Source organism: Curtobacterium sp. MCSS17_007, from assembly GCF_003234175.2.
GTDB lineage: Bacteria > Actinomycetota > Actinomycetes > Actinomycetales > Microbacteriaceae > Curtobacterium.
Genome location: NZ_CP126257.1, coordinates 2,045,412 through 2,103,082, shown reverse-complemented (window position 1 = coordinate 2,103,082; position 57,671 = coordinate 2,045,412). Strand labels below are relative to the sequence as shown.

The following is a 57,671-nucleotide window of genomic DNA, read 5'->3' as shown; positions in this document are numbered from 1 at the left end:
GTGACGCGCGCTCCGTGGCGATCGCAGTCCGTGACCAGGGGGTCGGCATGCCGCCCGAGGACGCCGCCCGCGTGTTCGACCGCTTCTGGCGGGCGGATCCGAGCCGCAAGCGCACCATCGGTGGGACCGGTCTGGGCCTCGCGATCTCGCTCGGTGACGCGAACCTGCACGGCGGCCGCATCGACGTGTGGTCCCGGCAGGGCGAGGGCTCCACGTTCGTGCTGACCCTGCCCCGCGGCGAATCGCTCGGCACCGCCACCTCCGCCATCCCGCTGCCCGAGCTCGACGAGTCGTACGACGGTCCCCGTGCCGTCAGGGAGGACCGCTGATGCGCACGAGACTCCGCACCGCCGTCGCGACGGCACTCGCCGCCCTCACCGTCGTCGCGCTCACCGCGTGCGCCGCGATCCCCACCGGCGGTGGCGTGCGCACCGGGCAGTCGATCAAGGACGAGTCGATCTCCGGGTTCGACTACCGTCCGGACAGCCCGGTGGCCGGAGCCGACCAGACCGCCGTCCTGCGCGGCTTCGTCGCGGCCGGCACCGGTGCACAGGACGACTACGGCATCGCGCGCGAGTTCCTCGCGAAGGACTTCGCCGACGAGTGGAACCCGCGTCGCGGTGTCACCGTGCTGCAGTCGAGCGGAGCGGTCGAACGGGTCGCCGACCGTGAGCTCACCTACACGCTCACCGCCAGCGCCACGGTCGACGCCGACGGTGAGTACACGCAGGCGGTGCGTCCGACCACCTCCACCCTGACCTTCCAGTTCGTCCGCGAGGACGGCGAGTGGCGCATCGCCTACGCGCCGGACGGCATCATCCTCACCCCGGTGAGCTTCGAACGGATGTTCCAGCAGCACGCGCTGTACTTCTTCGACCCCACGCACCGCTACCTCGTCCCCGACGAACGGTGGTTCCTCGCCCGCTCCTCGACGAGCACGCGCATCGCCAGCGCGCTGCTCGCCGGCCCGTCCGGGTGGCTCGAGGGAGCGGTCGTCTCCGCGTTCCCCGAGGGCACGCAGCTCTCGCTCAACACCGTGACGATCGAGGACGGCACCGCACAGGTCGACCTGACCAGCGACGCCCTCCGCGCGAGCGACGACGACAAGGCGCGCATGCGCGAGCAACTGCTGCGGTCGCTGGCCTCCGTCGCGTCCGTCTCGTCGGTCGACATCACCATCGAGGGCGCGACCTTCGCCCGACCCGAGCAGGGCGGCGCCCAGGCGAAGACGAACCCGGACGTGGACCCGCGCCCGCTCGTCGAACGCGACGACCAGGTCGGCTACGCGTCGACCAACGGCAAGGTGGCCGCGCTGGGGGACGGCGCGAGCGCGACGATCGCCTCGCTCGACCCGTCCGCGTTCTCGGTCTCCGCGTCCGGCACCGTCGCCGCCGTGGGGAACGACAGCGGTGTCGTCGTGGTGCGCGGTCGGGACGCCCTGCGCATCGACGCGACCGAGGGACTGATCGCACCGTCCATCGACGACCGCGGCTTCGTCTGGGTCGCACGCGGCAGCGACACCGGGCTCGTCACGGCGTACGGGCTCGGTGGCGATCCGCACCAGGTGCGCACCACCCTGCCCAGCGGTGAGCTGGTCTCGTTCCAGGTCTCGCGGGACTCCACCCGGGCGCTCGCGCTCCTGCGCACCGCGGACGGGCCGGCCCTGTACGTCATGGCGATCACGCGGGAGGCCGACGGCACGCCGACCCGTCTCGGACCGCCCGTCCGGGTCCAGGCCGCTTCGGGGACGGCGGTCGGCGCGGCGTGGGTGAACGACAGCGACGTCGTGTCCGTCGGCCGGGTCGACGCCGACACCGAGGTGGTCCGCTCGACGGTCGGTGGACAGTCGACGCCCCTGCCGACCCCGGACGGCACCGCGACGGCCGTCACCGGTGGCAGCGGGGCGTCGATCCTGCTCCGTGCGTCCGACGGGAGGGTGCTGCAGTCGACGGGCGGTCGCTGGGACACGACGGGCGTCTCGGCGGACGTGCTGGGCACGCAGCGCTGAGGGGACGGGCTCCGGCCCGGGACCACTCGTGCCTGCCCAGCGGGCCCGAGCGCTCGCCCGGTACTCCCCGTCCCTGCACAGGTGGTCCGACCGGGAGGCCCGTCCACCGTCCGTCGCGACGCCCGCCCGGACGCGCGGTCGGCCCCGATCATCGGAGCGTGACGAATCCACCGACCCCCGACGCCGACCAGCCCGGCCGTCCCCGATCCGCCGGCACGCCGCGTCCTGCCGGCACGCCGCGTCCTGACGGCACGCCCTGGCGGGACGCACTGTCCGCGGTGCTCGGGCTCGTGCTGCCGGTCGCCTGCGTCGGGTGCGGCCGTCCGGACCGCCCGGTCTGCGCGTCCTGCCGGTCGGAGCTGGACGCGCGGCCGGTCCGACGCCGCCTCGTCGCCGGCGTCCGACTCGATGCGGCCTTCGCGTACGAGGGCCTGGTCCGTGCTCTCGTCCTCGAGCTCAAGCTCCGGAACCGCACCGATCTCGCGCCGGCGCTCGCCGCCCGGTTCGGTGCGCTCGTCCGCGGGGCGCTCGACGAAGCCCCGGGAGCGCTGCTCGTCCGGGTGCCGGCGTCGCGTGCCGGTGCGCGGCGACGGGGGTTCGACCCGGTCGTGCTGCTGCTGCGACGGTCCCGCGTGGGCTGGCCGTGGCATGCGTCGTCGCGGTCTGCCGCGGCGCGTGCGTCCCTCCGGCGCGGACGACCACCGGGACCACGACCGGACGCGACCCGGAGCTCCCGGACCGGCACGCGCCCCTCGGCGCGACACGGTCAGAAGGAGCGCGGCGCCCTCGAACGCGTCGAGGCGACGGTCGGCACGCTCCGCGCCTCCGGGGTCGCCGGCCGCGACGTGGTGCTCGTCGACGACGTCGTGACGACGGGCGTCACGATGGCCGAGGCCGTCCGCGCCGTGCGTGCCGCCGGCGGCCGGGTGGTGCGGTGCGTGGCGCTCGCCGAGGTCGAGGAGTGAACCGGCAGGGGCGCCTGCACGGACGGCCGGTGACGCCTGGGTGTCCGGTGGGTGTCCGCGACGACCAGCCGACGCGTGGTGACGCCGCTCGGGCAGGGGGTCTAGCCTCGCGGCAAGGCGTCCGGGATCGCCGGATGGAGGCGACGCGCCGAAGTACGGATGGGAGCCGCCACATGGACGTGACGATCACGGGCCGGAACGTCGGGGTCACCGATCGATTCCGCACCTACGTCGAACAGAAGTCCGAGAAGATCGACGTGCTCGCCGACCGCGCCCTCGCATTCGAGGTGCGCCTCAGCCGCCACAACGAGAAGTCCGGCGGCGCCCAGGGCGAGGACCGCGTCGAGCTCACCCTGATCGGCCCCGGGCCCCTCGTACGGGCCGAGTCCGCGGCGTCGGACAAGTACGCCGCCTTCGACCTCGCGTTCGCGCGGATCACCGAGCGCCTGCGACGAGCGCGCGACCGGCGCAAGGTGCACCGCGGTCGCCACCGTCCGACCTCCGTCGCCGAGGCGGCCGGCACGGGCTTCGAGCACATGGACGTCACACCGGCCGACGGCCGGCTGATCGAGACCGTGGCGACCGGAGCGGTCCCGGTCGTCGAGGAGCAGCACGACGAGGACACCGAGGTCTACTCGCCGGTGGTGATCCGTCACAAGGTCTTCAACGAGGCGCCGATGACCGTCGACGACGCGCTCTACCGGATGGAGCTCGTCGGGCACGACTTCTACCTCTTCGTCGACGCCGAGACCCGACGTCCGAGCGTCGTGTACCGCCGCAAGGGGTGGGACTACGGCGTGATCGGCATCGAGGACGCCGTCGGTGGGTCGAGCGCCGCGACGACGGAGGACGCCGAGGCCTCCCGGTCCGGGGCCATCGCCTAGTCGCGAGAGCACCCGGGAGCGGGTGTGCGCGGTCCCGACCGGTCCGCGCACACCCGCTCCGCTCCCAGCGGGGGGTTCCGACAGGTTGCTAGCATGACTGGCTGTTCGGATCGCGCAGGTCGCGCGCGACGACCCCGTAAGGAGCTCACGTGGCAAACGTGCTGGAGAAGGTCCTCCGCATCGGCGAAGGACGCACCCTCCGTCGGCTGAAGGCGTACGCCTCGGCCATCAACGACCTCGAGGACGACTTCGCGAGCCTCACGGACGAGGAGCTCCAGGACGAGACGAAGGAGCTCCGCGAGCGCTACGCCAACGGGGAGTCCCTCGACGACCTCCTGCCGGAGGCGTTCGCGGCGGTCCGCGAGGCCGCCAAGCGCACCCTCGGCATGCGGCACTTCGACGTCCAGCTCATGGGCGGCGCGGCCCTCCACCTCGGCAACATCGCCGAGATGAAGACCGGTGAGGGCAAGACCCTCGTCGCGACGACCGCCGCGTACCTCAACGCGATCCCGTCCCGCGGTGTGCACGTCATCACCGTCAACGACTTCCTCGCGTCGTACCAGTCCGAGATCATGGGCCGCGTCTTCCGCGCCCTCGGCATGACGACCGGCTGCATCATCGCGAACCAGTCCCCGGCCGAGCGTCGGGAGCAGTACGCCGCCGACATCACCTACGGCACGAACAACGAGTTCGGCTTCGACTACCTGCGCGACAACATGGCGTGGCAGGCCTCCGACATGGTGCAGCGCGGGCACTACTTCGCGATCGTGGACGAGGTCGACTCGATCCTGATCGACGAGGCCCGCACGCCGCTCATCATCTCGGGCCCGTCGTCGGGCGAGGCGAACCGCTGGTTCACCGAGTTCGCGTCGATCGCCACGCGCCTCATCCCCGGCGAGGACTACGAGGTCGACGAGAAGAAGCGCACCGTCGGCGTCCTCGAGCCCGGCATCGAGAAGGTCGAGGACTACCTCGGCATCGACAACCTGTACGAATCGGCGAACACCCCGCTCATCTCCTTCCTGAACAACTCGATCAAGGCCGTGGCCCTGTTCAAGAAGGACAAGGACTACGTCGTGATGAACGGCGAGGTGCTCATCGTCGACGAGCACACCGGCCGCATCCTCATGGGCCGTCGGTACAACGAGGGCATCCACCAGGCGATCGAGGCCAAGGAGGGCGTCGAGGTCAAGGCCGAGAACCAGACCCTCGCGACCGTCACGCTGCAGAACTACTTCCGCCTGTACCAGAAGCTCTCCGGCATGACCGGTACCGCCGAGACCGAAGCGGCCGAGTTCATGTCGACGTACAAGCTCGGCGTCGTCCCGATCCCGACCAACAAGCCGATGCAGCGCATCGACCAGACCGACCTCGTCTACAAGAACGAGAAGGCCAAGTTCGAGCAGGTCGCCGTCGACATCGCCGAGCGCCACGAGAAGGGCCAGCCGGTCCTCGTCGGCACCACCAGCGTCGAGAAGTCCGAGTACCTGTCGAAGCTCCTCGCCAAGAAGGGCGTGAAGCACGAGGTCCTCAACGCGAAGAACCACGCGCGTGAGGCCGCGATCGTCGCGCAGGCCGGTCGACTCGGTGCCGTCACGGTCGCCACGAACATGGCCGGCCGCGGTACCGACATCATGCTCGGCGGCAACTCCGAGTTCCTCGCCGTGCAGGAGATGCACGCCAAGGGCCTGTCCCCGACGGAGACGCCGGAGGAGTACGAGGCCGCGTGGGACGACGTCTTCGCCGAGATGAAGCGCACCGTCGAGGAAGAGGGCGACAAGGTCCGCGAGGCCGGCGGGCTCTACGTCCTCGGCACCGAGCGCCACGAGTCCCGACGCATCGACAACCAGCTGCGCGGTCGTTCCGGTCGTCAGGGCGACCCGGGCGAGAGCCGGTTCTACCTGTCGCTCACCGACGACCTCATGCGTCTGTTCAACTCCGGCGCCGCGGAGAGCCTGATGGGCCGCTCGAACGTGCCCGACGACATGGCGATCGAGAACAAGCTCGTCAGCCGTGCGATCCGCTCCGCCCAGGCGCAGGTCGAGGGTCGCAACGCCGAGATCCGCAAGAACGTCCTGAAGTACGACGACGTCCTGAACCGTCAGCGCGAGGCGATCTACAGCGACCGCCGACACATCCTCGAGGGCGACGACATCAACGACCGTGCGCAGTCGTTCCTCAAGGCCGTCATCGACGACGTCATCGACACCCACACGGGCGAGGGGTCTCCGGACGACTGGGACCTCGACGCCATGTGGACCGAGCTCGGCACGCTCTACCCGATCTCGATCTCGATCGACGAGGTGATCACCGAGGCCGGCTCGAAGGGCAAGGCGACCCGCGAGTTCCTGGGCCGCGAGATCCTGTCCGACGCCAAGCTCGCGTACCAGAAGCGCGAGGAGATGCTCGGCGAGGAGGCGATGCGCGAGCTCGAGCGTCGTGTCGTCCTCTCGGTGATCGACCGTCGCTGGCGCGACCACCTGTACGAGATGGACTACCTCAAGGACGGCATCGGCCTCCGCGCGATGGCGCAGCGCGACCCGCTGGTCGAGTACCAGCGCGAGGGCTACGCGCTCTTCCAGAGCATGATGGGCCAGATCCGCGAGGAGTCGGTCGGCTACCTGTTCAACCTCGAGGTCCAGGTGCAGTCGGACGGGGACAACGCCGTGATCGAGGCGAAGGGTCTCGGCGAGAACGAGGCCACCGGTCTCGAGTACTCGGCGCCGTCGATCGACGGCGAGGTCGAGGTCCGCGACGAGCGCGGCCGTCTCGAGCAGGCAGCCACGGCTCGCGCGCAGCGTGCGCAGGCCGAGGCGGAGGCCGAAGCGGCAGGTCCGGAGCAGGGTTCCGCGTTCGGCAGCGCGGCCACGGCCTCCGGTCAGGCAGCTGCCGGCAACCGCGCCGAGCGTCGCCAGGCCGCCAAGAAGGGCTGACACAGGCCGTCGGCCGCCCGGCGGGCGTGACCGGCAGCGGATGCTGCGATCCACGGACAGGAGGCGCGGTGCCATCGGGCACCGCGCCTCCTGTTGGTCCACCGCTCGGTCAGAGCACCCCGACGGTGGTGGCGCGCCACCGACCCTGTCGGAGTTCGAGCCGCAGGGCCACCGCCCGCGCGTGACTGCGGGTGTGCACGACCACCGCAGCCTCGGCGATGCCGGGCGCGGGGCGGCAGACCTGCACACTGCCGACCTGCAGCAGTGGTCGAGCGCGCGACCGTTCACCCAGTGCTCGCGCCCGCGCGGCGACGGCGGCGCGTTGCAGCAGGTGCCGCTGGACGTCCTCCGTGATCCAGCGTGCGATGCTGTCGACCTCGCGGCCGCCGGTGAGGACCTCGACCACACAGAGCCCGAGGGCGCGCGCGATCGTGGCGACGTCCGGCTGCACGTCGTCGTCTGCGCGCCGGTCTGCCGGTGCTGTCGGCTGTGCGGCGACGACGGCCGCTCCCGCCGCCGTGGTCACCTCGTCCGGCGCTCCGTCCGCCACACTGCCCGGCAGCACGGCGAACACGCGCGGTGTCGGGTCCGTCTCGCCGTCGTCCGCGATCCGTCGTGCTTCTCCTGCCGCCATGTCCCCTCCGCACCCGAGCGTACGGACGGATTGAACATCTGAAATGTTGATGACGCGGTGCTGTGGAGGAGCGGCGTTGTCCACAGAGCAGCGCACCTAGACTTGCCGGGTGTCGACCCTCAGTGACCTCGTCCTCGCGCAAGGCCGTTCCTCCGAAGCAGACGTGGAGTGGCTCCACCTGCTCGTGGGGGACTGGCAGCTCCTCGCCGACCTGTCCTTCGCCGACATGGTGCTCTGGGTGCCGACGGCCGAGGAAGGCTCGTTCGTCGCCGTCGCCCACGCCCGGCCGAGCTCGGCCGCGACGCTGTTCTACCGCGACATCGTCGGTCAGGAGATCCGCGAGGAGTGGCGCGACCAGGTCACGCAGTGCTTCGCGACCGCCTCGGTCGTCGACTCCGCGGAACCGGACTGGTACGAGGACACCCCGACCCGTGTGCGTGCGATCCCGGTCCTCCGTCGGCTCACCACGAACAGCACGGAGACCACCGAGCGCCCGATCGCGGTCGTGACCCGGCACTCGAACCAGGACGAGATGCGGACGCCGAGCCGCCAAGAGCTCAACTTCACGGCGAGCGCGAACGACCTGTTCGGCATGATCGCCACGGGGGACTTCCCCGACCTCGGCGCCCCGGCCGGACCGCGTCGCGGTGCTCCCCGCGCGAGCGACGGCCTGCTCCGGCTCGACACGAACGGCACGGTGACCTTCGCCAGTCCGAACGGGCTCAGTGCCTTCAACCGCATGGGCTTCGAGGGGGAGCTCGAACGGAAGTCCCTCGCCGAGGTGACGACCGAGCTCATCGGCGCGAAGCTCGACGTCGACGAGTCCCTGCCGCTCGTCGTCACCGGGCGCGCACCGTGGCGCGCCGACGTGGAGGCGAAGGGTGTCACCGTGTCGCTCCGGTCGATCCCGCTGCGCGACCACGGGGAGCGCATCGGCGCGATCGTGCTGTGCCGCGACGTCACCGAGCTCCGGCACCAGGAGCGCGAGCTCATCACCAAGGACGCGACGATCCGTGAGATCCACCACCGGGTGAAGAACAACCTGCAGACGGTGGCCTCCCTGCTGCGCATCCAGGCGCGGCGGACCCACTCGGACGAGGCTCGGACGTCGCTGCAGAACGCCATGCGCCGCGTCGCCGCGATCGCCGTCGTGCACGACACGCTGTCGACGGGTCTCAGCCAGAACGTCGACTTCGACGAGGTGTTCGACTCGGTGCTGAAGCTCGTCACCGAGGTCGCTGCGTCGCACAACACGACCGTCCGTCCGAAGAAGACCGGCGAGTTCGGCGTCCTGCCGTCCGAAGCCGCCACCCCGCTGGCGCTCGGGCTCACCGAGCTCGTGACGAACGCCGTCGAGCACGGCCTCGACGGGCGTGACGGCGAGGTCGAGATCGTGGCGAACCGCTCCGACGACCACCTCGACATCCAGGTGCGCGACAACGGCGTGGGCCTGCCGGAGGGCAAGGTCGGCTCGGGGCTGGGCACGCAGATCGTCCGCACGCTGATCCAGGGCGAGCTCGGCGGCACGATCGACTGGCACACGCTCACCGGCAGTGGCACCGAGGTCACGATCACGATCCCGTTCCGCTGGCTCACGGCGGCCGGCGCCGCGTAGTTCGAGGCCCGTGCGGTCGGGCTCGCGAGCGGTCGCCGTCCGCGGCCCCCACCGGCACCACGCACCTGAGCCCAGCGCACACACGACGACGCCCGTCGCTCCCGGGGGAGCGACGGGCGTCGTCGTGTCAGCTGCGCGGTGTCAGGAACGCACGGTGTCAGGAGGCGCGGCGGGCACGGGCGGCGCGGCGCTTCAGCGCACGACGCTCGTCCTCGCTCAGGCCGCCCCAGACGCCGGAGTCCTGGTTGTTCTCGAGCGCGTACTGCAGGCACATCTCGGTGACCGTGCAACGCGCGCACACCGACTTGGCCTTCTCGATCTGGTCGACGGCGGGTCCGGTGTTCCCAACGGGGAAGAAGAGCTCGGGGTCCGCGGTGAGGCAGGCTGCCTGGTCACGCCAGTCCATGTGTGGTGCTCCTTGATGTCGATGCTCGAACGGCAGGCCGGGGCCGCGGCTCGGGGATCGGAACGCTGGCATGCACAGGGCACGAGGGGAACCTGTGGGGGAGGCTTCCGCTGGGAGCGAGTCTGACGCCCGCTGAACGCTCGGGGGAGAAGCGTCGAACCGCGGGAGACGCACACCACATCGTGCCGTCCAAACGACCTCCAATATCGTTCCATACTGGTAGGGCCAAATCAAGGGTCCCGATGCTGGAGGCTTGCTGTGCCCGACACCACCCCGACCGGTCCGGAACCCACCTCAGGGCGCGCACCGGCCGTCCTCGCCCTGCTCCTCGTCGTCGGACTCGAGGCCCTCGCGCTCGTCGCCGTCACCGTCGTCCTGCTCGTGGAGTCGGTCGTCGCTCCGTCGTCGAGCATCGCGTCCGCGATCGCCCTCACCCTGCTCAGCGCCATCGCGGCCCTGTGGCTCGTCTCGCTCTTCGTCGGGCTCCGCCGACGTCGCCCGTGGGTGCGCTCGGGGATCATCGTCTGGCAGGTCCTCCAGGGCGCCCTGGCGATCGGTGCCTTCCAGGGCGTCTTCCGCGTCGCGTGGGTCGGGTGGGTGCTCCTCGTCCCGGCCCTGCTGGGGCTCACGCTGGTGCTGTCGCGCGCGGTGACCGGCTGGCTCGTCCCGCGCGACGCACGCGACGAGTAGGAGCGACCACACGCGGACGGGAGGCGCGCTGCCGGCTGGCAGCGCGCCTCCCGTCCGTCGTGGGTCGCGGTCGTCGCCCGGTCGCCGATCAGACCAGGCCGAGCTTCTTCCGCAGGCTGGCGACGTGGCCGGTCGCCCTGACGTTGTAGAGCGGCAGCTGCACGCGGCCCTCCTCGTCGACGACGATCGTCGAGCGGATCGTGCCCGTCACGATCTTCCCGTAGTTGTTCTTCTCGCCCCAGGCGCCGTACGCCCGGTGCACCGCGAGGTCCGGGTCGCTCAGCAGCGGGAAGGTGAGTGCCTGCTCGTGCTGGAAGGTCTTGAGCTTCGCCTGCTCGTCCTTCGAGACGCCGAGCACCTCGTAGCCCGCCGCCTGCAGCGACGACATGTTGTCGCGGAAGTCGCACGCCTCGGTGGTGCAGCCCGGGGTGGACGCCGCCGGGTAGAAGTACACGATGACCTTCCGCCCGCGCAGGTCGGCGAGGCTGTGCTGCACGCCGTCCTGGTCCGGGAGGGTGAAGTCGGGGGCGGTGTCGCCGGCGGCGAGACGGTCCGTCATGGGGCTCCTTGAGGTTCTTGTGCCCGAGTGGTCATGAGCACGCGAAACCCATGCTATTGTTGTTTCCCGTTGCAGCACGGAAGTGCGAGAGCGACAGACAACTGCACACCATGCGCCTCTAGCTCAATTGGCAGAGCAACTGACTCTTAATCAGTGGGTTCTCGGTTCAAGTCCGAGGGGGCGCACCGCGAAGGCCCGGTCGGATCACTCCGACCGGGCCTTCTCCGTTCCCCGGCGCCGCTCGGATCGGGCGACACGCGCGGAGTGCGTCCGAGCGTCGGATCCGTTCGCCCGGATCTTCCGGTGCCGGCTCGTCAGACCGTCGGGACGTCGACGACCCGTGCCGGGCCGACGACCGGCTGCAGTGCGCCGGCCGACGCTGCGGCGAGGTCCGCGCGCAGCGCCGCGAGTCCGGCCTCCGGCACCCAGAGCGTGAACCCGACCGCGCTGCCGTAGCTGGGTTCGTCGAACGTCGCCCCGTGCTGCGGGACCCACTGGCGCAGCAGGTTGTCGATGCGCCCGGCGTCGGCGTGCGGGGCCCTGACGTCGACGCGCCTGAGCTCGACCCGACGGACCGTCGCGGCCAGGTCGAGGGCCGCTGACACCGAGGTCGAGTACGCCCGGACGAGTCCGCCGGCGCCGAGCTTCACACCGCCGAAGTACCGGGTGACGACGGCGACGACGTCGGTCAGCTCGCGGCGGCGCAGGACCTCGAGCATCGGCACTCCGGCCGTGCCCGAGGGCTCGCCGTCGTCGGACGACCGGGCCTGGTCGCCGAGGACGCCCGTGACCATGGCGCTGCAGTTGTGCCGGGCGTCCCAGTAGCGCCGCCGGACGTCGGCGATGACGCGGTCGGCGTCGTCGACACCGCTCACCGGGGCCACCGTCGTGACGAACCGCGACCTCGTGACGACGATCTCGTGCTCGACCGTGCGAGCGATGGTCGACGGGAAGGTGCGGCTCACGCGGTCGAGGGTAGCTGCCGCTCGTCGGTGGGCAGCGCTACCATGACGAGCACCGCCGGCGACTGGGGAGGAGTCCGATCGACATGACGACCGCGGATCCCAAGGGCGGCGCGCTCGACGCGTCCGAGCTCGCCCGCCGGCTCAACCTGCTCCTCGACTTCGAGGAGTCGCAGCGTGGCGCTCCCGTGCCGTTCGCGGCGATCGAGGAGTACGTCGCTGCGCAGGGCGGATCGCTGTCGCGGGCGAAGTGGACCTACATGCTCTCCGGTGACGGCCGTCGCAACCGGGACACCGGGCTGCTGCGTCTGCTCGCCGGGTTCTTCGAGGTCGACGAGCGCTTCCTGCTCGAGGACAGCGCCGTCCCCGAGCGCATCGGCGCGCAGATCGAGCTCGTGCGCGCGCTCCGGTCGGCGCGGGTGAGCGGGTTCGCAGCGCGGACCTTCCCCGGCGAGTTGTCACCGGAGGCCCTGCGGCGCATCGCCCAGGTGCTCGAGGAGGAGTCGGCACGAGGGGGAGCGGCGTGACGGACGCGTCGGTGGAGGCCTTCTGGGCCCGTGGGGTGGCCGAGGGGTGGTCGGACGTCGACCAGGCCGTCGCGGCCGCCTCCGACCACGTCGGCAAGCCCGTCGTGGTGCGCGAGGAGTCGTTCCTCAGCACCGAGCCGGTGTGCGGCTTCGTGGCCACGCTCGAGCACCAGCACCTGGTGATGATCTCGCCGACGACCTCGGACACGTTCCGGTCGTTCGTCATCGGGCACGAGCTCGGACACGTGCTGCACCGGCACCACGAGCAGTCAGCGCAGTCGGCGTACGTCCGCGACGTGATCCCCGACGTGCCCGAGTACAAGGTCGAGCGGGCCCTCGCGCGTGGGCTGTTCTCGAACGTCTACGAGCACGAGGCCGAGCTGTTCGCCGACCGTCTGGCCGCCCTGATCCGGTCGAACCGTGGCCGCCCGAGCGCGTTCCGTGGGGTCTTCGGGTGATCGTCTCCGTCGCGATGGCGGTGGTCCTCGTCGTCGGGACGGTCGTGCTGTTCCGCCTCCAGCGCGGGCAGGACCGCACGTTGGCGGTGACCTTCCTGCTGTTCACGGCGACCATCGTCGCGAACGTCGACCCGCTGTACCACTGGCTCGATCCACTCGTCGGTGGGCGGAACGTCGTGACCCTCGTCAGTGACTGCCTCATGGTCGCGGGGACGAGCACGCTCCTGTGGGGCGTCGCGAAGGCCGTGGGGGCCGCGCGGGCGTGGCTCCGCACCGCGATCGTCGTGGTCTTCGCGGTGGTCGTGGTGGTGGTCGTCACGGCGTTCGTGGTGCTCGACAAGCCCGCGACGACCACGACCTTCATGCTCGTCGCGGGGCACCAGCCGGCCGCAGCGGTGTACGCGATCGCCCAGACCGTGTACCTCGGCGCCGCCGTCGCCGCGACCGGCGTCATCTGCCTCATGCGTCTGCGCGACGCACGCACGGCGGCCGATCTCGTCGGACTGTGGGTGATCGTGCTCGGCGGTGTCCTCGGCGTGGTGCGCATGGTCGTCGTCGTCGTGATGGACCTCGCCCACGTCGCCGGACGCCTCGACGTCACGCGGACGCTGTCGCCGCCCTACGACGTCATGACACCCGGCGCGGTGCTGTGCATGGCCTCGGGCATGCTGCTGCTCGTCATCGGGCACCAGGTGGCGCGTCGACGACGTGCGCGCGGGTTGGACGACGCACTGGCGGCCCTGGCGCCGCTCCACGCCCGCATCGGCACGGACAACGCCTACCCGGCCTCGGGCGACACCGCGACCCGTCTCAGCCGGACCATCGTCGAGATCAACGACGGTGCCAGGCGGTCGCGCCGACAGCTCGACGCCGACGAGCGCGCCGTCCTCGCCGCAGCCGAGGACGCGCTCGAGTCGGCGCTCCGCGAAGCTGCGGACACCGCCTGACCCGTGCCCCTCCGACAACGGATCGATCACGTTCCCGAGCAGTGCTCGACGACCGGCGTCCGCTCCGTGTAGAGTCTGTAGCACGTGCTACACGACGCGATCGTCGTCGTCGCGCACGCCGGGGAGGTCTCGGCCGCGTTGGGGGCGGCCGAGCACCCCCGGGCTCCAGGCCGCGCTCCCGCCGCTGTCTAGACTCGGTCCGTGAACGTCTTCGCCGCCATCGTCCTGTTCGTCGCCGCCGTGTTCAACGTCGTGACCTGGCCGCGGTTCTTCCAGCGGGTCGCGAACGACGCCCGCGCGCGCGACGCCGCGGGGAAGCCCACGACCTTCTACACGGTGCACCTCGTGCTGCTGCTCATCGCCTTCGCGATCGCCCTGGCCGCGGTCGTCGCGGGGGTCCTGCTGCTCCTCTGACGCATCCCGCGCGTCGCGTGGTGACCACCCCGGCGCGGGCGCGAGACGCCCGCGTACCACCGAGACGCCGCCGGACCTGGCGGCGTCCCGTCGCGGGAGCGGCGTCGCACACCGACACCGGCGTGGCGCGCCGACGCCGGCGTCTCGGACGCACCTCAGGAGGCCGGCGGCAGCGGCGCCCCGAGCGCCCGCTCGAGCGCGAGCCGTGCCACCCGCTCGTCACTCGTGTCGAGGAGGACCCGGAAGGTCTCGTCCTCGCACACGAACTCGACGCAGACCGCGTCGAAGTCGCACGGCTCGATGCGCCACCCACGCGCCCGGTCGACGGGCACCTGCACGACGCCGTCACGCTCGAAGCTGGTCTCCGCCCGCACCGTGTGGTCGTAGACGCGGATGCGTCCGGAGGTCCCGCGCCACGTGAGCTGCAGGTCGAGCGTGGGGGAGACAGAAGGGTCCGGCACGCGCCGATCGTACCGGCGCGCACCGGACCCTGCCCGTTGCGTGGTGTGCGGGATCAGCCGCGGCGGTCGTCCGTCCCGTCACGGCGGACCTGGGCGGCCGGGTCGCGGACCCCGATCGGGTACGGCCCGGTGACGCCCTCACGGAGCGCCGCGATGCGGAGGATGCGGTCGCGCTGCAGGAACCACCCGACGATCAGCAGCGGGATGATGACCACGAGCGAGGCGATCGTGTACGTGCCCACCGGGTAGTCGATCGCCATGAGCACGATCACCGAGGCGAGGAACGCGAGCGTCAACCACGACGTCACCGGAGCGCCGGGCAGCTTGAACGACGGCTCCTTCGCGAGCCCCTGCTTCGCCCACTGCCGCAGCTTCATCTGGCAGAGGATGATCGTCCCCCACGCGGTGATGATGCCGAGGCTGGCGACGTTGAGCGCGATCTCGAACGCCTGCTTCGGCACGAAGTAGTTGAGCGCGACCCCCGCGACGGTGAACGCCGCCGTCAGCAGGATGCCCGCGTAGGGCACGCCGCCCTTCGACATCTTCGTCGTCCACTTCGGCGCGGAACCGTTCATGCCCATCGAGTGCAGGGCGCGACCGGTCGAGTACAGCCCCGCGTTGAGCGACGACAACGCGGCGGTGAGCACGACGAAGTTCATGATCGACCCGGCGACGACCCCGACCTGCGGGTTGCCGAGCGACGAGAAGAACGTCACGAACGGGCTCTGGCCGTCCTTGTACGAGGTGTACGGCAGGAGCAGGGAGAGCAGGACGACCGACCCGACGTAGAAGACCGCGATGCGGAACACGACCGAGTTGATGGCGCGGGGGATGACCTTCTCGGTGTCCTGGGTCTCGCCGGACGCGGTGCCGACGAGTTCGATTGCCGCGTAGGCGAACACGACGCCCTGGACGACGAGGACCGCGGGCAGCACACCGTTCGGGATCAGTCCGCCGTTGTCGGCCCAGATCGAGAAGCCCGTCCGGACCGCCTCACCACCGGTCTCCACCGGGAAGGCGAAGACCAGCCAGACGAGCGCGATCACGAGGAACGCCACGAGTGCGGCGACCTTGATGAGCGCGAACCAGAACTCGAGCTCGCCGAACACCTTCACGGCGACCATGTTGGCGGCGAGCACGACGACGAGCGCGATGAGCGCGAGGAGCCACTGCGGTGCCGCGGTGAAGGCGCTCCAGTAGTGCAGGTAGAGCGCGACCGCGGTGGTGTCGACGATCGAGGTCATCGCCCAGTTGAGGAAGTACATCCACCCCGCCGCGTAGGCGAACTTCTCACCGTAGAACTCGCGGGCGTACGAGATGAACGACCCCGACGACGGACGGTGCAGCACGAGCTCACCGAGCGCCCGCAGGATGAAGAACGCGAAGACGCCGGCGACCAGGTAGGTGACCGCCAGGGCCGGTCCGGCCGTGTTGAGGCGTCCGCCCGCGCCGAGGAAGAGTCCGGTGCCGATGGCCCCACCGATCGCGATCATCTGCAGTTGCCGGGGCTTCAGACCGTGCTGGTAGCCCTCCTGCTCGTGCGAGAAGTCGTTCGCGGGCGTGCGGGACACACCCGTGTCGTTCTGCGCTGTCATGCGCGCCAACCTACATGCGCGCACGCCCCGGGGTGGAACGGAAGTCCACCCTGAGCGACACCACAGGTGTGCCGACGCTGAACGCGCAGCACGACGGCTCCGACAGCATGGGGGGATGGACACCCTCCTCCGACTCCTCGTCGCGATCGGGATCGCCCTGCTCGTGACGGCCGCCGCCGCCCTCGTCCTGCACCTGGTCCTGCGCGCGATCGCCCGCCGGGAACGGTGGGCCGCGGTGCTGTCCCGGCGCACCAAGCACCCCGCACGGACGATCCTGCTCATCGCGCTGCTCTGGACGGCCTTCACGTCGACCATCCCGCACGACGACGAGGCGTACCCCTGGCGCGACGAGGTCTCGCACGCCTTCCTCATCGCCACGATCGCCGTCGGCTGCTGGCTGGCGTGCCAGATCGCGATCTTCCTCGAGGACCTCGGGCTGCACCGCTACCGCGTCGACGTGCCCGACAACCGGGTCGCCCGCCGCATCCGCACCCAGGTCCTCATCATCCGGCGGCTCACGGTCGCCGTGCTCGTGATCATCGCGGTGGGCGCGATCCTCCTGACCTTCCCGGGCGTCGAGGCAGCCGGTGCGAGCGTGCTCGCGTCCGCCGGGCTCATCTCGGTCGTCGCCGGCCTCGCCGCGCAGTCCACCCTCGGCAACGTCTTCGCCGGCATGCAGCTCGCGTTCTCGGGGTCGATCCGCGTCGACGACGTCGTCGTGGTCGAGCAGCAGTGGGGACGGATCGAGGAGATCACGCTCACGTACGTCGTCGTCCACCTGTGGGACGACCGGCGCTTCGTGCTGCCGTCGACGTACTTCACGTCGACGCCGTTCGAGAACTGGACCCGCACGGGCAGCGAACTCCTCGGTGCGGTCGAGTTCGACCTCGACTGGCGGATCAGCCCGACCGAGATGCGCGAGGAGCTCGACCGGATCCTGTCGACCTCGACCATCTGGGACGGCCGCACCAAGGTGCTCCAGGTCACCGACGCGGTGAGCGGGCTCGTGCGCGTCCGCATCCTGGTGTCCGCGCCGGACGCGGGCGGGTTGTTCGACCTGCGCTGCTACGTGCGCGAGGAGATGGTCGAGTGGGTGCAGCGCGAGCACCCGGACGCCCTGCCCCGGCAGCGCGTGCAGGTCACGCAGGGTACCGATCGCGTCGGCAAGCGCCGTCCGCGCACCGAGGAGCAGGACGCCGCGCTGTTCCGCGAGGGTGACGAGCGCACCGCACTCTTCACGGGTCCGATCCAGACCTCGGGCATCCGGCCGGAGGACGTCCCGCCCGAGCGCTGACGAGTCGCGGAGCCACCACACGACGGACGGGAGGCGCGGTACCAGCCGGTACCGCGCCTCCCGTCCGTGGGGTGGTCGCCCTGGCGACCTAGCGCTGGCGCGCCTTCACCGCGCGGTCGTCCTCGACGACCGTGCCGAGCGCGACGATCGTGGTCGCGAGCCACGCGATCCACGTGAGCGCGAGGCGCCAGTCACGCGGGCCCTGCCGCGTGGTCTGCACCACGCTGTAGCCGCTGATGATCGAACTCCACACCGCACCGCTGAACATGAACTTCCGCACGGGTTCCTCCTCCTGGTCGTCCCCGCCACGCTACCGGCCGCTACATTGGAGCGCCGCCGGTCGCCCTGCCGGTCCGCAGAGCGAGGAGACACCGTGCGTCAGGCCGTCATCGGGGGAGTGCTGCTGCTGGTCGGCGCCGTGTGCGTCGTGCTCGGCCTGCTGCCCCTGTCCGACCTCGCGACCCTCGCCGACCGGGTCGTCCCCGTCCTGGCGTTCGTGCTCGGCCTCACGATCGTGTCGGAGCTCGCAGCGGACGCAGGCGTCTTCGACCGCCTGGCCGACATGGCGGCCCGCATCGGCGGCGGGCGGACGATCGGGCTCTGGGCCGCGGTCGTCGTCCTCGCGGTGGTCTGCACGGTCTTCCTGAGCATCGACACCACTGCGGTGCTCCTCACCCCGATCGTCATCACGCTCGCGCGTCGGGTCGGCCTGCCGCCGATGCCGTTCGCGCTCACGACCGTGTGGCTCGCCAACACGGCGTCGCTCCTGCTGCCGGTGTCGAACCTGACCAACCTGCTCGCGGTCGACGGGATCGGCCTCGACGGCCCGATCCCGTTCGCCGGCCTGATGGTGTGGGCGGCGCTCGCCGGGGTCGTGGTGCCGTGCGCGGTGCTCCTCGTGGTGTTCCGCGGCAAGCTCTTCGGTCGGTACACGCCGGTCGAGGTCCGACGGCCGCGTGACCCGCTGTTCTTCTGGGCGGCGTCGGCCGTGCTCGTCCTGCTCGTCGTCGCGCTGACCTCCGGGGTCACGGTCTGGGTCGCGGCACTCGTCGCGGCAGGGCTGCTCGTCGTGGTGGCCGCGTTCCGGGCCCCGTCCGAGCTCCGGCCGTCCCGGGTGCCCTGGTCGACGCTCGTCTTCGCGGCGGGCCTGTTCGTCGTCGTCGAGACCCTGCACGCCACGGGGCTCACCGACCCGATCGTGCAGGCGGTCTCGGGCGGCACCGACACCGGTTCGCTGCTGCTGCTCGGCGGGGCCGGGGGTGTCGCGGCGAACGCGATCGACAACCTGCCCGCCTACCTCGTGCTCGAGCCGGCCGCCGGGCACGAGGCCCTGCGGTACGCGGCGCTCCTGGTCGGGGTCAACGCCGGCTGCCTCATCACGCCGTGGGCCTCGCTCGCGACGCTCCTCTGGCACGCGCGCCTGGCCTCCGAGGGCGTGCACCTGTCGTGGGGTCGGTACATGGCGCTCGGCTGTGTCGTCGCGCCGCTCACGGTCGTCGCCGGGGTGCTCGCGCTGCAGCTCTGAGGCGGCTCCTCGCTAGAGCCAGTCCTTCGTCTTGAAGACGCGGTAGAGCACGAGCGAGGTCGCGACGATGAGCGACACCGAGGCGAACAGGCCGCTCCAGTGCCCCTCGCCGGGGAACGTCACGTTCTGGCCGAAGAACCCCGTGATCGCCGTCGGGATGGCGATGATCGCCGCCCAGCTCGTCACCTTCTTCATCACGGTGTTCTGCCGGTTCGACGCCAGGTTGAGGTTGGTGTCGAGGACACTCGACACCGCGTCCCGCAGCTGGTCGACGGTGTCGGCGATGGAGACCAGGTGGTCCTCGACGTCGCGGAAGTACGGCCGGATGCCGTCGACGATCGCCTCGGCGTCGCCGTGCAGCAGCGAGGCGACGCTGTCCCGGGTCGGCACGACCTGCCGACGCAGCACACCGAGGGCCTTCCGCAGCCGGAACGAGCGTCGCTGGATCTGCTGCTCGCGAGGGTTCCCGTGCTCGAAGAGGTCGTCCTCGAGGTCGTCGATGCGTGCCTCGATGTCCTCGACGGCCTTCGTCGCGTGGTCGACCACCGCGTCGAGGAGCGCCCACACCAGCCACGGCACGCCGTGGTCGGCGAGGTCGGCATCCGCGTCGAGCCGACGCTGGACCGACCGCAGGTCGACCTCCGGGCCGTGGATCGTGACGAGCGCCCGGTGCGTGACGAACGCCTTGACCTCGTGCGTGACGAGGTCGCCGTCGGCGCCCAGGCCCTGGACGTCGTAGACGACGAGGAACAGGCTGTCCCGGTAGCGGTCGAGCTTCGGGCGCTGCCCGCTCTCGAGCGCGTCCTCGACCGCGAGGACGTGCACGCCGAGCTCGTCCTCCAGCTGGTCGAGGTCGCTCGGACCCGGGTCGACGTGATCGACCCAGACGAAGCAGTCGTCGTCCCGTCCGAGGAGGTCGGACACCTGCTCGACCGGGAAGTCCTGGGCCACCGCGGTGCCGTCCCGCCACGCCCGTGTCATGACCATGCGGACGAGCCTAGTGAGCGGGCACCGAGAGCCGCCTGCGTCCGCGCTGGTACCGTCGGCGACGATCCCGGCGCTCGAGCCGGGGGAACGGAGACACCACCACCCCATGGCAGCAGACACCGACCCCGACCGGTACGCCTTCGTCGTCGCCTCGAACCGACTCCCCGTCGACCGCGTCGTCGACGAGGACGGCAACGAGGGGTGGCGACACTCGCCCGGCGGGTTGGTGACGGCGCTCGAGCCGGTCATGCGCGCCAACGACGGGGCGTGGGTCGGCTGGGTCGGTCAGCCCGACGTCGAGGTCGCGCCGTTCGACAACGAGGGCATCCACATCGTGCCGGTGCCGCTCAGCGCGGACGACGTCGAGGAGTACTACGAGGGGTTCAGCAACGACACGCTGTGGCCGCTCTACCACGACGTCATCGAGCACCCGAGCTACCACCGTGACTGGTGGAACGCGTACAAGCGCGTCAACGCGCGCTTCGCCGACCAGATCGCCGAGATCGTCGAGCAGGACGGCATCGTCTGGGTGCAGGACTACCAGCTGCAGCTGCTGCCCGCGATGCTCCGCGAGCGGCGCCCGGACCTGACCATCGGGTTCTTCAACCACATCCCGTTCCCGCCCGTCGGCATCTACGCGCAGCTGCCGTGGCGCGCGCAGATCCTCGACGGCCTGCTCGGGGCCGACGTCATCGGGTTCCAGCGGCAGGACGACGCGAGCGACTTCCTCCGTGCCGTCCGCCACATCAAGGGCTACACGACCAAGGGCTCGACGATCGACGTCCCGGTCGACGACCCGGCCGCCCCGCGCAGCCGCAAGGGCATCACGGTCCGACACGTCGAGGCACGCCACTTCCCGATCTCCATCGACGCCGAGAGCTTCGAGGCGATCGCCCACCGGCCCGAGGTGCAGGAGCGCGCCCGCGAGATCCGCGAGAGCCTCGGCAACCCGAAGACGGTGCTGCTCGGCGTCGACCGGCTCGACTACACGAAGGGCATCCGACACCGCATCAAGGCGTTCGGCGAGCTCGTCGAGGACGGCCGTGTCGCGGTCGAGGACGCCACCCTCGTGCAGGTCGCGAGCCCGAGCCGCGAGCGCGTGGACACCTACGCGGCGCTCCGCGACGAGATCGAGCTCACGGTCGGACGGATCAACGGCGACCTCGGCGTGATCGGCCACCAGCCCATCGCGTACCTGCACCACGGGTACCCGCGCGAGGAGATGGTGGCGCTCTACCTCGCCGCCGACATCATGCTCGTCACGGCCCTGCGCGACGGCATGAACCTCGTCGCGAAGGAGTACGTGGCGGCGCGGTTCGACAACGACGGCGTGCTCATCCTGTCCGAGTTCGCCGGTGCCGCGGACGAGCTGAAGCAGGCCGTGATCGTCAACCCGCACGACATCGGCGCACTGAAGGACTCGATCCAGCGCGCCATCGAGATGCCGCGACGGGAGCGTTCAACGCGCATGCGTGCGCTCCGGAAGCGCGTCCGCGACAACGACGTGGCCCGGTGGTCCCGGTCGTTCCTCGAGGCGCTCGACCGACACGCCCCGAACCGGGCCAAGCTCGACCCGTCCGCCTCGGACCCAGGTGACGAGCACGTCGAGGAGCTGCAGGACACGACGTCGATCTTCGACCAGGAGGCGCAGACCGCCCGAGCCGCCGAGGACACCCGGGAGGCCCGTGATGCGTGACGCCGCCACCGACCCGTCGGCCCTGACCACGGCCCTCGAGACGCTCGCGGCTGCGCCGCGACTGCTCGTCGCGCTCGACTTCGACGGCACCCTCGCCCCGTTCGCAGACGACCCCGCGAAGGTCGGTGCGCTGCCCGGCTCGTGGGCGGCGGTCCTCACCCTGCAGCGCGCCCGTGACACCGAGGTCGTCCTGGTGTCCGGGCGACCGCTCGACGGGCTCGCCCGGGTCTCGCACGCTCCCGAGGGCATGGCGCTCGTCGGCTCGCACGGCGTGGAGTGGCGCGTCGACGGCCACGACGAAGCAGCGCTGAGCGACGACGAACTCGCCCGGGTGGCCCGGGTCGGTGCGGCGCTCGACGAGGTCGGAGCGCGGTTCCCGGGCGTCGTCGTCGAGCACAAGCCCGCCGGGCACGGCATGCACACCCGACGGGTGAGCGCCGAGGTCGCGGCCGAGGCGAACGCGGCCGCGAGCGAGGCCGCGCACGCTGCGGATCCCGGCGTGCTCGAGCGCGGCGGCAAGGACATCGTCGAGTTCGCCGTCCGGCACGTCACGAAGGGCGACGCACTCGACCGGCTCCGCGAGCTGCGCGGCGCGGACGCCGTGTTCTTCGCCGGTGACGACGTGACGGACGAGGACGCCTTCCGGGTGCTCCGCGACGGCGACGTCGGCGTGAAGGTGGGGGAGGGCGACACGCTCGCCGCACACCGCGTGGCGGACCCTGCGGCGCTCACCGACGTCCTGAAGCAGCTCGGACGTCTGCGCGCGACGCGCTGAGGACCCGGCCCCGCGCCTCTCGTCCGGCCCACGGCGACACGTCGTGTCCGGTTGGTATCCCAACTGGTCCTAGACTGCCTCCATGCCTGACATCGACGTGAAGCCGCGCAGCCGGGTCGTCACCGACGGGATCGAAGCGACCACCTCGCGTGGCATGCTCCGGGCCGTCGGCATGGGCGACGCAGACTGGGACAAGCCGCAGATCGGGATCGCCTCGTCCTGGAACGAGATCACCCCGTGCAACCTCTCGCTCGACCGCCTCGCGCAGGGCGCGAAGGAGGGCGTGCACTCCGGCGGCGGGTACCCGCTGCAGTTCGGCACCATCTCCGTCTCCGACGGCATCTCGATGGGCCACGAGGGCATGCACTTCTCGCTCGTCTCGCGCGAGGTCATCGCCGACAGCGTCGAGACCGTCGTGAACGCCGAGCGCCTGGACGGCACCGTCCTGCTGGCCGGCTGCGACAAGTCGCTCCCGGGCATGCTGATGGCCGCCGCGCGCCTCGACCTCGCGAGCGTCTTCCTCTACGCGGGCTCGGTCATGCCGGGCTACGTGAAGCAGGCCGACGGCTCCTTCAAGGAGGTCACGATCATCGACTCCTTCGAGGGCGTCGGCGCGTGCAAGGCCGGCACCATGACGGAGGCCGAGCTGAAGGAGATCGAGTGCGCGATCGTCCCGGGCGAGGGCGCCTGCGGCGGGATGTACACGGCCAACACCATGGCGAGCGTCGCCGAGGCCCTCGGCATGTCGCTGCCGGGCTCCGCCGCTCCGCCGAGCGCCGACCGTCGTCGTGACTACTACGCCCACCGCTCCGGCGAGGCCGTGGTCAACATGCTCCGCCTCGGGCTCACCGCCCGGCAGATCCTGACCAAGGAGGCGTTCGAGAACGCCATCGCCGTCGCGATGGCGCTCGGAGGCTCGACCAACGTCGTGCTGCACCTGCTCGCGATCGCGCACGAGGCCGAGGTCGAACTCTCCCTCGACGACTTCAACCGCATCGGCTCGAAGGTCCCGCACCTGGCCGACATGAAGCCCTTCGGCAAGTACGTCATGGTCGACGTGGACCGCAACGGCGGCATCCCGGTGATCATGAAGGCGCTGCTCGAGGCCGGTCTGCTGCACGGCGACGTGATGACCGTCACGGGCAGGACCCTCGCCGAGAACCTCGCCGAGATCGACCCGCCGGAGCTCGACGGCGAGGTCTTCCGGAAGCTCGACAACCCGATCCACGAGACCGGTGGTCTGACGATCCTCAAGGGCTCGTTCGCGCCCGAGGGTGCCGTCGTGAAGACGGCCGGGTTCGACGCCGCCGTCTTCGAGGGCCCCGCCCGCGTGTTCGACCGCGAGCGTGCCGCGATGGACGCCCTGACCGAGGGCCGGATCCAGAAGGGTGACGTGGTGGTCATCCGCTACGAGGGCCCGAAGGGCGGGCCGGGCATGCGCGAGATGCTCGCCATCACCGCGGCCATCAAGGGCGCGGGACTGGGCAAGGATGTACTACTGTTGACGGACGGACGATTCTCAGGCGGCACAACCGGCCTGTGCATCGGCCACATCGCACCGGAAGCCGTGGACGCAGGTCCAGTGGCATTCGTGCGCGATGGCGACCGCATCCGTGTCGACATCGCGGCTCGCTCGCTCGACCTACTGGTCGACGACGCCGAGCTGGAGGCCCGCCGAGCAGGCTGGGCCCCGCTGCCCCCGCGTTACACCCGCGGAGTCCTCGCGAAGTTCGCGAAGCTCGTCCAGTCCGCCGCCAAGGGCGCGGTCACGGGCTAGCGTCGACACGTTCGAACCGCCATCCCTCCAGGCAAGGACCACCTCATGCCCACGGAAGCCACTCCGCTGTCCGCTGCAGCCGGTGCACGCCGGTCGCCGGAGATCCTGACCGGCTCGGGAGCCGTCCTCCGGACGCTCGAGCACCTCGGGATCACCGACGTCTTCGGCCTGCCCGGCGGCGCCATCATCCCGTTCTACGACGAGCTCATGGCGTCGACCACCATCCGGCACATCCTCGTCCGGCACGAGCAGGGCGCCGGCCACGCGGCCGAGGGCTACGCCTCGGCGTCGGGCAAGGTCGGCGTCGCGATCGCCACGTCCGGCCCCGGCGCGACGAACCTCGTCACCGCCATCGCCGACGCCTACATGGACTCGGTGCCGTTCATCGCCATCACGGGGCAGGTGTTCTCGACCCTGATGGGGACGGACGCCTTCCAGGAAGCCGACATCGTCGGCATCACGATGCCGATCACGAAGCACTCGTTCCTCGTGACCGACCCGGCCGACATCCCCGCGACCCTCGCGGCGGCGCACCAGATCGCGACCACCGGTCGCCCGGGCCCGGTGCTCGTCGACATCACGAAGGACGCCCAGCAGAAGTCGGCGCCCTACGTGTGGCCGCCGAAGATCGACCTGCCCGGCTACCGTCCGGTCACGAAGGCGCACGGCAAGCAGATCACCGCTGCCGCGCAGCTGCTGGCCGAGGCCGAGCGGCCGGTGCTCTACGTCGGTGGCGGCGTCGTCCGCTCCGGCGCGTCCGCCGAGCTGCTGCGCTTCGCCGAGGCCACCGGCACGCCGGTCGTCACGACGCTGATGGCCCGCGGTGCGTTCCCGGACTCGCACCCGCAGCACCTCGGCATGCCGGGCATGCACGGCACGGTGCCCGCGGTGCTCGGCCTGCAGGACAGCGACCTCATCATCGCCCTCGGTGCCCGGTTCGACGACCGCGTGACCGGCAAGGCCGACGAGTTCGCGCCGCACGCCAAGGTCGTCCACGTCGACATCGACCCCGCCGAGATCTCGAAGATCCGGTACGCCGACGTCCCGATCGTGGGCGACGCCCGCGAGGTCCTCGTCGACCTGCTCGACGCGTGGAACGACGTCTCCGCCGACCGCGCGGACACGAGCGCGTGGTGGGCGAAGCTCGATCAGCTGCGCACCGACTTCCCGCTCGGGTACGTCGAGCCGACCGACGGGCTGCTCGCACCGCAGGCGATCATCCGCCGCATCGGTGAGCTGACCGGACCCGAGGCCGTGTACGCGTCGGGCGTGGGCCAGCACCAGATGTGGTCGGCGCAGTTCATCAAGTACGAGCGGCCGCACGCCTGGCTGAACTCGGGCGGTGCCGGCACCATGGGCTACTCGGTCCCGGCCGCCATGGGCGCGAAGGTCGCCGAGCCCGACCGGGTGGTCTGGGCGATCGACGGCGACGGCTGCTTCCAGATGACGAACCAGGAGCTCGCGACCTGCGTCATCAACGACATCCCGATCAAGGTCGCGATCATCAACAACTCGTCGCTCGGCATGGTGCGCCAGTGGCAGACGCTGTTCTACGACGGCCGCCACTCGTTCACCGACCTCGAGACCGGTCACGAGTCGCGCCGCGTGCCGGACTTCGTGAAGCTCGCCGACGCCTACGGGGCCCTCGGCATCCGCGTCGAGCGTGCCGACCAGGTCGACGACGCGATCCAGCTCGCCCTCGAGACGAACGACCGCCCGGTCGTCATCGACTTCGTGGTGAGCCGCGACTCCATGGTGTGGCCGATGGTCCCGCAGGGCGTCGGCAACTCGTCCATCCAGTACGCCCGCGACCACGCGCCCAGCTGGGACGTCGAGGACGCCGACATGACCGGAGACCCCGCATGAGTCACGTCCTCTCCCTGCTCGTCGAGGACAAGCCGGGTCTGCTGACGCGCGTCGCCGGCCTGTTCGCCCGACGCGGCTTCAACATCGAGTCGCTCGCCGTGGGCGGCACCGAGGTCGAGGGCCTGTCCCGCATCACGGTCGTCGTCGACGTCGAGGACCTGCCGCTGGAACAGGTGACGAAGCAGCTCAACAAGCTCGTCAACGTCATCAAGATCGTCGAGCTCGACTTCTCGCAGTCGGTGCAGCGCGAGCACATGCTCGTCAAGGTCCGGGTCGACAACCAGACCCGTTCCGCCGTGCTCGAGGCCGTGACCCTCTTCCGTGCGCAGGTCGTCGACGTGGCGACGGACTCGCTCGTCGTCGAGGTGACCGGCGACCCCGGCAAGATCCAGGCGATCCTGCGGGTGCTCGAGCCCTACGGCGTCAAGGAGCTCGCCCGCGCCGGCCTGCTCGGCATGGGCCGCGGCCCGAAGAGCATCACCGACCGCGTGCGCTGAACGCACCCGTCTTCCGGACGTCAGGCGCGCAGCGGCCCCGCCACGCGCCTCCCGTCCGCACACCACAAGCCACCAGAACCAAGGAGACAGACCCTCGTGACTGACATCGTGTACGACGCCGACGCCGACCTGACGCTCATCCAGGGCAAGAAGGTCGCCGTCATCGGCTACGGCTCGCAGGGCCACGCCCACGCGCTCAACCTCCGCGACTCCGGCGTCGAGGTCGTCATCGGCCTCAAGGAGGGCTCGAAGAGCCGCGACAAGGCGACCGAGGCGGGCTTCGAGGTCCTCACCCCGGCCGAGGCCACGAAGAACGCCGACGTCGTCGTGATCCTCGCGCCGGACCAGGTGCAGCGCATCGTCTACGCCGAGGACATCGAGCCGAACCTCAAGGACGGCGCGACGCTCGTCTTCGGCCACGGCTTCAACATCCGCTACGGCTACATCGAGGCGCCGGAGGGCGTCGACGTGGCGCTCGTCGCGCCGAAGGGCCCGGGGCACACCGTGCGCCGCGAGTACGAGGCCGGCCGCGGTGTCCCCGTGATCGTCGCCGTCGAGGTCGACGCCTCGGGCAGCGCCTGGGACCTCGCGTGGTCGTACGCCAAGGCCATCGGCGGCCTGCGCTCCGGCGGCATCAAGACCACGTTCACCGAGGAGACCGAGACCGACCTGTTCGGTGAGCAGGCCGTCCTGTGCGGTGGCACCTCGCAGCTCATCCAGTACGGCTTCGAGACGCTCGTCGAGGCGGGCTACCAGCCGCAGATCGCCTACTTCGAGGTCCTGCACGAGCTCAAGCTCATCGTCGACCTGATCTGGGAGGGCGGCCTCACCAAGCAGCGCTGGTCGATCTCCGACACGGCCGAGTTCGGTGACTACGTCTCCGGCCCGCGCGTGATCTCGCCCGAGGTCAAGGAGAACATGAAGGCCGTGCTCTCGGACATCCAGGACGGCACGTTCGCCAAGCGCTTCATCGAGGACCAGGACGCCGGCGCGCCGGAGTTCAAGGAGCTCCGCGCGAAGGGCGAGGGCCACCCGATCGAGGCCACGGGCCGTGAGCTCCGCGCGCTGTTCGCGTGGAAGTCGAACGACGCCGACTACGTGGACGGCTCGGCCGCGCGGTAGTCTGCGGGCGACCACTCGATGACGAGGCGGCGGTGCGTGCGCACCGCCGCCTCGCGATGTGACCCGAACGACATGCACCAGAACCCCTCCTGCACCAGCGCCCGCACCCGGCGCCCCCGTGGCGTCCCCGTACCCGGGCGCTCCACTTCCGCGACCCGTCCCGCAGTGCTGCTCCGCGGCATCGCGAGGAGTGGTCACGACCGTGTCCTCGGACGTGGGAGGATCGTCGGATGGCGGTGACGAAGCGAGCGGTCCACATCGGCGCCGGCAAGATCGGGCGCGGGTTCGTGGGCCAGTTCCTGGTCGCGAGCGGCTACGAGCTCACCTTCGTCGACGTGGACGACCGTGTCGTGTCGGCGCTCAACGAAGCCGGTCGGTTCGTCGTGCACGAGGTCGGTGAGCAGCCGGTCGAGCACCTGGTGTACGGGTTCCGTGCGCTGAGCAGCAAGACCGATCGCGACCGGGTGGTGCAGGCGATCGCCGAGGCGGACGTCGTGACCACCGCGGTCGGCGCGCGGACGCTGCCACTCGTCGCGCCGGTCATCGCCGAGGGCCTCGCGGCACGGTCGCCGGAGCGTGGCGACGTGACCGTCGTGGCGTGCGAGAACGCCTTCAACGCGACGGACTCGCTGCACGCGAGCATCCGACGGGCCCCGATCCTCGAGGACCGCGACGTCGCCGCGGTCTTCGCGAACTGCGCGATCGACCGCATCGTCCCGGACCAGTCCGGGGTGCTCGGCCAGTCGGGCGGTCTCGACGTCGTGCTGGAGCCGTTCTACGAGTGGGTCATCGAGCGCACTCCGTTCGCCGCGTCGGACGCCGAGCCGCCGCAGATCGACGGCGTCACGTGGGTCGACGACCTGCAGCCGTTCGTCGAGCGGAAGCTCTACACCGTGAACACCGCCCACGCGACCGCGGCGTACCACGGGTTCGTCCGGGGGATCCGGCTCATCCGCGAGGCGCTCGAGGACCGCGAGGTCCGCGCCGAGGTCGACGGCGTCCTCGCCGAGACGACCGCACTGCTCGTCGCCAAGCACGGTTTCGACCCGGCCGAGCACGCCCGCTACGTCGCGGCGAACCTCACCCGCATCGCGAACCCGCTCCTGCCGGACACCACGGCCCGCGTGGGGCGCAACCCGCTCCGCAAGCTGGGTCGACGCGAACGCTTCGTCGGCCCGGCGTCCCAGCTGGCCGAGCGGGGGCTGCCCGTCGAGCACCTGCTCGGTGCCGTCCGGGTCGCCCTGGCCTTCGACGACGAGAACGACCCCGAGTCGATCGAGCTGCACGCGCTCCTTCGCTCCGGGGCGACCGCGCACGCGCTCACCGAGATCCTCACCGGTCTCATGGAGAGCCACCCGCTGTTCCCGGCGGTGCGCGACGTCGTCGCCGAGGTGCTCGAGGGCCAGCCCGCCGACGTCTGACCGACGCTCCGTGGTGCCCGCCGACGCGGGTCCCTCGTAGAATCGTCTGCATGACCACGGCAGCTTCCCCGCCCGACGGCTCCGTCGACCACGACGACGACGAGGCCCTCAGCTGGGGCGACGCGGACGACGCGACCCACGTCGACGCGGCCCACAACCCGGTCGCCGTGAAGGACCGCGGGGGCCGCGACCCGGAGACCCCGGAGACCTCGGGCGCGCTCGTCGGGTTCGGCGTGTTCGGCGGCCTCTACCTGCTGTACACCGTCGCCTGGCTGCTCACCGCGTCGACCGCGTACGTCTCGAACGTCGACACCGTCCTCACCGTGTTCGTCGAGGTCCTGCGCTTCCTCTCCATCGTCGCCCCGGCGCTGTGGTTCACGGTCGTGCTCTGGGCCGGGCGCGGTCGTCGCACCCGGACCCGTCTGCTCTGGATGCTCCTCGGTGCCGCGGTCCTGTTCCCTTGGCCGTTCCTCATGACGAGGAGCTTCGGGTGACCGCCGCCACGCCGGCGTCGCGCCGCAGCCCCTCGCCGATCGTCGGTCGGGTCGCCGTCTGGGTCGTCTTCGGGGCCCTGTTCACCTACATGACGGTCCAGAGCGTCGGGAACCTCGTCACCGTCTCGCAGTCGGTGCGTGCGTTCAACACGTTCCTCGAGACGACCTCCGGCGGCGGGTCGCTGCAGCGCAGCACCCCCTGGGGGTGGCTCGTCCTCGACATCGCGATCGCGCCCGTCGCGTTCGTGGTCGCCCTCTGGGTGACGCGCCGCGCACGGCTGTCGGTGACGGTCGGCGTCTTCCTGGTCGCGTTCGCGGCGGCGGGGGCGCTCTGGCTGGACCTGCAGCTCTTCGTGCCGCGCCTGCTCGACTTCTGACGCACCGGACGGGAGGCGCGGCGCCGGCGCTTCCCGTCCCTCCGGCCCGTCGTGTGGTCCCGTGGGGGACCGGTGTCGCGGTCGTAACGGGGTCCCCGCGTCGATACGATGGTGGGACACCGCCCGTCTCGTGTGAGGAACTGCAGCTGTGCCGAAGCCGGTCGTCCTGATCGCCGAAGAACTCTCGCCCGCAACCGTCGACGCCCTCGGGCCCGACTTCGAGATCCGGAACGTGGACGGTACCGACCGCTCTGCACTCCTGGCCTCCCTCGCTGACGCGCACGCCGTGCTGGTGCGCTCCGCCACGAAGATCGACGCCGAGGCCATCGCCGCGGCGCCGCAGCTCAAGGTCGTCGCCCGCGCGGGCGTCGGTCTCGACAACGTCGACATCAAGGCGGCGACGACCGCCGGTGTCATGGTGGTCAACGCACCGACGTCGAACATCATCTCGGCCGCGGAGCTGACGGTCGGCCACATCCTGTCGCTCGCGCGCCACATCCCTGCGGCGCACGCGTCGCTCGCGGCGGGCGCCTGGAAGCGCTCGTCCTACACGGGTGTCGAGCTCTACGAGAAGACCGTCGGCATCATCGGCCTCGGCCGCATCGGCGCGCTCATCACGCAGCGTCTGCAGGCCTTCGGCGTGTCCGTCATCGCGTACGACCCGTACGTCACGACGGCCCGCGCGCAGCAGCTCGGGGTCGAGCTCGTCTCGCTGGAGGACCTCCTCCGCCGAGCGGACTTCACCACGATCCACATGCCGAAGACGCCGGAGACGGTCGGCATGATCTCCGACGGGCAGTTCGCGCTCATGAAGCCGACCGCGTTCGTCGTGAACGTCGCCCGTGGCGGCCTGATCGACGAGGATGCCCTGCACCGGGCGCTCACGTCAGGCGTGATCGCCGGCGCCGGCCTCGACGTCTTCGTGTCCGAGCCGCCGAAGGACTCGCCGTTGCTCGGACTGCCGAACGTCGTCGTCACGCCGCACCTCGGTGCGTCCACCGACGAGGCTCAGGAGAAGGCCGGTGTCTCGGTCGCGAAGTCCGTGCGCCTCGCCCTCGGCGGCGAGCTGGTGCCGGACGCGGTCAACGTCGCCGGCGGTGTCATCGACCCCTACGTGCGTCCCGGCATCCCGCTCATGGAGAAGCTCGGCCAGGTGTTCACCGGCCTCGCCACGTCACCCGTGACGAGCATCGACGTCGAGGTGCACGGCGAGCTCGCGCAGTACGACGTCAGCGTGCTGAAGCTCGCAGCGCTGAAGGGCGTCTTCACCGACGTCGTCAGCGACCAGGTCTCCTACGTGAACGCACCGCTGATCGCCGAGCAGCGGGGTGTGAGCGTCCGGCTCATCACCGACGCGGACAGCCCCGAGTACCGCAACGTCCTCACCATCCGCGGCGCCCAGTCCGACGGGCCGGCGATCAGCGTGTCCGGCACGCTCACCGGCGCGAAGCAGGTCGAGAAGCTCGTCGAGATCAACGGCCACGACGTCGAGGTGGCCCTCGACGCGCACCACGTCGTGATGGTCTACACGGACCGGCCCGGCATCGTCGCGGTCTACGGCAAGGAGTTCGGTGACGCCGGCATCAACATCGCGGCGATGCAGATCTCGCGGCAGGAGGCCGGCGGTCAGGCCCTCAGCGTCCTGACCGTCGACTCGCCGGTCCCCGCGGAGATCCTCGAGCACGTCCGGTCCACCATCGACGCGACCTCGCTCCGCGAGATCGACATCACGCTGTAGGGCCGCCGACATGGCACAGACGGTCAAGCTCGCGGTCATCCGCGGCGACGGCATCGGGCCCGAGGTGGTCGACGAGGCGCTCAAGGTCCTGCACGCCGTGCTGCCCGACGACGTCGACGTGCAGGAGACCGCGTTCTCGCTCGGTGCCGCTCGGTACCTCGAGACCGGGGACATCCTCACGGACGACGACATGGCCGCGGTCGCCGAGCACGACGCGATCCTGCTCGGCGCCGTCGGTGGCGACCCGCGCGACCCCCGGCTCGCCGGGGGCATCATCGAGCGCGGGCTCCTGCTGAAGCTGCGCTTCGCGTTCGACCACTACGTGAACCTCCGCCCGACGAAGGTGTACTCCTCGGTCGCGAGCCCCCTGGCCGAGCCTGGCGAGGTCGACTTCGTGGTCGTCCGCGAGGGCACCGAGGGGCCGTACGTCGGCAACGGCGGCGCGATCCGGGTCGGTACCCCGCACGAGATCGCGACCGAGGTCTCGCTCAACACGGCGCACGGCGTGGAACGGGTCGTCCGGTACGCGTTCGACCTCGCGGCGCGACGGCCCCGGAAGCACCTGACGCTCGTCCACAAGAGCAACGTGCTCGTGCACGCCGGCGCGCTCTGGCAGCGCACGGTCGCCACGGTCGCGGAGGAGCACCCGGACGTCACCGTCGACTACCAGCACGTCGACGCGGTGACCATCCACATGGTGCGCGAGCCCGGTCGGTTCGACGTCATCGTCACCGACAACCTGTTCGGCGACATCATCACCGACCTGGCCGGCGCGATCAGCGGCGGCATCGGTCTGGCGGCCTCGGGGAACATCAACCCGGACGGCACCTTCCCCAGCATGTTCGAGCCGGTCCACGGTTCCGCGCCGGACATCGCAGGCCAGCAGGTGGCCGACCCGACCGCCGCCGTCCTGTCCGTCGCCCTCCTGCTCGACCACCTGGGCCGCGCGGACCTGGCGGCGGCCGTGACCGACGCGGTCGAGGCCGACCTCGCGAGCCGGGGCACCACGCCGCGCAGCACGTCCGAGATCGGTGACGCCATCGCCGCCGCGGCCGTTGCGCGCACCACCACCGCCTGACAGGAGTCACCCCCGATGCACAACGACAGCGCGAGCACCGACACCGTCACCGACGGCGACTTCGCCCTCGAGTTCGCGAGCACCCCGTCGCCCGAGCGTCGTGCTGCCGCCGAGCGCGAGGAGATCCTCGCCGACCCGGGCTTCGGCAAGCACTTCACCGACCACATGGCCACCGTCCAGTGGTCCCTCCAGGACGGCTGGCACAGCGCCTCGATCCACCCGTACGGGCCGCTGACCCTCGACCCCAGCGCCAGCGTGTTCCACTACGCGCAGGAGATCTTCGAGGGCATGAAGGCCTACCGCCACGCCGACGGTTCGGTGTGGTCCTTCCGGCCGGACGCGAACGCCCGCCGCTTCCAGCGCTCGGCACGCCGGCTCGCGCTCCCGGAACTGCCGGTCGAGGTCTTCGTCGAGTCGGTCCGGCAGCTCGTCCGCGCCGACGTCGACTGGGTCCCGTCGGCTCCGGAGACGAGCCTGTACCTCCGCCCGTTCATGATCGCGACCGAGTCGTTCCTCGGTGTCCGGGCCGCGCAGGAGGTCGCGTACCACTGCATCGCCAGTCCGGCTGGGGCGTACTTCACGTCCGGGCCGAAGCCGGTGAGCATCTGGCTGTCGACGAAGTACGCACGTGCTGCCCGTGGCGGTACCGGCGCCGCGAAGACCGGTGGCAACTACGCGGCGTCCCTGCTCCCGCAGCAGGAGGCGTACGAGCAGGGCTGCCAGCAGGTCATGTTCCTCGACTCCGAGGAGGGCAAGTACCTCGAGGAGCTCGGCGGCATGAACGTCGTGCTCGTCAAGTCGGACGGTACCCTCGTCACGCCCGATTCCGAGTCGATCCTCGAGGGCATCACGCGCGACTCGATCCTGCAGCTCGCGGAGGACCGCGGGTTGCGGGTCGAACGTCGCCGCGTGACCCTCGACGAATGGCGGGACGGCGTCGCCGACGGCACGATCACCGAGGCGTTCGCCTGCGGTACCGCGGCGGTCGTCACGCCCATCGCGGAGCTCCGCGGCGAGGGCTTCACCATCGGCTCGCCGACGGTCGGAGCGGGTGAGCTCACCATGTCGCTGCGCGAGGAGTTGACCGACATCCAGTACGGCCGCCGTCCGGACCCGCACGGGTGGATGACCCGGCTGACCGAGCCGGCCTGAGCCCGGGATCGGTAGGGTCGACGGGTGAAGATCGCACGGTTCAGCAGCACGGGTGAAGACCCGCGGTACGGCATCCTCGACGAGCGCGACCTGGTCGTGCTCGCGGGGGACCCGATGTACCAGGGGTTCGAGACGACGGGGGAGCGGGTGCCGCTCGCCGACGCCAAGCTCCTCGCGCCGGTGATCCCGCGGTCGAAGGTCATCGGTGTCGGCCTCAACTACGCCGAGCACGCGTCCGAGATGGACGAGCGGTCGAGCGACGATCCGGTGGTGTTCCTCAAGCCGAACACCGCGGTCATCGGGCCCGACGACCCGATCCGTCTGCCCGCCGAGGTGGGACGCGTCGACCACGAGGGCGAGCTCGCGATCGTCATCGGCTCGCTCGCCAAGAACGTGCGTCGCGAGGACTTCGCGAGCGTGGTGCTCGGCTACACCATCGCGAACGACGTCACCGCACGTGACCTGCAGGCTCGCGACGGACAGTGGACCCGCGCGAAGGGCTTCGACACCTTCTGCCCGCTCGGCCCGGTCATCGAGACCGAGATCGACCCGTCGGACATCCGACTCGAGACCCGCGTCGACGGCGAACTGCGCCAGGCGGCGTCGACGAGCGAGATGGTGCACGACATCCCGACCCTCGTCGAGTTCGTCTCGTCGATCTGGACGCTCCTGCCGGGTGACGTCATCCTGACCGGGACGCCCGCCGGGGTCGGAGCCATCCGCGACGGCGAGGTCGTCGAGGTCCTCATCGAGGGTATCGGCTCGCTGAAGAACCCGGTCATAGGCCGGCACTGACCGGCCCGACCGCACCGACGGCCCGCTCCTGACAGGGGAGCGGGCCGTCGCTGTGTGCGGGGCCGTCGCGACACCGGCGCGCGACACGCCCGGGAGTCAGCACGGTTGGCCGAGCCCCTGGAGCGTGTGTAGAGTAATCACTCGTTGCCGCTGAGGCGGAGAACGGAACGGCCGAGACGGTCACCGGGTCGAGTACCTGGGGATGCAGTCCGGACGGGGTCTCGCTCGGCAACGAATCCCACCACGAAGACGAGTCGCAAGGCTGTCTGGTTGGTGTCGAGAATCCAAAGCCCCTCTGGCGGAGCTCCTTCTGGAGTCGAGTGGGGGGTGCGTCTGGTCCTTGAGAACTCAACAGCGTGCACATTGTCAATGCCAATTATTTTGACCCCGTGCCTGGCCTGCTTCGGTGGGTTGGGTCGGAGACAATTCCTTTTGGATTGAAGATTGTCCAGTGGACAGTCAACGGTCAGTATCAACTCGGCCTGCTGCTTCGGTGGTGGGTTGGTAATTTTTTTACGGAGAGTTTGATCCTGGCTCAGGACGAACGCTGGCGGCGTGCTTAACACATGCAAGTCGAACGATGATCAGGAGCTTGCTCCTGTGATTAGTGGCGAACGGGTGAGTAACACGTGAGTAACCTGCCCCTGACTCTGGGATAAGCGTTGGAAACGACGTCTAATACTGGATATGATCACTGGCCGCATGGTCTGGTGGTGGAAAGATTTTTTGGTTGGGGATGGACTCGCGGCCTATCAGCTTGTTGGTGAGGTAATGGCTCACCAAGGCGACGACGGGTAGCCGGCCTGAGAGGGTGACCGGCCACACTGGGACTGAGACACGGCCCAGACTCCTACGGGAGGCAGCAGTGGGGAATATTGCACAATGGGCGAAAGCCTGATGCAGCAACGCCGCGTGAGGGATGACGGCCTTCGGGTTGTAAACCTCTTTTAGTAGGGAAGAAGCGAAAGTGACGGTACCTGCAGAAAAAGCACCGGCTAACTACGTGCCAGCAGCCGCGGTAATACGTAGGGTGCAAGCGTTGTCCGGAATTATTGGGCGTAAAGAGCTCGTAGGCGGTTTGTCGCGTCTGCTGTGAAATCCCGAGGCTCAACCTCGGGCTTGCAGTGGGTACGGGCAGACTAGAGTGCGGTAGGGGAGATTGGAATTCCTGGTGTAGCGGTGGAATGCGCAGATATCAGGAGGAACACCGATGGCGAAGGCAGATCTCTGGGCCGTAACTGACGCTGAGGAGCGAAAGCGTGGGGAGCGAACAGGATTAGATACCCTGGTAGTCCACGCCGTAAACGTTGGGCGCTAGATGTAGGGACCTTTCCACGGTTTCTGTGTCGTAGCTAACGCATTAAGCGCCCCGCCTGGGGAGTACGGCCGCAAGGCTAAAACTCAAAGGAATTGACGGGGGCCCGCACAAGCGGCGGAGCATGCGGATTAATTCGATGCAACGCGAAGAACCTTACCAAGGCTTGACATACACCGGAAACGGCCAGAGATGGTCGCCCCCTTGTGGTCGGTGTACAGGTGGTGCATGGTTGTCGTCAGCTCGTGTCGTGAGATGTTGGGTTAAGTCCCGCAACGAGCGCAACCCTCGTTCTATGTTGCCAGCGCGTTATGGCGGGGACTCATAGGAGACTGCCGGGGTCAACTCGGAGGAAGGTGGGGATGACGTCAAATCATCATGCCCCTTATGTCTTGGGCTTCACGCATGCTACAATGGCCGGTACAAAGGGCTGCGATACCGTAAGGTGGAGCGAATCCCAAAAAGCCGGTCTCAGTTCGGATTGAGGTCTGCAACTCGACCTCATGAAGTCGGAGTCGCTAGTAATCGCAGATCAGCAACGCTGCGGTGAATACGTTCCCGGGCCTTGTACACACCGCCCGTCAAGTCATGAAAGTCGGTAACACCCGAAGCCGGTGGCCTAACCCTTGTGGAAGGAGCCGTCGAAGGTGGGATCGGTGATTAGGACTAAGTCGTAACAAGGTAGCCGTACCGGAAGGTGCGGCTGGATCACCTCCTTTCTAAGGAGCATCTGGTTCCAGTTCGCTGGGATCCAGGCGCCGTTTCGGACCGAACGTGTCCGACGGTTAGCTCATGGGTGGAACATTGACAGTGCAGTCGGGAGCGCGTCTTCCGGTCTTAGTACGCCAGTTCGCTGGTTGGAAGGGGTCGGGGGTGAGCGGGTCGGCTGGTGCACGTTGTTGGGTCCTGAGGGACCAGGCTTCCTGCCGGTTGGTGTCTTCGGATGCTGGCGTTGGTAGGGGTTGGGCCGGAACGGTCCTTCGGTGGGCCACGTGAAGCGGACTGGTTTGGTTCGGGGAGTGTGGTGCCGATCGTATGTTGAGAACTACACAGTGGACGCGAGCATCTTAGATCGCTCGTGACGATGACGAAGCTTTCGGGCTTGGTTGTTGTTCGAGTCGATCGCAATTTTAATCTTTGTGGTCAAGTTTCTAAGAGCAAACGGTGGATGCCTTGGCATCTGGAGCCGAAGAAGGACGTAGAAATCTGCGATAAGCCTCGGGGAGCTGATAATCGAGCTGTGAGCCGAGGATTTCCGAATGGGGAAACCCCGCCAGGCGACTTGTCGACCTGGTGACTCCCGCCTGAATATATAGGGCGGGTAGAGGGAACGTGGGGAAGTGAAACATCTCAGTACCCACAGGAAGAGAAAACAACATGTGATTCCGTGAGTAGTGGCGAGCGAAAGCGGATGAGGCTAAACCGATCATGTGTGATAGCCGGCGGGCGTTGCATGGTCGGGGTTGTGGGACACGTCGCTCAGTTCTGCCGGACTGGGGCGGTTACAGCGCATCATAGTCGAACCGGTTTGAAAGCCGGGCCGTAGTGGGTGCCAGCCCCGTAGACGAAATGGTGTTATGGCCGGATGTGTATCCCAAGTAGCACGGGGCCCGAGAAATCCCGTGTGAATCTGTCAGGACCACCTGATAAGCCTAAATACTCCCAGATGACCGATAGCGGACAAGTACCGTGAGGGAAAGGTGAAAAGTACCCCGGGAGGGGAGTGAAATAGTACCTGAAACCGTTTGCTTACAAACCGTCGGAGCCTCCTTGTAGGGGTGACGGCGTGCCTTTTGAAGAATGAGCCTGCGAGTTAGCGATATGTGGCGAGGTTAACCCGTGTGGGGTAGCCGTAGCGAAAGCGAGTCTGAATAGGGCGGTTCAGTCGCATGTCCTAGACCCGAAGCGAAGTGATCTATCCATGGCCAGGTTGAAGCGACGGTAAGACGTCGTGGAGGACCGAACCCACTTCAGTTGAAAATGGAGGGGATGAGCTGTGGATAGGGGTGAAAGGCCAATCAAACTTCGTGATAGCTGGTTCTCTCCGAAATGCATTTAGGTGCAGCGTTGCGTGTTTCTCGCCGGAGGTAGAGCTACTGGATGGCCGATGGGCCTCAACAGGTTACTGACGTCAGCCAAACTCCGAATGCCGGTGAGTGAGAGCGCAGCAGTGAGACGGTGGGGGATAAGCTTCATCGTCGAGAGGGAAACAACCCAGACTACCAACTAAGGCCCCTAAGCGTGTGCTAAGTGGGAAAGGATGTGGAGTTGCACAGACAACCAGGAGGTTGGCTTAGAAGCAGCCACCCTTGAAAGAGTGCGTAATAGCTCACTGGTCAAGTGATTCCGCGCCGACAATGTAACGGGGCTCAAGCACACCGCCGAAGTTGTAGATTTCGCACACAGACAAGCCTTCGTGGTTCAGTCGTGCGGAGTGGTAGGAGAGCGTCGTGTGGCGAGTGAAGCGGCGGAGTAATCCAGCCGTGGACGCTACACGAGTGAGAATGCAGGCATGAGTAGCGAAAGACGGGTGAGAAACCCGTCCTCCGAAAGACCAAGGGTTCCAGGGCCAGGTTAATCCGCCCTGGGTAAGTCGGGACCTAAGGCGAGGCCGACAGGCGTAGTCGATGGACAACGGGTTGATATTCCCGTACCGGCGAACAACCGCCCAAGCTAATCCAGTGGTGCTAAGAGTCCTAACCCGGCTCACCGGATCCCTTCGGGGTGATGGTGTCCGGTCTAACGCTCGACCCCATGCTGGTGCGGCTAGCGTATGAACAGGTGTGACGCAGGAAGGTAGCTGAGCCAGGCGATGGTATCCGTAAGGTGAACCTGGTGTAAGGATGTAGGGCTGACGATAGGCAAATCCGTCGTCTGTGTGCCTGAGATCCGACGCGTACCCGTTAGGGGAAATCAGTGATCCTATGCTGCCGAGAAAAGCATCGACGCGAGGTTGCAGCCGCCCGTACCCGAAACCGACTCAGGTGGTCAGGTAGAGAATACCAAGGAGATCGAGAGAATCGTGGTTAAGGAACTCGGCAAAATGCCCCCGTAACTTCGGGAGAAGGGGGGCCGGACACGTGATACGACTTCTCGTTGTTGAGCGTTGAAGGCCGCAGAGACCAGTGGGAAGCGACTGTTTACTAAAAACACAGGTCCGTGCGAAGTCGCAAGACGATGTATACGGACTGACGCCTGCCCGGTGCTGGAAGGTTAAGAGGAAGGGTTAGCCCTCGGGCGAAGCTCTGAATTTAAGCCCCAGTAAACGGCGGTGGTAACTATAACCATCCTAAGGTAGCGAAATTCCTTGTCGGGTAAGTTCCGACCTGCACGAATGGCGTAACGACTTCCCAGCTGTCTCAACCGCGAACTCGGCGAAATTGCACTACGAGTAAAGATGCTCGTTACGCGCAGCAGGACGGAAAGACCCCGTGACCTTTACTACAGTTTGGTATTGGTGTTCGGAGTGGCTTGTGTAGGATAGGTGGGAGACTGTGAAGCGGGCACGCTAGTGTTCGTGGAGTCATTGTTGAAATACCACTCTGGTCACTTTGGATGTCTAACGTAGGACCCTGATCGGGTTCATGGACAGTGCCTGATGGGTAGTTTAACTGGGGCGGTTGCCTCCCAAAGAGTAACGGAGGCGCCCAAAGGTTCCCTCAACCTGGTTGGCAATCAGGTGGCGAGTGTAAGTGCACAAGGGAGCTTGACTGTGAGACTGACAGGTCGAGCAGGGACGAAAGTCGGGACTAGTGATCCGGCAGTGGCTTGTGGAAGCGCTGTCGCTCAACGGATAAAAGGTACCTCGGGGATAACAGGCTGATCTTGCCCAAGAGTCCATATCGACGGCATGGTTTGGCACCTCGATGTCGGCTCGTCGCATCCTGGGGCTGGAGTAGGTCCCAAGGGTTGGGCTGTTCGCCCATTAAAGCGGTACGCGAGCTGGGTTTAGAACGTCGTGAGACAGTTCGGTCCCTATCCGCTGCGCGCGTTGGAAATTTGAGAAGATCTATCCCTAGTACGAGAGGACCGGGATGGACGAACCTCTGGTGTGTCAGTTGTTCTGCCAAGGGCACCGCTGATTAGCTACGTTCGGACCGGATAACCGCTGAAAGCATCTAAGCGGGAAGCCGTCTTCGAGATGAGATTTCCATGCACCTTGAGTGTGAGAGGCTCCCAGCAGACTACTGGGTTGATAGGCCGGATGTGGAAGCGGGGACTAACGACCCGTGGAGCTGACCGGTACTAATAAGCCGAAGACTTGACAACACAACTTTTACCGTGGCGGTTCACCGCTGCGGGCTCGCGTCCACTTTGTGGTTCCCGACAGACGATCGGGAATCAAACTGAATACTTCAGCAATGAGCTTGAAGGAACGGTTTTGATCCAAAGATTGGGTCGAAGGTGTTCCGGTGGTCATAGCGAGAGGGAAACGCCCGGTCACATTCCGAACCCGGAAGCTAAGCCTCTCAGCGCCGATGGTACTGCAAGGGGGACCTTGTGGGAGAGTAGGACGCCGCCGGACTCAACGTTGCAACACCAGGAAACCCCTGACCAGCACTGGTCAGGGGTTTCCTGCGTTCACGGGCCGGGCCTCACGGCCGCGTCGCGGGCGACGCCGGCGTCCCGACGGAGATCGCAGCGGGCACCGCCGGTAGGATCGGAGCGTCATGACTGCGCCATTCACCACTGCCACCGGCTCCGACATCCGAGTCCGTTTCTGCCCGAGCCCGACGGGGACCCCGCACGTGGGCCTCATCCGGACCGCGCTCTTCAACTGGGCGTACGCACGCCACAACGGCGGCAAGCTCGTCTTCCGCATCGAGGACACGGACGCCGCGCGTGACAGCGAGGAGTCGTACCAGCAGATCCTCGACGCGCTGCGGTGGCTCCGACTGGACTGGGACGAGGGCGTGGAAGCCGGCGGTCCGCACGGGCCCTACCGGCAGTCCGAGCGTTCGGAGGTCTACGACGAGGTCATCGCCCGGCTCACGGCCTCCGGTCACGTGTACGAGTCGTACGTGACGCCGGAGGAGATGGAGGCCCGCAACCTCGCCGCCGGTCGCGACCCGAAGCAGGGCTACGACAACCACGAACGCGACCTCACCGACGCCGAGCGCCAGGCCTTCCGCGACGAGGGCCGGCAGCCGGCCCTCCGTCTGCGCGTCCCCGACCGCGACCTGAGCTTCGACGACCTCGTCCGCGGGGAGATCACGTTCAAGCAGGGCACCTTCCCGGACTTCGTGGTCGTGCGCCCGAACGGCAAGCCGCTCTACACGTTCACGAACCCGGTGGACGACGCCCTGATGGGCATCACGCACGTGCTCCGTGGCGAGGACCTGCTGTCGTCGACGCCACGGCAGATCGCCCTGTACGAGGCGCTCCACGAGGTCGGCGTGGCCGCGTTCATCCCGCTGTTCGGGCACCTGCCATACGTCATGGGCGAGGGCAACAAGAAGCTCTCGAAGCGTGATCCCGAGTCGAACCTGTTCCACCACCGTGCCGCGGGCATGGTGCCCGAGGGGCTCCTCAACTACCTGGCGTTGCTCGGCTGGTCGATCGGACCCGACCGCGACGTGTTCTCGTCGGACGAGATGGTGGCGGCGTTCGACGTCGTCGACGTCAACCCGAACCCGGCCCGCTTCGACCACAAGAAGGCCGAGGCCATCAACGGTGACCACATCCGGCGCCTCGACGCTGACGACTTCCGCGGACGCCTCGTGCCGTACCTGTCCGACTTCCTGACCGAGCCGCCGACGGCGGAGCAGGAGCGCGTGCTGACCGAGGCGGCGCCGCTCGTGCAGGAGCGCATGCAACTCCTCGGAGAGGCGCCGGGCATGCTCGGCTTCCTGTTCACCGCCGACGAGGCGCTCGTCGTCGAGGACGACGCCCTGGCGACCCTCAAGGCCAACGACGGCGACGTCCTGCGGGCCGGTGTGACCGCGCTCGAGGGCGTCTCGGACTGGACCACGGCCTCGATCGAGTCGGCCCTGCGTGGCGCACTCATCGACGGCATGGGGCTGAAGCCCCGTCTGGCGTTCGGACCGCTCCGCGTCGCGGTGTCGGGCCGTCGGGTGAGCCCGCCGCTGTTCGAGTCGATGGAGATCCTCGGCAAGGACTCCACGCTGACGCGCCTCCGTCGGCTCGCGGACCGCTGACCCGACCGTGGTGACCTCTGCGGGGGAGCGGTCCGGGGACGGCGTCCTGTCGGTCGACGTCGCGGTGATCGGCGCCGGGCCCGCCGGGTTGAGCGCGGCGCTCAACCTGGTCCGTGCCCGGCGGACGGTGCTGCTCGTCGACGCCAACCGACCCCGGAACGCCGCCACGCTGCGGTCGCACGGGTTCATCACGCGGGACGGCATCTCGCCGCTCGAGCTCCGGAGGCTCGGGCGCGACGAGGTCGCCGGTTACCCGGAGGCGACCGTGGTGCAGTCCGTCGTGGACCGGGTGGCACGGGAGGGCGACTCCTGGACGGTGCACGGGACCTGGCGGGGCAGGGAGCTGGACGCCCGTGCACGCGCCGTCGTGGTGGCGACCGGGCTCCGGGAGGAGTTCCCCGCCCTGCCGTCACTCCGCGCCTTCTACGGCACCTCCGTCCACAGCTGCGTCGAGTGCGACGGCTACGAGCACGCAGGGGCTCCGCTGGCGCTCCTGTGCGAGACGGCCGACATCGTCGACCGCGCCCTGCTCGTGGCGTCGTGGACGGACGACCTGGTGGTCTACACGAACGGCGCCGCGGTGCTCGACGACGACGGGCGTGCGCGGTTGGCCGCGGCCGGCGTCCACGTCGACGAGCGACCCGTCGCCGACCTCGAGGGCGACCGGGCCGGGCTCACCGGCGTCCGCCTGGCAGACGGTGACGTGCGGGCGCACACGGGGGCGTTCGTCCGGCCCCGTTGGCACGCGGACCTCGACTGGCTCGAAGCCGACCTCGACCGCGACGGTGACGGGCTCGTGCGCGTGGACCGACTCGGTCGCACCGGTGTCGCCGGCCTCTACGCGGTCGGGGACGTCACGCCCCCGGGGCCCGAGCAGCTCGTCGTGGCAGCCGGCCACGGGGCCTCGACGGCGGCGGCCGTGCACCGCGATCTGGTCGGTGGTCTCGAAGACGTCCGGGATGCTGTACAGTAGTTGATCGTGCCCCGGACAACGGGGAACAAGGGCCGACAGGCCTTTGGGGTATGGTGTAATTGGCAACACAGCGGTTTCTGGTACCGTCGTTCTTGGTTCGAGTCCAGGTACCCCAGCTCGAGAAAGGCCCCCGGGAGATCCCGGGGGCCTTTCGCGTTGTCGGCGCGAGTCCGGGCCACCGGCGACACGCCCGACCGGTGCGACGCCGCACCTCGGTCTGCCGCTGCTGCGGGCCGCCCGCACCCGTCGGCCGAGGGTCGCAGCGGGGCGGACACGCCCGAGCAGGGCGCCGGCGTCGGATCCGGCGGGCGTCCCGTCGCTCCTGCGGATGCCCGGGGCGTAGGGTCGCCGGCATGGAGGTCACCAAGCTCGAACACGCCTGCCTCGTCGTCGCCGAGGGCGGATCCCGTCTGGTGGTCGACCCGGGAGGCTTCACGCGTCCCGTCGACAGCACCGACGTCGTCGCCGTCGTGATCACGCACGAGCACCCCGACCACGCCTCCGCGGAGCAGGTCCACGGCATCCTCGAGCGGAACCCCGGAGCCGTCGTGCTCGGTCCGCCCGGGGTCGCCCGCGCGCTCGGCGACGCGGGTGTCACGGTGGACGTCGTCGCGGACGGCGACCACCGCAGCATCGGCCCCTTCGTGCTCGACTTCCACGGGACGCGGCACAACCGCATCCACGAGACCGTCCCGGTCGTGGACAACACCGGTGTGCTCGTGAACGGCGTGCTCTTCCACCCGGGTGACTCGTACACGGTGCCGGGCGTCCGCGTCGAGGTCCTCGCCGCACCCCTCGGTGCGCCGTGGCTGCAGATCGGCGACGCGATGGACTACGTCGCGGCGATCGCGCCGCGACGGGCGTTCCCGATCCACGAGGCGACCCTCTCCGAGGTCGGCCGCGACATGCACGCCGGTCGCCTCCGTGAGGCGGTCGCCGCCTCCGGGGAGCTGGTGGTCCTCGCCCCCGGCGACCAGCTGACCGTCTGACGGTGGCGGGCGGCCCGTCGGGCTCGCCCAGCGCCTCCGGACCGGCACCGTCCCACCGGCCCGTCAGCGGGCGGGAGCGCCCCCGGGGGTCGACCCCGCGGCGGCGGCTGTCGGGTGGTCGGAGCGGCCCTGCCCGGGGCGCCGCTGCTCGAGGCGGGCACCGACGAGCCGGTCGAGCGCGAGGGCGTCCCACGGCGCATGCCGCTCGGCGTCGTTGTCGAAGTACACGTACGTGTCACGGCCGGCGACCAGGTGCTCGACGACCGTCGTCGCCCACCGGCCGAGCGCCTGCGGTGCGTACCCGTCGTGGTAGGTCCGGGGTGCGCCGTGCAGGCGGAGGTACGCGATCCGGGCACCCGTGTCGTGCACGAGGCGCGGGAAGTCGCCCGCGTGCGAGTCGACCAACGCCGTCCGGTGCCGACGGAGCACGTCGAGGTGTTCGGACGTGAGGCCGGCGGAGCGGACCTCGAGGACGTGCTCGATCGCGTCCGCGCCGTCGCCCGCGAGCGCCGGCGGATCGGCGACCTTGTCGTCGTGGTACCGGGCGAGGTCGGCGGCGGCGCCGTGGGTGCGGGGGAGCCGCGCGAGGAAGGTGTCGAGCACCTCGGGTGCGGGGAGCAGTGTCTCCGGCAGTTGCCACAGGACGGGACCGAGCACGTCGCCGAGTTCGAGCGGGCCGGAGGCGAAGAAGTTCGCGAGGGCGGTGTCGACGTTCCGCAGGCGCAGCATGTGCGTGATGTAGCGGCCTCCCTTGACCGCGAACCGGAACGGTTGCCCGGCGGTCGCAGCTCGCCATGCCCGGTAGCGCTCCGGTCGTTGCAGGGAGTAGAACGATCCGTTCAGCTCGACGGTGGGGAACCGGCTCGCGACGTGCTCGAGCCACCGGCGCTTCGCGAGGCGCTCGGGGTAGAAGTCGCCGCGCCAGCCGTCGTACTGCCACCCGGACAGCCCGATGCGGACCGTCGCCGGACGCCCCTCGTCGACCCGCCAGGCGTGTGCGACGGCCTCCTGGTCCCCGGTCATGCGCCCACCGTACGCAGGCTCGCTGCACCGCGGCACACCCGGGCGACACGCCCCGTTTTGGCAGTGCGCGGGCGCTGTGTCATACTTATCGGGTTGTCGGAACGGCCCCATCGTATAGCGGCCTAGTACGTCGCCCTCTCACGGCGGTAACGCGGGTTCGAATCCCGCTGGGGTCACCACAGGTGCCTAGCCTCCGAGTCCGACAACGAGTGTGTCCCGCTCCCGAGCGGGACGTGCGGCCCCATCGTATAGCGGCCTAGTACGTCGCCCTCTCACGGCGGTAACGCGGGTTCGAATCCCGCTGGGGTCACCACACCGCAGAACCCCTCCGAGCTCCGGCCCGGAGGGGTTCTGTCGTTCCTGCAGGGCGCTCGGCGTCGGTCGTCGGTCGTCGGGTCAGGCGTGCTCGTCGAACCAGCGATCGAGGTCGCGAGCGGCGGCCCGACCGGCACGGTTCGCACCGACCGTCGACTGCGACGGACCGTAGCCGATCAGGTGCACGCGCGGCTCGTCGGCCACCTGCGTGCCGACCACGGGGACACCACCGAACGGCCCCCGGAGGTGCATCGGGCCGAGGTGGTCGAGGTCCGCGCGGTACCCGGTCGCCCACAGCACGACGTCGACGGTCGTGTCCGATCCGTCCGCCTCCACCACCCCGTGCGGGCGCATGCGCGTGAACATCGGGCGCCGGTCGAGTGCGCCCCGTCGAGCGGCGTCGCGCGCCGCCTCGGTCCAGATGAGGCCCGTGTAGGAGACGATGCTCGCCGGCGGCCGCCCGGCCCGGACGTCGGCGGCGACGCGTCGCTCGACGTCCACACCGTGCACCTCGTGGACGAAGTCGCCGGGCAGGAAGGCGGGCTCCCGGCGGGTGTACCAGACCGTGGAGGTGACGAGGCTGATCTCCCCGAGGAGCTGCACCGCCGAGATCCCGCCACCGACGACGGCGACCCGGCGTCCGCGGAAGTGCTCGGCGTCGACGTACTCGCTGCTGTGCAGCTGCTCGCCGAGGAAGGTGCCGGCGCCGGGCACGTCCGGCACGACCGGGGTGTTCCACGTGCCGGTGGCGTTCACGACCGCCCGGACGCGCCACGAACCGTGGTCGGTGGTGACGGTGAGCGGGCCGTCGGGTCGATCGTCGAGCGGCTCGACCGCGTCGACGTGCACGGGGCGCAGCACGGGGAGGTCCTCGTGTGCCTCGTACGCGGCGAAGTACCGCGGAACCGCGGTGTGGGCCGACTCCCGGGGGTCGACCGGGGGCAGGGGCATGCCGGGCAGGTCGTGGATGCCGTTGACCGTGGCCATCCGCAGCGAGTCCCACCGGTGCTGCCACGCGCCTCCTGGCCGGGGGTTCGCGTCGAGCACGACGACGGTGCGGTCGCCGTGCTGCCCGGGTCGGGTCACCGCGCGGAACCCGCGTCGGCGTAGGTGGTGCGCGGCCGACAGGCCCGCCTGTCCGGCCCCGATCACCGCGACGGTGACGGTCCCGTCCGACGTCGCCCTGTCCACCCGGCGAGCGTACCGGGGCGGAGGGGACCCCGGAGGTGGAACGAGCGGTCTTCCCCCGTTCGTGGTTGGGATCCGACCAGTTGTGAGGTTAGCCTTACCTAACGTGAACAGCGACACACCACTGCTCGAGATCCTCACGTCCGCACGAGCGCACCGGTACCGCAGCGTCGTCCGTGGCGCCGTCGACCGGACTGCCGATCGGCTCGCCGCGGTCGCCGCGCCGACCACCGACACCCCTGCGCAGGTCCTGCGCGACCGGGTGGCCGCGATCGACCTGGACCGTCCGCTCGGTTCCGCCGATGCCGCCGTCGCCGAGGTCGACGGACTCTTCACCGCCGAGGCCGTGTGGTTCCACGACCCCGGCTACCTCGCCCACCTCAACTGCCCGGTCGCCGTCCCCGCGGTCGCGGCCGAGGCCGTCCTCGCGGCCGTGAACCCCTCGGTCGACACCTGGGACCAGTCGCGGATCGGCACCGAGATCGAACGTCGGGTCGTCCGCTGGGCCTCGGGCACCGTGGGCTTCACCGCGGGGGACGGGATCTTCACCTCCGGCGGGACGCAGTCGAACCTCCACGCGCTCCTGCTGGCCCGACAGGCAGCGACCTCGACCACCGCGGGCCGAGCGACCACCGCGGGCCGAGCAGCCGGCGACGGCCGGAGCGTCGCGGCCTCGGACCGGCCCGCACCCGCGCTCGACGACCTGGTCGTGTTCGCCACGGCCTCGAGCCACTTCAGCGTCCGGAAGTCCGCCATGCTCCTGGGACTGCCGGAGCGTGCGGTCGTCGAGGTCGCCGCGGACGCCGCCGGTCGCATGCGTCCGGATGCCCTCGCGCACGCGGTCGCCGCCGCCCGGCACGAGGGACGGACACCGATGGCCGTCGTCGCGACCGCCGGCACGACCGATCGGGGCTGCATCGACCCGCTCGAGCCGATCGCCGACGTGTGCGACCTCGAGGACGTCTGGCTGCACGTCGACGCCGCCTACGGCTGCGGTCTCCTGGTGTCGCCCTCGCGCCGGCACCTGCTCGACGGGATCGAGCGCGCGCGCACCGTGACGACGGACTTCCACAAGTCGTTCTTCCAGCCGGTGTCGTCGAGCGCGCTCCTGGTCCGCGACCCCGCGGACCTCCGGCTCGCCGCGTGGCACGCGGACTACCTCAACCCCGAGGACGCCGAGGAGCCGAACCAGGTCGACAAGTCGCTGCAGACCACCCGGAGGTTCGACGCGCTGAAGCTCTGGACGACGCTCCGCGCGAGCGGCGCCGAGGCGATCGGGCGAGCGTTCGACACCGTGCTCGACGTCACCGAGCGCGTGCACGACCACGTCGCTGCGCACCCGGACCTCGTACTCGTCGCACCGACGCAGCTCAGCACGGTGCTCTTCCGCTGGCAGCCCGACGGGGTACCGGACGCCGATGCCGACGCGCTCGTCGCCCCGGTCCGTGCGGCCCTCCTCGCCGAGGGTCGGGTGCTCGTCGCCAAGACCGTCATCGACGGACGCCCCTGCAACAAGCTCACGCTGCTCAACCCCGAGACGGACGCCGACCAGGTCCTCGCGGCCCTCGACCACGTCGTCGCCACCGCCGAGCGACTGCACGCCGAGCATGCCCGAGCCACCGAGACGACGGGAGCGACCCGATGACCACCAGCACCAGCACCGGCACCGTGCACGACATCGTCGGCATCGGCATCGGCCCGTTCAACCTCGGGCTCGCCTGCCTCACCGAACCGCTCGACGACCTCGACGCGGTCTTCCTCGACCAGGCCGACGGCTTCGCGTGGCACCACGGCATGATGCTCGACGACGCCACCATCCAGGTGCCGTTCCTCGCCGACCTCGTGACGATGGCCGACCCGACCTCGCCGTTCTCGTTCCTCGCCTGGCTCAAGGCGACCGGACGGCTCTACCCCTTCTACATCCGCGAGGACTTCCACCCGCTGCGCGTGGAGTACGACGCCTACTGCCGGTGGGCGGCCGACCGCCTGCGCACCCTCCGGTGGGGTCGTCGCGTCGTCGCGGTCGAACACGACGAGGACACCGACCTGTTCACCGTGCACGCCGAGACGCCGCACGGTCCGGAGCGGTACCGCGCGCGCCACGTCGTGCTCGGCATCGGCACCGAGCCCGCCGTGCCGGATGCGCTGCGCGGTCTCGACGGCCCCGTGGTGCACTCCGCGGGCTACCTGCCCGCACGCAGGGACCTCCGCCGCGCCGACTCGATCGCCGTCGTCGGCAGCGGGCAGTCCGCCGCCGAGGTGTACCGCGACCTGCTCGAGGGCATCCGCGACGGCGGGTACCGACTCGACTGGATCACCCGCTCGCCCCGGTTCTTCCCGATGGAGGACACGAAGCTCACGCTCGAGATGACGAGTCCCGAGTACACCGACCACTTCCACGCGCTGCCGAGGCCGGTCCGGGACCGCCTCGGCCGTGAGCAGCGCGGGCTCTACAAGGGGATCAGTGCCGACCTGGTCGACGAGGTCTACGACGCGCTCTACCGGATCAGCGCGCGAGGCCCGGTGCCGACGACGCTCCGCACCGACACGAGCGTCGTCGCCGCCGCGTGGCTGCCCGACCGCGACCGGTTCCGCCTGACGCTCCGGCACGGTCAACTCGGCACCGAGGCGACGCACGAGGTCGCCCGCCTCGTCCTCGCCACCGGCTACCGTCCGCGCACCCCCGACTTCCTCGACCCCGTCGCGCACCTGGTCGCCCGCGACGACCTCGGCCGGCTCGCGGTCGCCCGAGACCTGCACGTCGACACGCTGGGCGGCCGCATCTGGGTGCAGAACGCCGAGGAGCACACGCACGGCCTCACCGCACCGGACCTCGGGATGGGCGCCTGGCGGAACGCGTCGATCATCCGCTCCGTCACGGGACGCACGGTCTACGGCCTGGAGGAACGGATCGCCTTCCAGGAGTTCGGCCTGCCCGGTGGACGGCCGGCTCCCGAGCCGGCGGCGAGCGCCGACCCGCCGCACGCGGCGAGCGCCGCCACGGACACCGAGGACCTGCTCGACGCTCCTGCGGAGGTGTCCGCGTGAGCGCCGCGGTCACGGTCGCCGCTCCGACGGGCGCGACCACGGGCCTCCCGTCCGTGCACCCGGTCGACCCGGACCGCGACGCCGCGCTCGTGCAGGCGTGGCTCGCGGCCCCGGCGTCCTCGTGGTGGGGGATGGCGGACCACGACGTCGACGCGGTGCGCGCGTACCTGCGTGCGGTGCAGGCAGACCCCGCGCAGGCGGGCTGGTTGCTCCGGCGGCACGGCGAGCCGATCGCCTACGCGGAGACGTACGACCCGGCTTCCGTGCTGCTCACCGACGTGTGGGACGCCGAACCCGGCGACGTCGGGATGCACCTGCTGATCGCACCGCCACCCTCGGCCGGATCGGCGGGTGGCCGCGTGCACGGGCTCACGACGGCGGTGATGCGGGCCGTCGTGGAGCACTGCCGCGACGTGCTCGGCGCACGGCGGGTCGTCGTCGAGCCGGACGAGCGGAACACGGCCGTGCAGCGGAAGAACGCGGAGGTCGGGTTCCGGGCGCTGCGGGTGGTCGACGTGGACGGCAAGCGTGCGCTCCTGTCGGTGCTCGACACCGAGCGGATCGGGCGGCTCGACGACGACGGGCCCGCGGCGCACCTCCGGCCCGAGCACCTGGAGCCGGCACAACGGCACCTCGTGGCGAAGGCGATCGCCGAGTTCACGCACGAGCGGCTGGTCGCTCCGCGTCCCGACGGCGACGGGTGGGCGCTCGACGCGGGGGACTCGACCTACCGCTTCCGCGGTCGGGTGCACGCGCTCGAGCACTGGGTGCTCGACGAGGCCTCGCTGACCCGTACCCGTCGGGGCTCGTCGGCGCCGCTCGACGCGCAGGACCTCGTGCTCGCGCTGCAGGAGGCGCTCGGCATCCCGGACGAGCTGCTCGGCACCTACCTCGAGGAGATCGCGTCCACCCTCGCGAGTGCCGCGGCGAAGCACCGCCGCGGCGGACCCTCCGCCGTGCAGCTCGCACGTGGCCGCGCGGACGGCGACGTGGTCGCGGGGTTCCAGGACGCCGAGGCCGCGATGACCGAGGGGCACCCCGCGTTCGTCGCGGCGAACGGGCGGATCGGGTTCGGACTCGACGAGTACCGCGCCTACGCGCCGGAGTCGGGCGGGCGCTTCCGCTACCGGTGGCTCGCCGCCCGGCGCGAGCACACGCACCTCGCGCTCGCCGCCGACCGCACCGAGCGGCAGCACTGGGACGCCGAGCTCGACGCGTCGACCGTGGACCGGTTCCGCGACACCCTCGGTCGCCGGGGGCTCGACCCCGCTGAGTACGCCTGGTTCCCGGTGCACCCCTGGCAGTGGCAGCACCGCATCGCCGTGACCTTCGCGCCGGACCTCGGCCGGCAGGACCTCGTCGACCTGGGCGAGGGCGCAGACGACCACCAGCCCCAGCAGTCGATCCGGACGGCGTTCAACCGTTCCCGCCCGGAGCGGTCGTACGTGAAGACGGCGCTCGCCGTGCAGAACATGGGGTTCCTCCGGGGCATATCGCCGGCGTACATGCGGACCGCACCGGCCGTGAACGACTGGGTCGCCGGTCTGGTCGACGCCGACCCGGTGCTCGCCGACGCCGGGTTCGGCGTGCTCCGGGAACACGCGGCGATCGGCTACACCGGGGACGCGTACCACCGCGTCGACGTGCCCTCGCCGCAGCGGAAGATGCTCGCCGCGCTGTGGCGGGAGAGCCCGGTGCCGCGCCTGCGGGCGGGGGAGCGGCCGATCACCATGGCGGCCCTGCTCCACCGGGACGCCCGGGGGCGCTCCGTCGCCGCCGCGCTGGTGGCCCGGTCGGGGCTCGACGCGGCCGAGTGGGTCCGTCGGTACCTCGACGCCTACCTCCGACCCGTCGTGCACTGCCTGACCGAGCACCAGCTGCTGTTCATGCCGCACGGGGAGAACCTCGTGCTCGTCCTGCGCGACGGGGTGGTGTCGCGGGTGTTCATGAAGGACATCGGGGAGGAGGTCGTGGTCGTCGGGGACGTCGCGGTCCCCGCCGGGATCGAGCGCATCGTGCACCCGGTGGACGACGACGAAGCGGCGCTCGGGGTCTTCACCGACGTGTTCGACGGTGTCCTCCGGTACCTCGCCGCGATCCTCGACGAGGACGGCGTGCTGCCGGCCACCGTGTTCTGGCGGCTCGTCGGGTCGTGCGTGGACGGCGCCGCGGCGGGGCGGGCACGCCGGATCGACTTCCGGGTCCCGGACTTCGAGCACTCGTGCCTCAACCGGCTGCAGCTCCGGAACACCCTGCAGATGGTGGACCTGTCGGCGCAGACGGACTCGCTCATCCGGGCCGGGCGGATGGCGAACCCGATCGGGCGCTGAGGGTCCGTACACGAACCGGGTCCGCGGGTGGCGCGCACGCTGCCGCGGACCCGGTCGTGCCAGGCTGGCAGGGTGACCAGCGCCACCGACCGACCACCGCACCTGCGCTGGCGGTACCTGGGCCTCGTCGCCCTCGGGGGCGCGGTCGGCACCGGCGTGCGGGCGGTGCTCGCCGCGGCACTGCCGGCGGCCGACGGCGTCAGCTGGACGATCCTCGTGATCAACGTCGTCGGAGCGTTCTGCCTGGGCTTCCTGCTCGAGGCGCTCGCGCACGCTGGCGCGGACGTCGGACGGCGCCGAGCGCTCCGCCTGTTCGTCGGCACCGGGGTCCTCGGCGGCTTCACGACCTACTCGACCCTCGCGGACGACACCGCTCGACTCCTCGACGCCGGTCGCTGGGGTGCCGGCGCGGGGTACGCACTGCTCTCGGTCGTGCTCGGCCTCGTCGCCGCGGCAGTGGGAGTGTGGCTCGCCGGCGCTCGGCGCACCCGGGGCTCCCGGACGGGAGACGCCGGGTGAACCCGCTCGAACTCCTGCTGGTCTCCCTCGGCGGCGGTGTCGGCGCTGCCCTGCGCTCCTGGCTCGACGGCGTCGTCAGGTCCCGGATCGGTGGCACCGTGCTCGGGCGGTTCCCGCTCGGCACGCTCGTCATCAACGTGACGGGATCCCTCGTGCTCGGGTTCCTCACCGGGCTCGGGGAGACCGGTGCCCTCGGTCCCTCGACGGTCGCGGTGCTCGGGACGGGCATGATGGGCGGGTACACGACGTTCTCGACGGCGAGCGTCGAGACCGTGCAGCTCCTCCGGACCGGCAAGACCCGGCTCGCCGTCCTGAACGGCCTCGGGATGCTCGTCGTCTCGGTCGGCGCAGCCGCGCTCGGCCTGTACACCGGAAGGAACACATGACCTCGGAACGCCCCGGCGAACTCGTCCTCGTCCGCCACGGAGAGACGGAGTGGTCGAAGAGCGGTCAGCACACCGGCCGCACCGACATCCCGCTCACCGAGAACGGCATCGAGCAGGCGAAGCGCGCCGGCCGGTACCTCGCGGACCGCACCTTCGCGCTCGCGCTCTCGAGCCCGCTGCAGCGCGCACGGGACACCGCCGAGCTCGTCGGCGTCGACCCGGAGCTCGACGAGGACCTGTACGAGTGGGACTACGGCGCCTACGAGGGCCTGACCACCCCGCAGATCAAGGTCAAGCGGCACGGTCCGTGGGACCTCTGGACCGACGGGGTGCCCGCCGGTGACACCCCGGGGGAGAACGCCGCCGAGGTCCGGGTCCGCGTCGAGCGCGTGTTGAACCGCGTGCGTCCGGTGCTCGCCGAGGGTGACGACGCGATCGTCGTCGCGCACGGGCACGTGCTCCGTGCGCTCGGTGCCGCGTGGATCCGACTCGCGCCACAGGACGGTGCCGTGCTGAAGCTCGGCACCGCGACCGTGAGCTCGCTCGGCTACGAGCACGGCCGCCCCGTCATCGACTCCTGGAACATCGCCCCGCGCGACTGACGCGGCCGGTGCTGGCGGGACGAACCGCGGATCCGACATCGAACCAACGGACAACGCTGGTTCGATGTCGGAAAGCTGGTCCGATGCGCTCGGGCACGCACGGCGACGGACGCGAGCCCTCGTCGGACGGGAGGCGCGGCGCGATCTCGCCCCGGGCCTCCCGTCCCGCGAGCCGGGGGTGCTGTCCGCGGTGCCTTCGTCCGAGACGAACCACGGATCCGACGTGGAACCAGCGCTGATGGCTGGTTCCACGTCGGAGAGCTGGTTCGATGCGCGCGGCGCGGTTCCTGCCGGCCGTCAGACGGTGCGGATCGCGCTCGTCGCACCGAGCGGACGGCCACGCCGGCGCTCGACGGAGCGTCCGACCACCAGGAGTGCCACGCTCACGAGGGCACCGAGCAGCGTCTGCGCGATGCGGTCGAGCGCGAGGAGCTCCGGCGCCTCGGGCAGGCTCAGCCACGACACCGCGAGCGCGAGCGGCGTGAGGAAGAGCAGCGTCACGGCGTAGTGCCGGGCGACGAAGATCTCCGCGAAGAACTGCCCGATGACGGCGATGGCGACGATCCACCAGACGCTCGGTTCCAGCAGCAGGATCCCCACCGCCACGACCGTCCCGCCGACGGTGCCGATCACGCGCTGCCAGGCGCGACGGAGGGTGTGCCGCTGCCGGAGCGCCGGGAGCGTCGCCACGACCGCGATCACCGCCCAGTACGGGTGTCCGAGGCCCGGGATCGCGACGGCGACCGCCCCGGCGACGAGGGACCCGACGACGTTGAGCGCGACCGTCTCGCGGAGCGCGGCCGTGCGCAGGACCGCGAGCGTGCGGTGCTTGCGTGCCGCGAGCGGCCGGAAGCGGTGTGGTGCCCGAGGGTGCAGGACCCGGCGGAGCAGCGCGCCCGACATCGCCACGAGCCACGCCCACGCAACCGAGCCGACGATGATCACCAGGACGGTCGGGAGGTCGGCGGGGCGCAGCGGGACGAGCGCGGACACCACGAACGCGAACACCGGGAAGATCGGCTGCGCCGGGATCGTCTGCAGTGCCGTGAGCGTGCACACGGCGACGACGAGCACCACCACGAGCCCGACCGCCTGCAGCCACAGCGGGTGCCCGAGGAGCGCGACACCGATGCCCGCGAGCATGCACGCCGCCTGGAGCGCGCCGGCGACACCGGTCGTGACGGCGCGCTGCCGGTACGGCTCGGTCGCGCCGAAGATGGCCGTGAAGCCGGCGAACATCGCGAAGGCCGCGTACCCCGGCATCCCCAGGGCGATGAGCAGCGCCAGCGGTGCACCGCCGGCGATCGCGGCGCGTGCGGCGCCCTCGAGGTTGGTGGTCCGGGTCGAGTGCGCAGGCGTCGTCATGTCGGCACCATCTTCCCACCGCGACAGGTGTCGCTGGTGCCGTGCCGCGTCCGACGGACCGCACGACGGCCCGGCGGGAGGGGCGTGGCGGCGCCGTTCCGCGCCTCCCGTGCGCCTCGACGGGTGTTGGTATACCAACCTGCTAGACTCGCCGGACCGAGCCGCGAGAGCGGTACCGCAACGTCGATGAGGAAGGGCCGGGCCGATGGGAAAGACGCTCGCCGAGAAGGTGTGGGACGACCACGTCGTGGTCAAGGGCGAGGACGGGAACCCGGACCTCCTCTACATCGACCTGCACCTCGTGCACGAGGTCACCAGCCCCCAGGCGTTCGACGGCCTGCGCCAGGCGGGACGCCCGGTGCGCCGCCTCGACCTGACGATCGCGACCGAGGACCACAACACCCCGACCCTCGCGATCGACCGGCCGATCGCGGACCCGACGAGCCGCACCCAGATCGAGACCCTGCGTCGCAACTGCGCGGAGTTCGGCGTCCGTCTGCACTCCCTGGGCGACAAGGAGCAGGGGATCGTGCACGTGGTCGGCCCGCAGCTCGGCCTGACGATGCCCGGCATCACCGTCGTGTGCGGCGACTCGCACACCTCCACCCACGGCGCGTTCGGCGCGATGGCGTTCGGCATCGGCACGAGTGAGGTCGAGCACGTCCTGGCGACGCAGACCCTGCCGCTGAAGCCGTTCAAGACGATGGCGATCACCGTCGAGGGCACGCTGCGCCCCGGCGTCACCGCGAAGGACATCATCCTGGCCGTCATCGCGAAGATCGGCACCGGCGGCGGGCAGGGCTACGTGCTCGAGTACCGCGGCTCGGCGATCCGGTCCCTCTCGATGGAGGGCCGCATGACGATCTGCAACATGTCGATCGAGGCCGGTGCCCGCGCGGGCATGGTCGCGCCCGACCAGACCACGTACGACTACGTCCAGGGCCGCGACCACGCCCCGACGGGCCAGGACTGGGACGACGCCGTCGCGTACTGGGACACGCTGGCCACCGACGACGACGCCGTGTTCGACGCCGAGGTCTTCATCGACGCCGACGAACTCGAGCCCTTCGTCACCTGGGGCACCAACCCCGGCCAGGGCGTCTCGCTCTCCGAGACCGTCCCCGACCCGTCGACCTACGCCGACCCCAACGACCAGGCCGCGGCGTCCCGCGCCCTGGAGTACATGGACCTGCAGGCCGGTACCCCGATGAAGGACATCGCCGTCGACGCGGTCTTCATGGGGTCCTGCACGAACTCGCGCATCGAGGACCTCCGGGCCTTCGCGTCGATCATCAAGGGCCGCAAGAAGGCCGACGGTGTGCGCGTCATGGTGGTCCCGGGGTCCGCCCGTGTGCGGCTCGAGGCCGAGGCCGAGGGGCTCGACGAGGTCTTCACCGAGTTCGGCGCCGAGTGGCGGTTCGCCGGTTGCTCGATGTGCCTCGGCATGAACCCCGACCAGCTCGCGCCGGGGGAACGCTGCGCGAGCACCTCGAACCGCAACTTCGAGGGACGCCAGGGCAAGGGCGGGCGCACGCACCTGGTGTCCCCGCTCGTCGCCGCCGCGACCGCCGTCCGCGGGACGCTCTCGAGCCCGTGGGACCTGGAGACCGACGACGCGCTGGCGTCCGTGACCGACACCGAGACCGCGACCACGACCACCGAGGGGACCATCTGATGGACAAGATCACCACCGTCACCGGGATCGCCGCGCCGCTGCAACGCTCGAACGTCGACACCGACCAGATCATCCCCGCGGTCTACCTGAAGCGGGTCACGAAGACCGGCTTCGAGGACGCCCTGTTCGCCGGGTGGCGCCAGGACCCCGACTTCGTGCTCAACCAGCCCGCGTACCAGGGCGCGCAGGTGCTGGTCGCCGGCCCGGACTTCGGCACCGGGTCGAGCCGCGAGCACGCCGTCTGGGCGCTCCGCGACTTCGGCTTCCGCGTCGTCGTCTCGAGTCGCTTCGCGGACATCTTCAAGGGCAACGCGGGCAAGCAGGGCCTGGTCACCGCGATCGTGACCGAATCGGAAGTCGAGCGGCTCTGGGCCGAGATCGAGCGGCAGCCGGGGGCGCAGGCGACGGTCGACCTGGTCACCCAGCGCGTGTCGCTCGGCGCGGTGGACGTGCCCTTCGAGATCGACGCCTACACTCGTTGGCGGTTGATGGAAGGGCTCGACGACATCGGGCTCACCCTCCGTGACGAGACCGCGATCACGGAGTTCGAATCCCGCCGCTCCCGATGGCGGCCGAAGACATTGCCGGTGAAGTAAGTGAACTCTCTCGTACAGGACGCAGCTGCCGCAGGGGCCCGCGTGGGCCTCAAGTCGGACGAGATCGTCATCCGGGGCGGCAAGCCGCTCGTGGGGCGCATCGAGGTCCGCGGCGCGAAGAACCTCGCGACCAAGGCGATGGTGGCGTCCCTGCTCGGTGACACCCCGTCCATCCTCAAGGACGTCCCGGACATCTCCGACGTCAAGGTGGTCCGAGGGCTGCTCGAGGTGCACGGCGTGCGCATCACCGATCCTGCACGAGGCGAGCTCATCCTCGATCCCTCGAACGTCGAGTCGGCGCACTTCGCCGAGATCGACGCCCACGCGGGTTCGAGCCGCATCCCGATCCTGTTCTGCGGTCCGCTGCTGCACAAGCTCGGCGAGGCCTTCATCCCCGACCTCGGCGGCTGCCGCATCGGTGACCGTCCGATCGACTTCCACCTCGACGCCCTGCGCGCGATGGGCGCGGTCGTCGACAAGCAGGTCAACGGCATCCACCTGACCGCCCCGGACGGTCTCAAGGGCGCGAAGATCGAG

49 protein-coding genes, 4 tRNA genes and 3 rRNA genes (2 of these 56 cut by a window edge) are annotated in these 57,671 nt (G+C 69.9%); 45 read left to right on the top strand and 11 right to left on the bottom strand.

Annotated elements, in window-relative coordinates:
- From mtrB to secA, 5 genes are all read left to right on the top strand, one after another.
- Positions 1 to 329, top strand: the 3' end of a protein-coding gene (gene mtrB / locus DEJ22_RS09970; RefSeq protein WP_502862541.1) for an MtrAB system histidine kinase MtrB. Its footprint begins 1,246 nt before the window's first position; only the last 329 of its 1,575 coding nucleotides appear in the window; its start codon lies beyond the left edge, outside the window; the stop codon is at positions 327 to 329.
- On the top strand, positions 329 to 2,008 hold the full coding sequence (locus tag DEJ22_RS09965; RefSeq protein ID WP_111227000.1) for an LpqB family beta-propeller domain-containing protein: 1,680 nt from the start codon (positions 329 to 331) through the stop codon (positions 2,006 to 2,008). The genes mtrB and DEJ22_RS09965 overlap by 1 nt, the downstream gene beginning before the upstream one ends.
- Positions 2,009 to 2,166: 158 nt before the next feature.
- Positions 2,167 to 2,973: a ComF family protein gene (locus DEJ22_RS09960; RefSeq protein ID WP_111226999.1), complete on the top strand. Its 807-nt coding sequence runs from the start codon at positions 2,167 to 2,169 to the stop codon at positions 2,971 to 2,973.
- A 173-nt stretch (positions 2,974 to 3,146) separates the two neighbouring features.
- Positions 3,147 to 3,857 carry a ribosome hibernation-promoting factor, HPF/YfiA family gene (gene hpf / locus DEJ22_RS09955; protein WP_111226998.1) on the top strand — a complete coding sequence of 237 codons (711 nt, stop codon included), beginning with the start codon at positions 3,147 to 3,149 and terminating at the stop codon, positions 3,855 to 3,857.
- A gap of 149 nt (positions 3,858 to 4,006) precedes the next feature.
- Entirely contained in the window at positions 4,007 to 6,790 is a 2,784-nt protein-coding gene (secA, locus tag DEJ22_RS09950; RefSeq protein ID WP_111226997.1) for a preprotein translocase subunit SecA, read from the top strand.
- A gap of 109 nt (positions 6,791 to 6,899) precedes the next feature.
- Here the strand turns inward: secA and DEJ22_RS09945 are convergent, their stop codons facing one another.
- A complete protein-coding gene (locus DEJ22_RS09945; protein ID WP_111226996.1) occupies positions 6,900 to 7,424 on the bottom strand; it encodes an Rv3235 family protein in 525 nt (174 codons plus the stop codon).
- Between the two features lie 109 nt (positions 7,425 to 7,533).
- Between DEJ22_RS09945 and DEJ22_RS09940 the strand changes: the two genes are divergently transcribed.
- Positions 7,534 to 9,039, top strand: a complete 1,506-nt coding sequence (locus tag DEJ22_RS09940; protein WP_111226995.1) for a sensor histidine kinase — start codon at positions 7,534 to 7,536, stop codon at positions 9,037 to 9,039.
- A gap of 157 nt (positions 9,040 to 9,196) precedes the next feature.
- Here DEJ22_RS09940 and DEJ22_RS09935 read toward each other — a convergent pair whose 3' ends face one another.
- Positions 9,197 to 9,445 carry a WhiB family transcriptional regulator gene (locus DEJ22_RS09935; RefSeq protein ID WP_022904217.1) on the bottom strand — a complete coding sequence of 83 codons (249 nt, stop codon included), beginning with the start codon at positions 9,443 to 9,445 and terminating at the stop codon, positions 9,197 to 9,199.
- Between the two features lie 258 nt (positions 9,446 to 9,703).
- On the opposite strand from DEJ22_RS09935, the gene DEJ22_RS09930 reads away from it, so the two are divergent.
- Entirely contained in the window at positions 9,704 to 10,135 is a 432-nt protein-coding gene (locus DEJ22_RS09930) for a hypothetical protein (protein ID WP_111226994.1), read from the top strand.
- Between the two features lie 88 nt (positions 10,136 to 10,223).
- Here the strand turns inward: DEJ22_RS09930 and bcp are convergent, their stop codons facing one another.
- Positions 10,224 to 10,694 carry a thioredoxin-dependent thiol peroxidase gene (bcp, locus tag DEJ22_RS09925; protein WP_111226993.1) on the bottom strand — a complete coding sequence of 157 codons (471 nt, stop codon included), beginning with the start codon at positions 10,692 to 10,694 and terminating at the stop codon, positions 10,224 to 10,226.
- A 112-nt stretch (positions 10,695 to 10,806) separates the two neighbouring features.
- Here bcp and DEJ22_RS09920 point away from each other — a divergent pair.
- Positions 10,807 to 10,879, top strand: a tRNA-Lys gene (locus DEJ22_RS09920).
- Positions 10,880 to 11,008: 129 nt separating this feature from the next.
- Here the strand turns inward: DEJ22_RS09920 and DEJ22_RS09915 are convergent.
- Entirely contained in the window at positions 11,009 to 11,659 is a 651-nt protein-coding gene (locus DEJ22_RS09915; protein WP_111226992.1) for an IMPACT family protein, read from the bottom strand.
- An 83-nt stretch (positions 11,660 to 11,742) separates the two neighbouring features.
- Here DEJ22_RS09915 and DEJ22_RS09910 point away from each other — a divergent pair, with 83 nt between their 5' ends.
- From DEJ22_RS09910 to DEJ22_RS09895, 4 genes are all read left to right on the top strand, one after another.
- The gene (locus DEJ22_RS09910; protein WP_111226991.1) at positions 11,743 to 12,183 is read left to right on the top strand and encodes a hypothetical protein; all 441 of its coding nucleotides are present in this window, start codon (positions 11,743 to 11,745) and stop codon (positions 12,181 to 12,183) included.
- Entirely contained in the window at positions 12,180 to 12,641 is a 462-nt protein-coding gene (locus DEJ22_RS09905) for a M48 family metalloprotease (protein WP_111226990.1), read from the top strand. Before DEJ22_RS09910 ends, DEJ22_RS09905 begins: the two co-directional genes overlap by 4 nt.
- Positions 12,638 to 13,588, top strand: a complete 951-nt coding sequence (locus tag DEJ22_RS09900) for a hypothetical protein (protein ID WP_111226989.1) — start codon at positions 12,638 to 12,640, stop codon at positions 13,586 to 13,588. Before DEJ22_RS09905 ends, DEJ22_RS09900 begins: the two co-directional genes overlap by 4 nt.
- Positions 13,589 to 13,789: 201 nt before the next feature.
- Positions 13,790 to 14,002 carry an SCO4848 family membrane protein gene (locus DEJ22_RS09895; protein ID WP_111226988.1) on the top strand — a complete coding sequence of 71 codons (213 nt, stop codon included), beginning with the start codon at positions 13,790 to 13,792 and terminating at the stop codon, positions 14,000 to 14,002.
- Between the two features lie 155 nt (positions 14,003 to 14,157).
- Here DEJ22_RS09895 and DEJ22_RS09890 read toward each other — a convergent pair whose 3' ends face one another.
- Both DEJ22_RS09890 and DEJ22_RS09885 read right to left on the bottom strand, forming a co-directional pair.
- Positions 14,158 to 14,463, bottom strand: a complete 306-nt coding sequence (locus DEJ22_RS09890) for a hypothetical protein (RefSeq protein WP_111226987.1) — start codon at positions 14,461 to 14,463, stop codon at positions 14,158 to 14,160.
- Between the two features lie 53 nt (positions 14,464 to 14,516).
- Positions 14,517 to 16,058 carry an amino acid permease gene (locus DEJ22_RS09885; protein ID WP_111226986.1) on the bottom strand — a complete coding sequence of 514 codons (1,542 nt, stop codon included), beginning with the start codon at positions 16,056 to 16,058 and terminating at the stop codon, positions 14,517 to 14,519.
- 115 nt (positions 16,059 to 16,173) lie between these two features.
- Between DEJ22_RS09885 and DEJ22_RS09880 the strand changes: the two genes are divergently transcribed.
- A complete protein-coding gene (locus DEJ22_RS09880) occupies positions 16,174 to 17,352 on the top strand; it encodes a mechanosensitive ion channel family protein (RefSeq protein ID WP_111226985.1) in 1,179 nt (392 codons plus the stop codon).
- Positions 17,353 to 17,440: 88 nt separating this feature from the next.
- On the opposite strand, the gene DEJ22_RS09875 is transcribed toward DEJ22_RS09880, so the two are convergent.
- Positions 17,441 to 17,632: a hypothetical protein gene (locus DEJ22_RS09875; protein ID WP_058728987.1), complete on the bottom strand. Its 192-nt coding sequence runs from the start codon at positions 17,630 to 17,632 to the stop codon at positions 17,441 to 17,443.
- A gap of 93 nt (positions 17,633 to 17,725) precedes the next feature.
- Between DEJ22_RS09875 and DEJ22_RS09870 the strand changes: the two genes are divergently transcribed.
- Positions 17,726 to 18,877 (top strand): SLC13 family permease, encoded by a 1,152-nt coding sequence (locus DEJ22_RS09870; RefSeq protein ID WP_111226984.1) that lies wholly within the window; start codon positions 17,726 to 17,728, stop codon positions 18,875 to 18,877.
- A 12-nt stretch (positions 18,878 to 18,889) separates the two neighbouring features.
- Here DEJ22_RS09870 and DEJ22_RS09865 read toward each other — a convergent pair whose 3' ends face one another.
- Positions 18,890 to 19,864 carry a magnesium transporter CorA family protein gene (locus tag DEJ22_RS09865; RefSeq protein ID WP_181430764.1) on the bottom strand — a complete coding sequence of 325 codons (975 nt, stop codon included), beginning with the start codon at positions 19,862 to 19,864 and terminating at the stop codon, positions 18,890 to 18,892.
- Between the two features lie 106 nt (positions 19,865 to 19,970).
- Here DEJ22_RS09865 and otsA point away from each other — a divergent pair, with 106 nt between their 5' ends.
- The 20 genes from otsA to DEJ22_RS09765 all read left to right on the top strand — a co-directional run bounded on the left by otsA (position 19,971) and on the right by DEJ22_RS09765 (position 44,087).
- Entirely contained in the window at positions 19,971 to 21,560 is a 1,590-nt protein-coding gene (gene otsA / locus DEJ22_RS09860; RefSeq protein ID WP_111226982.1) for an alpha,alpha-trehalose-phosphate synthase (UDP-forming), read from the top strand.
- The gene (gene otsB, locus DEJ22_RS09855; RefSeq protein ID WP_111226981.1) at positions 21,553 to 22,335 is read left to right on the top strand and encodes a trehalose-phosphatase; all 783 of its coding nucleotides are present in this window, start codon (positions 21,553 to 21,555) and stop codon (positions 22,333 to 22,335) included. Before otsA ends, otsB begins: the two co-directional genes overlap by 8 nt.
- An 82-nt stretch (positions 22,336 to 22,417) precedes the next feature.
- Positions 22,418 to 24,112 (top strand): dihydroxy-acid dehydratase, encoded by a 1,695-nt coding sequence (ilvD, locus tag DEJ22_RS09850; protein ID WP_111226980.1) that lies wholly within the window; start codon positions 22,418 to 22,420, stop codon positions 24,110 to 24,112.
- 45 nt (positions 24,113 to 24,157) lie between these two features.
- The gene (locus DEJ22_RS09845; protein ID WP_111226979.1) at positions 24,158 to 25,978 is read left to right on the top strand and encodes an acetolactate synthase large subunit; all 1,821 of its coding nucleotides are present in this window, start codon (positions 24,158 to 24,160) and stop codon (positions 25,976 to 25,978) included.
- Positions 25,975 to 26,475 (top strand): acetolactate synthase small subunit, encoded by a 501-nt coding sequence (ilvN, locus tag DEJ22_RS09840; protein WP_111226978.1) that lies wholly within the window; start codon positions 25,975 to 25,977, stop codon positions 26,473 to 26,475. Before DEJ22_RS09845 ends, ilvN begins: the two co-directional genes overlap by 4 nt.
- Positions 26,476 to 26,571: 96 nt before the next feature.
- Positions 26,572 to 27,597 carry a ketol-acid reductoisomerase gene (ilvC, locus tag DEJ22_RS09835; RefSeq protein WP_111226977.1) on the top strand — a complete coding sequence of 342 codons (1,026 nt, stop codon included), beginning with the start codon at positions 26,572 to 26,574 and terminating at the stop codon, positions 27,595 to 27,597.
- Between the two features lie 230 nt (positions 27,598 to 27,827).
- Positions 27,828 to 29,018 carry a mannitol-1-phosphate 5-dehydrogenase gene (locus DEJ22_RS09830; protein ID WP_111226976.1) on the top strand — a complete coding sequence of 397 codons (1,191 nt, stop codon included), beginning with the start codon at positions 27,828 to 27,830 and terminating at the stop codon, positions 29,016 to 29,018.
- Between the two features lie 50 nt (positions 29,019 to 29,068).
- Complete coding sequence (locus DEJ22_RS09825; protein ID WP_111226975.1) at positions 29,069 to 29,512, top strand: hypothetical protein; 444 nt, start codon at positions 29,069 to 29,071, stop codon at positions 29,510 to 29,512.
- Complete coding sequence (locus tag DEJ22_RS09820) at positions 29,509 to 29,889, top strand: hypothetical protein (RefSeq protein ID WP_111226974.1); 381 nt, start codon at positions 29,509 to 29,511, stop codon at positions 29,887 to 29,889. Before DEJ22_RS09825 ends, DEJ22_RS09820 begins: the two co-directional genes overlap by 4 nt.
- 148 nt (positions 29,890 to 30,037) lie before the next feature.
- Positions 30,038 to 31,627, top strand: a complete 1,590-nt coding sequence (serA, locus tag DEJ22_RS09815) for a phosphoglycerate dehydrogenase (protein WP_111226973.1) — start codon at positions 30,038 to 30,040, stop codon at positions 31,625 to 31,627.
- 10 nt (positions 31,628 to 31,637) lie between these two features.
- A complete protein-coding gene (locus DEJ22_RS09810; protein ID WP_111226972.1) occupies positions 31,638 to 32,705 on the top strand; it encodes a 3-isopropylmalate dehydrogenase in 1,068 nt (355 codons plus the stop codon).
- A 15-nt stretch (positions 32,706 to 32,720) separates the two neighbouring features.
- On the top strand, positions 32,721 to 33,857 hold the full coding sequence (locus DEJ22_RS09805) for a branched-chain amino acid aminotransferase (RefSeq protein ID WP_111226971.1): 1,137 nt from the start codon (positions 32,721 to 32,723) through the stop codon (positions 33,855 to 33,857).
- Positions 33,858 to 33,881: 24 nt separating this feature from the next.
- Complete coding sequence (locus DEJ22_RS09800; protein ID WP_111226970.1) at positions 33,882 to 34,652, top strand: fumarylacetoacetate hydrolase family protein; 771 nt, start codon at positions 33,882 to 33,884, stop codon at positions 34,650 to 34,652.
- Positions 34,653 to 35,164: 512 nt separating this feature from the next.
- Positions 35,165 to 36,686, top strand: a 16S ribosomal RNA gene (locus DEJ22_RS09795).
- 422 nt (positions 36,687 to 37,108) lie between these two features.
- A 23S ribosomal RNA gene (locus DEJ22_RS09790) occupies positions 37,109 to 40,236 on the top strand.
- A gap of 139 nt (positions 40,237 to 40,375) precedes the next feature.
- Positions 40,376 to 40,492 (top strand): 5S ribosomal RNA (gene rrf, locus DEJ22_RS09785).
- The 16S, 23S and 5S rRNA genes sit together here, the layout of an rRNA operon.
- A gap of 145 nt (positions 40,493 to 40,637) precedes the next feature.
- Complete coding sequence (gene gltX, locus DEJ22_RS09780) at positions 40,638 to 42,125, top strand: glutamate--tRNA ligase (protein WP_111226353.1); 1,488 nt, start codon at positions 40,638 to 40,640, stop codon at positions 42,123 to 42,125.
- Between the two features lie 10 nt (positions 42,126 to 42,135).
- Entirely contained in the window at positions 42,136 to 43,098 is a 963-nt protein-coding gene (locus tag DEJ22_RS09775; RefSeq protein ID WP_181430685.1) for an NAD(P)/FAD-dependent oxidoreductase, read from the top strand.
- A gap of 44 nt (positions 43,099 to 43,142) precedes the next feature.
- Positions 43,143 to 43,214, top strand: a tRNA-Gln gene (locus DEJ22_RS09770).
- A gap of 237 nt (positions 43,215 to 43,451) precedes the next feature.
- Positions 43,452 to 44,087 carry an MBL fold metallo-hydrolase gene (locus tag DEJ22_RS09765; RefSeq protein ID WP_111226352.1) on the top strand — a complete coding sequence of 212 codons (636 nt, stop codon included), beginning with the start codon at positions 43,452 to 43,454 and terminating at the stop codon, positions 44,085 to 44,087.
- A gap of 63 nt (positions 44,088 to 44,150) precedes the next feature.
- Here the strand turns inward: DEJ22_RS09765 and DEJ22_RS09760 are convergent, their stop codons facing one another.
- The gene (locus DEJ22_RS09760) at positions 44,151 to 45,110 is read right to left on the bottom strand and encodes a DUF72 domain-containing protein (protein WP_111226351.1); all 960 of its coding nucleotides are present in this window, start codon (positions 45,108 to 45,110) and stop codon (positions 44,151 to 44,153) included.
- Positions 45,111 to 45,213: 103 nt separating this feature from the next.
- Between DEJ22_RS09760 and DEJ22_RS09755 the strand changes: the two genes are divergently transcribed.
- Positions 45,214 to 45,289, top strand: a tRNA-Glu gene (locus DEJ22_RS09755).
- A 58-nt stretch (positions 45,290 to 45,347) separates the two neighbouring features.
- Positions 45,348 to 45,423, top strand: a tRNA-Glu gene (locus DEJ22_RS09750).
- Between the two features lie 83 nt (positions 45,424 to 45,506).
- On the opposite strand, the gene DEJ22_RS09745 is transcribed toward DEJ22_RS09750, so the two are convergent.
- On the bottom strand, positions 45,507 to 46,616 hold the full coding sequence (locus tag DEJ22_RS09745) for an NAD(P)-binding domain-containing protein (RefSeq protein WP_111226350.1): 1,110 nt from the start codon (positions 46,614 to 46,616) through the stop codon (positions 45,507 to 45,509).
- A gap of 103 nt (positions 46,617 to 46,719) precedes the next feature.
- On the opposite strand from DEJ22_RS09745, the gene DEJ22_RS09740 reads away from it, so the two are divergent.
- From DEJ22_RS09740 to DEJ22_RS09715, 6 genes are all read left to right on the top strand, one after another.
- Positions 46,720 to 48,258 (top strand): pyridoxal phosphate-dependent decarboxylase family protein, encoded by a 1,539-nt coding sequence (locus tag DEJ22_RS09740; RefSeq protein ID WP_258379548.1) that lies wholly within the window; start codon positions 46,720 to 46,722, stop codon positions 48,256 to 48,258.
- The gene (locus tag DEJ22_RS09735; protein ID WP_111226349.1) at positions 48,255 to 49,661 is read left to right on the top strand and encodes a lysine N(6)-hydroxylase/L-ornithine N(5)-oxygenase family protein; all 1,407 of its coding nucleotides are present in this window, start codon (positions 48,255 to 48,257) and stop codon (positions 49,659 to 49,661) included. Before DEJ22_RS09740 ends, DEJ22_RS09735 begins: the two co-directional genes overlap by 4 nt.
- Complete coding sequence (locus DEJ22_RS09730) at positions 49,658 to 51,991, top strand: GNAT family N-acetyltransferase (RefSeq protein WP_111226348.1); 2,334 nt, start codon at positions 49,658 to 49,660, stop codon at positions 51,989 to 51,991. Before DEJ22_RS09735 ends, DEJ22_RS09730 begins: the two co-directional genes overlap by 4 nt.
- Before the next feature lie 72 nt (positions 51,992 to 52,063).
- Positions 52,064 to 52,510: a fluoride efflux transporter FluC gene (locus DEJ22_RS09725; protein ID WP_111226347.1), complete on the top strand. Its 447-nt coding sequence runs from the start codon at positions 52,064 to 52,066 to the stop codon at positions 52,508 to 52,510.
- On the top strand, positions 52,507 to 52,896 hold the full coding sequence (locus DEJ22_RS09720; protein WP_111226346.1) for a fluoride efflux transporter FluC: 390 nt from the start codon (positions 52,507 to 52,509) through the stop codon (positions 52,894 to 52,896). The genes DEJ22_RS09725 and DEJ22_RS09720 overlap by 4 nt, the downstream gene beginning before the upstream one ends.
- A complete protein-coding gene (locus DEJ22_RS09715; protein WP_111226345.1) occupies positions 52,893 to 53,498 on the top strand; it encodes a histidine phosphatase family protein in 606 nt (201 codons plus the stop codon). Before DEJ22_RS09720 ends, DEJ22_RS09715 begins: the two co-directional genes overlap by 4 nt.
- Positions 53,499 to 53,795: 297 nt before the next feature.
- Here DEJ22_RS09715 and DEJ22_RS09710 read toward each other — a convergent pair whose 3' ends face one another.
- Entirely contained in the window at positions 53,796 to 54,863 is a 1,068-nt protein-coding gene (locus DEJ22_RS09710; protein ID WP_111226344.1) for an FUSC family protein, read from the bottom strand.
- A 205-nt stretch (positions 54,864 to 55,068) separates the two neighbouring features.
- Here DEJ22_RS09710 and leuC point away from each other — a divergent pair, with 205 nt between their 5' ends.
- The 3 genes in view from leuC to murA are tightly spaced (each overlapping or abutting the next) and all read left to right on the top strand, a layout consistent with a single transcriptional unit that may run on beyond the window.
- Positions 55,069 to 56,538 (top strand): 3-isopropylmalate dehydratase large subunit, encoded by a 1,470-nt coding sequence (leuC, locus tag DEJ22_RS09705; RefSeq protein ID WP_111226343.1) that lies wholly within the window; start codon positions 55,069 to 55,071, stop codon positions 56,536 to 56,538.
- Complete coding sequence (gene leuD, locus DEJ22_RS09700) at positions 56,538 to 57,134, top strand: 3-isopropylmalate dehydratase small subunit (RefSeq protein WP_111226342.1); 597 nt, start codon at positions 56,538 to 56,540, stop codon at positions 57,132 to 57,134. Before leuC ends, leuD begins: the two co-directional genes overlap by 1 nt.
- Positions 57,135 to 57,671, top strand: partial view of a UDP-N-acetylglucosamine 1-carboxyvinyltransferase gene (gene murA, locus DEJ22_RS09695; RefSeq protein ID WP_111226341.1) — the start only. 831 nt of this gene lie beyond the right edge of the window; only the first 537 of its 1,368 coding nucleotides appear in the window; it begins with the start codon at positions 57,135 to 57,137; the stop codon falls past the right edge of the window. It begins immediately after the preceding gene.

Excerpts from the sequence above, each read along its gene's own strand:
- DEJ22_RS09965 (WP_111227000.1), top strand. The coding sequence starts at position 329 with ATGCGCACGAGACTCCGCACCGCCGTCGCGACGGCACTCGCCGCCCTC.
- hpf (WP_111226998.1), top strand. The coding sequence starts at position 3,147 with ATGGACGTGACGATCACGGGCCGGAACGTCGGGGTCACCGATCGATTC.
- DEJ22_RS09945 (WP_111226996.1), bottom strand. The coding sequence starts at position 7,424 with ATGGCGGCAGGAGAAGCACGACGGATCGCGGACGACGGCGAGACGGAC.
- DEJ22_RS09935 (WP_022904217.1), bottom strand. The coding sequence starts at position 9,445 with ATGGACTGGCGTGACCAGGCAGCCTGCCTCACCGCGGACCCCGAGCTC.
- bcp (WP_111226993.1), bottom strand. The coding sequence starts at position 10,694 with ATGACGGACCGTCTCGCCGCCGGCGACACCGCCCCCGACTTCACCCTC.
- DEJ22_RS09910 (WP_111226991.1), top strand. The coding sequence starts at position 11,743 with ATGACGACCGCGGATCCCAAGGGCGGCGCGCTCGACGCGTCCGAGCTC.
- DEJ22_RS09885 (WP_111226986.1), bottom strand. The coding sequence starts at position 16,058 with ATGACAGCGCAGAACGACACGGGTGTGTCCCGCACGCCCGCGAACGAC.
- DEJ22_RS09880 (WP_111226985.1), top strand. The coding sequence starts at position 16,174 with ATGGACACCCTCCTCCGACTCCTCGTCGCGATCGGGATCGCCCTGCTC.
- DEJ22_RS09865 (WP_181430764.1), bottom strand. The coding sequence starts at position 19,864 with ATGGTCATGACACGGGCGTGGCGGGACGGCACCGCGGTGGCCCAGGAC.
- otsA (WP_111226982.1), top strand. The coding sequence starts at position 19,971 with ATGGCAGCAGACACCGACCCCGACCGGTACGCCTTCGTCGTCGCCTCG.
- otsB (WP_111226981.1), top strand. The coding sequence starts at position 21,553 with ATGCGTGACGCCGCCACCGACCCGTCGGCCCTGACCACGGCCCTCGAG.
- ilvD (WP_111226980.1), top strand. The coding sequence starts at position 22,418 with ATGCCTGACATCGACGTGAAGCCGCGCAGCCGGGTCGTCACCGACGGG.
- DEJ22_RS09845 (WP_111226979.1), top strand. The coding sequence starts at position 24,158 with ATGCCCACGGAAGCCACTCCGCTGTCCGCTGCAGCCGGTGCACGCCGG.
- ilvN (WP_111226978.1), top strand. The coding sequence starts at position 25,975 with ATGAGTCACGTCCTCTCCCTGCTCGTCGAGGACAAGCCGGGTCTGCTG.
- DEJ22_RS09830 (WP_111226976.1), top strand. The coding sequence starts at position 27,828 with ATGGCGGTGACGAAGCGAGCGGTCCACATCGGCGCCGGCAAGATCGGG.
- DEJ22_RS09825 (WP_111226975.1), top strand. The coding sequence starts at position 29,069 with ATGACCACGGCAGCTTCCCCGCCCGACGGCTCCGTCGACCACGACGAC.
- DEJ22_RS09810 (WP_111226972.1), top strand. The coding sequence starts at position 31,638 with ATGGCACAGACGGTCAAGCTCGCGGTCATCCGCGGCGACGGCATCGGG.
- DEJ22_RS09805 (WP_111226971.1), top strand. The coding sequence starts at position 32,721 with ATGCACAACGACAGCGCGAGCACCGACACCGTCACCGACGGCGACTTC.
- gltX (WP_111226353.1), top strand. The coding sequence starts at position 40,638 with ATGACTGCGCCATTCACCACTGCCACCGGCTCCGACATCCGAGTCCGT.
- DEJ22_RS09765 (WP_111226352.1), top strand. The coding sequence starts at position 43,452 with ATGGAGGTCACCAAGCTCGAACACGCCTGCCTCGTCGTCGCCGAGGGC.
- DEJ22_RS09760 (WP_111226351.1), bottom strand. The coding sequence starts at position 45,110 with ATGACCGGGGACCAGGAGGCCGTCGCACACGCCTGGCGGGTCGACGAG.
- DEJ22_RS09735 (WP_111226349.1), top strand. The coding sequence starts at position 48,255 with ATGACCACCAGCACCAGCACCGGCACCGTGCACGACATCGTCGGCATC.
- DEJ22_RS09715 (WP_111226345.1), top strand. The coding sequence starts at position 52,893 with ATGACCTCGGAACGCCCCGGCGAACTCGTCCTCGTCCGCCACGGAGAG.
- DEJ22_RS09710 (WP_111226344.1), bottom strand. The coding sequence starts at position 54,863 with ATGACGACGCCTGCGCACTCGACCCGGACCACCAACCTCGAGGGCGCC.
- leuC (WP_111226343.1), top strand. The coding sequence starts at position 55,069 with ATGGGAAAGACGCTCGCCGAGAAGGTGTGGGACGACCACGTCGTGGTC.
- leuD (WP_111226342.1), top strand. The coding sequence starts at position 56,538 with ATGGACAAGATCACCACCGTCACCGGGATCGCCGCGCCGCTGCAACGC.